Genomic DNA, 56,807 nt, shown 5'->3' with positions numbered 1-56,807 from the left:
AGCGGCCTCTGACACATCGTCAGCCACCGGGGAACGCCCCGATCCCGTTTCCGATAGCGCTGACTGGCCCGCGGTCACCGAGCTGGTCACCGCCGACAGCACTCCGGAGCCTCCGGACCGCCCCCTGAGCCTGGCGGTATTCGGGCCGCTGACCCTCACCTGGCACACGCCCGACGGCACCGACCGGGATCTCACCGCGGCATTGGCGCCCAAACACAAGGCGCTGCTGGTGTTCCTGGCGCTGCACCCGAACGGGACGTCCCGGGAAGCCGTACGCGAGGCGTTGTGGCCCGAGGCCCGGGGACGGCGCCCGTACAACGCCTTCTACGCCGGCCTGTCCCAGATCCGCAAAGCCCTCGCCGACGCCACCGGCGACCAGGCCACCGACCTCGTCGCCCAGCACGAGGAACACGTCTCCCTCAACCCCGAGGTGGTTACGGTCGATTACTGGCAGCTCAACCAGGCCGAGCACGACCGGCACCTGGCCAGCACCGACGACGACCGCTTCGCCGCCTGGTCCCGCATCGCCACGGTTTATCGCGGGGAGATCGCCGAGGGCATGTCCGCGCTGTGGCTCGACGGCCCACGCGAAGCGGCTCACCGCACCGTTGTCGATGCTCTCGCGGGCATGGCCGCCGGCTACCGGGGCCGCGACCCGCAGCGCCAGCTCCAACTGCTCGAACACGCCCGGTTGTTGAACCCGGAGAACGAGGACATCTACCGCGACATCATGCGGGTGCAGGCCGAACTCGGTCTCACCGACGCCATCAGCCGCACCGTCCACCTGCTCACCACCACGCTGGGCGACATCGGCGAACGCCCCGACCCAGGCACCCTCACCCTGGCCCGCGCTCTGCAGGCGCGGCAACACCGGGCCGCCAGCTAATCCGAGGAGTCCCAACCGCGATTCGGCATGAAGCGCCGTTGCCGGACTCGCTCGATCAGGTCTCGATTCGCGTCGACCCATTCCGCCGTCGATCCAGCGTGTTCCTCCAGAAAGGCCCGGACAACGGGCGTCAGCTCGTACCACACGGCTTTGGGCGCGGACGAATTGTCTTCATGCCGAAGAACCAGTTCGTCCCGCACCATTCCTTGCAAGGTCTGGGCGAGGCTCTGCCGCGACAACGGCCGAGTCCGCGTGGACCACCGATGTTGTGTACTGCTTTCGCGGATTTCCTCCAGAAGGTCCAAGAACCTCTTGCGGCCACTCCAGAGCGCGACGACGATCTCCGGCACCCATTCCCCCTGGTGCCAATGGACCGCGTCGAACCAGCTCAGCACCTCCTCGCGACCTACCCCCATGTCCTTCCTCTCCCCGTCTCTCCTCCGATACCCTTGTGGGGTCGGATTGCTCTTGTGCTGCGGCTCCCTCGCGCGATTGTCCGCAGGGCACAGCACCCGAGCCACCCATATTCCGGCGGTGACACTGAGTCCGCCGTTGATCGCGAGAACATGACTCCATTCGAGTGAACAGGACCACTCGAATGGAGCAGAACTAATCGCTGCCAGTGATCCCGGCTTGCCGCGCCTCATCTACCCACTCATGCGCCCACTCATGCGCTCACTCATGCGCTCACTCATCTACCCGATAAACAGGAAGCCCCCTCGCACGACGTTGTAGCAGGTCAGCGCACCGCTGGCCCTTCCTGAATCTACCCAGCCTCGGTACCCCACGGGAGCTTGTTAACGACTGGGAGGGAATATAAGGATGCGGAACAATAAACAGCGCGGGCAACCATATGCATCAATAAGTTCCTTTTGGAGAGACCAGGACTTCGCCGTGAAGGCTCTGTCCATCGGTTCATCTTCGCCGGTTCTCGGTTGATCACTTCATTCACCTCACCCCTCGCTCGACAGGTGTGCAAGCGCCAGCAGTTCGATTCAATTTGTTGATCATTTTCAACTACACCAACATCCTTCGCAGGGTTGACAAATTGGATAAGTTCAGTTCTTCCGCCATCGGCCAACGATGCGCGTCCCTGTCAATAAGCCGAACAGGGGGCAAGCACTCCGCGCGCACTTCGCTAGTGCCGCAAAGGCGAACCAGGCAACGCGGGGCCTTCTTTGCTTCCGCAGCCTCATCGGTTCATCTTCGCCGGTTCTCGGTTGATCACTTCATTCACCTCACCCCTCGCTCGACAGGTGTGCAAGCGCCAGCAGTTCGATTCAATTTGTTGATCATTTTCAACTACACCAACATCCTTCGCAGGGTTGACAAATTGGATAAGTTCAGTTCTTCCGCCATCGGCCAACGATGCGCGTCCCTGTCAATAAGCCGAACAGGGGGCAAGCACTCCGCGCGCACTTCGCTAGTGCCGCAAAGGCGAACCAGGCAACGCGGGGCCTTCTTTGCTTCCGCAGCCTCACGCCTTCCGTTCCCCGTGCACGCGCACCCGCGCGTAAGGCGTCGACACCCCTTCTCTGCCGCTGAGTGACGCTGTCCGGGCCGTGTACCCACACGGACGGCAAGCCAGCTCTGACAGACTCGGACGCCACACAGCGGGGCGCTGGACTGCTCTTTCGCGAAAATATAACGGCGAGATAACGGACCCTCGTCACCCCTTGCGAAGTGTCCTCTTTAAGTGTGTAATAGACACATCAGCAGGACAGACCGAAGAGGAAGAGATGAGGACCGGGGCACGGCTTCCCTGCGAGTCGCCTTCCGCGGAGGAACGGCCGGCTGAGACCAGAGAAGTCCCGTAAAGCGCGGGCAACGGCTTGGGCCGTGCGGACAGCAGCGAACCCGTGCAGAGCGGAATGGTGAACGACGCGTAGCCAAACGCTCATTCCTTTCTGGGATGTGTAGTAACTGCGCTTGCAGCGCCATTCGTATAGCTCTTGCTAAAAGCGGAGAAGCGCGCATAAATGGCATTCCTGCCCGGAGTGTCCCCAAGATAACTTCATGGTGGTCTAGCACCGAAAGACGTCACGATGCGTGGGCGTTCGGGCTGTTTTAGGCGGTTGCCGACATTGGACGATTCACGGCTGGAGAGTGTCACTCTCGCCCGTCCATAGCACGCTAATCCTTACGGGCATGGTTCCCTGCATCGTGCGCTAGACACAACGGAATTTCCACGTTCGGCACCGTGGAGAGATTCAGGGAATGTGCTGTCAGCGGCGACATGTGCCCGTGTGCGATGCGTATTGCACGGACTCAGGATGCGTCCCCTTTTCGACATCCGCGCATGACACGTGTCGCCGTCTGACACCAGCTCACAACTGGCCTGAATCACTGGAGACATGCCCAACGGAAACGAAAGGAAGTGTCCGAAGTGAGCCGTAAGGACTTTGTCGCCATTGCCGAGTCCGTTCGCGAGTCTGTGTCCACAGATGACGATCGGAAAGAACTGGCAGACCGACTCGCGAACTACTTTGCGAGCGTCAATTCCCGATTCGACCGGGACCGTTTTTTCGTCGCGTGCGGGCTCTGACCATTCCGCCACTGGCAACGATTCACGCAAGCGATAGCCCGCAGCATAGAAAGGTGCGTCATGGACGAGATCAAGGTTCAGCTTTCCGAGAATGCCGTTCAGTGGTTCGGCCAGAACTACCGGTACACCGAATGGGACGCTGACGATTTCGCACGCGATCACGACTGGTCCGGTTTCGATTTCGTTACCGGTTCCGATGGGGAACCCCTGGTTGTCCCGGGCGAGTACGTGTTCGGGCACCTGTGCTCTCACCTGCTGGAAGCGTCGAACGCGGAGGCCGCGGCCACGATCATGGAAGAGGCCGCACCCGGGAAGGCGTCCGAGTTCCACGGGGTGTTGGCCTACGACTACACAGACGGGGCCGCACGGGAGGCCGCCGAACGCATCGGCGCTTTCCTGGCTGGCTATCCGGTCCTCAACGATGAGGACTTCGGCCAGCGGGAGCGGGACGCGGCGATCTCGGCGCTGACCGACTGCTACGACGTGCCCGACGAGATCGCCGGCGACGTCGCCGCGGCCCTGTCCGACGACGGACAGAGCCTGTGTACCGACTGCAGTAGCTGGGACCTCGACAGGATCAGGGAACACCTGGGCTACCGCGCGTGCGCCGAGTGCGGCGGGTGGATCAAGACCAGCCACGATCAGCCGCTGCACTACGAGTGCGCGGAGTTCTACGAAGAAGCGGACTGCGAGTGCGCCTCCCTCCTGGTCGATACCCACCGACACAACGGTGTCGTGACGACGTGGGCAGACGTGCGGGAAACACTGCGCGGCTGCGAACACTGCTACTCGCAGGTTCTTCCCTACGGGAAAACCGCCTGACACACCCAGTTTCGCGCGAGCCATCTTCGTTTGATTGTGAGGGTCATGGAATGTTGTACGCGGTCGCCATTGATGCCCAGCACGCCAAGAGCGGAAAGCCCCGTCGGGGCTTTCTGGTCTACGCGGCGACGGGCGAGGTTCGCGGGTTCGCCGACGACCGTTACCGCGGTTCCGCCGCGCTGCGTGCTGTCGAGAAAGCGACCGGCGAGGCCGTCAGGGAACTGTGTTCCCTTCGGGTCACGCCTGCCGAATACCGGGAAGCAATGCGGCAACCGGTCCAGTTCTGAATTCTCTACGCCTGTCCGCAGAGGCTAGCGGGGGTGCAGCTCCCCCGACAGGCGCCACGTCCCGCAATCCCACGGTGTAGGCGAACGCTGATTTCGCCTACACCGTGCGGCGGAACGAATCCAGTTCATTGATCACACCGAAGCACCCGTGCTCTTTTCCGGGAGGTATTCGCATGTCCAGCACAGAGAAGTTGGCGTTTGTCGTTCAGATCGAGGAGCGCTACGACATATGGCGGGTCGTCGCAAAGGTGTGCCGGGTGACCACGTCCGGCGAGTTGCGGCGTCCCTCGTTCGGCAGTGGCGATCTGGGCGCACACTTGGCGGATTTCGAGGTGTCGGCCTACCTCGATCGCGACAACGAGCGCGCCTGGTGCCCCGGGCACTACTTCGACGCGTTCCGGGTTGATCTGGACCAAGCGGAATCCATCGTCAAGGTTCTCCGCAAGATCCAGAAGGGCATGGACAAAGCCACCCGGGAGCACGGCTACCTTGCCGCCGACGACGTCGCCGGCTACCTGTTCCGCATCGCGGCCATCCTGGGAGTCCGGACCTACTACGTCCGCAACTCCGACCGCGGACGGGAGATAACCGGCGAGACCTTCCGCCACGCAGACGCGGCCAGCGTCCAAGTGTGGATCGACGCGCGGGAGAAAGAGTTCTGCAAGCCGCGTGAGGTGAGGTCATGAGCGGGAACATGGTCACCCCTGCGGTACTGGACTGCGGGCACGCCCCGACGCCCCTGGGCTCCGCGACATCGGGGATCGGTACCCCGGGCTTCGCAAAGAAGGCCGGCACCGGGGACACGATGTGCTATTCGTGCGCCGACGAGCACGAGCGCGCGGTGATGCGCACGTCCCGATGCGTGGTCGCCTACCTCTCCGGCGACGGCTCCACCATCACTACCTGGACCGGGGGCACGTTGGCCACCGTCGACCCGGCCGACCGTCGGCAGCACGGCCAACGCCAGTACACGCCGTCCGGCGGGTCTTGGACCCGCCACGTCTGGCACGCCACCGACCCGCACGGCGGACGGTGGTACGGCGTCAACGACGGTCCCGGGATGGCCGTGCGCCTGCGCCGAGTGCGCGCCTGAACCTGGCAGAGCGACAACCGAGCGCCCGGTACCGCTACCGCCGCGGCACGCTGCCCGCGCCACGCGCGGGCAGCCGTGGCGTCGATCGCCTGACCCTCGCCCGATCTCCGCGCGCCAACCCGCTCGGCTGATCGCGGCGGCTCGTTCCCACCACTCTCGGTACTCGACGAATCGAGGTCACCCATGTCTGTTGTCAAGATTTACGACCGTTTGGACCTCTCGCGCGTGCGGCTGGATGGCGTGCTGCGCGTGGCCTCGCGCCGCGCGGACGCGGTCCAGATCGCGAAGGAACGCCGTCTCCCCGTCCAGTCCGTCACCCGGGCACACGACCGGTTCGGGTTCTGGTTCTACGTGTTCCAGCTCCGGGGCGATCCCGTGTGGGGCACGGTCACGCTCGCCGGGGAGGAACCCGGCTTCAACAACGCGGTACGGCTGCCCGTCCGGCAACTGCAGACCGGTACGCAAGCGATGCCGCTGCATGAGCTGGTCGCGTTGCTGGCCGCGGTCGACGAGGACTACCCGGCCTGCACCGTGACCGGACACCTCGCGGCGGCCCTGACCAAGATCCTCGATCTGTGGGCCGACGCCCGCCGCAACGGCCGCCGCGAGATCGACCTCCGCGACCTTGACCGGGCCGTGGCCAGCGAGTTCGCCCCGGCCGTGCACGCCTGGCGCATGAACGGCGCCGGTCCCCGGGCGGTCGGGATGGCCTGGGACGACACGCCCTAATAAGACACCTCGTTGCCTTCCGCTCCGGTGCGCGGCCACCCGATGCGCACCGGAGCGGCCCTCTCACTCCCATTTTCCCATCGCCCCAACGAAAGCGAGGACCCTGCGATGAACAACCACGACAATGCCCCCGACAAGGTGGCCGAAGCTGACCGCGAGCGCGCCCGCGCGGATGCGGGCGAAGGGCTCGCCCGGCTCCGCGGGGCCAGCCTGGACGAACTGGCCGACCTCGCCGAAGAGATTCGGTGCCAGGTCGCCGATCTCACCGACGACGCGCACAGCTCGAAACCGATGCCGCCGGACAGGCTGCGCAACGTCACCGCCCGTCTGAGCCGGCTTGCGGACACGCTCTCCCGCGCCGCGCGGGGATACGCGGGAGCTCGCGCGACCGACATGGCTTATCCGCAGGTCTTCGAGGATCTGGACGCGCACGGCTGGACCGCGCGGCCGGACCGGGACCTCGACGGCACCCTGCCGCCGATCCCGATCAGCGAGCTGGACGACAACCACCGCGGCTACCGGCGGGGCTGGCGCCGCGGTGACCAGACGATCACGCTGTGGTTCACCGGTCCCTACTCGCTGGCCTACGGCGCCGCGAGCGGGCACGGGCGGCTGTGGACCGTGCAGGAGGTCAAGGCGGTCATCACCTCGGCGCCGACGCCGATCCGCGAGGCGAGCGCGGGCTCCCGCACGAGTTCGGCCGTGTCGTTCGGGGCCACCTACGACCAGGTTGCCGACCACATGCGGGCCGCCGGCTGGGGCGACCCTGTCGAGGAGCACCCCTGCGACCGTCGCGGCATCCGTCGCCCCGACGGCAGCGGGACCAGTGGCGTTTGGGAAAGCCCCAGTGCGTACGGGTTCCGCGTGTATGCCTGGGGAGTTGATGACGAGCCCGCTCACGTCCGGTACTGGGCGGGCACCCTCGCGAATCTGGATGCCCTCCGCCGGCTCACCGACCGCCACTGACGGCAGGTGACTTTCGGCAATCGTCCCGCCTGCGGCGTCCTCTAGTCCTTTTCGGACTGTGAGATGCGGCGGGCGTTCCTCTTTACCACGCGACGAAATCTGAGTTTCCGAGAGGAGGCGGGACCATGTCTGCGGCGATCCCAGACCTACCCAGACTTGCCGATTATGACGTCATTCTCGTGAATTCGAGTGCGGGTAAGGACTCGCAAGCCATGTTGGACGAGGTGTGCGTCCGAGCGGAACAGGCGGCGGTGCTTGACCGTGTCACGGTTTTGCATTGCGCGCTGGGTCATGTCGAGTGGCCGGGAACCGCCGCGCTCGCGCGGCGCCAGGCGGAGCACTACGGCGTGCGCTACGAGGAGCGGCACCGTGAACGCGGCTTACTCCTCGATCAGGTGCGGCAACGGGGGCGGTGGCCGTCGTCAGCGGCTCGTTACTGCACCTCGGACCAGAAACGCGGTCCGGCAAGAAAACTGATCACGCAACTCGTCGCCGAACTCGGCCCGCTCCACCGTCCCGCGCGAGTGTTGAACTGCATGGGACTCCGCGCGGATGAATCCCGGGCACGGCTGAAGAAGGCCCGTCTCAGCCGGGACGAGGCGGCGACCAGCGGGAAGCGCATTGTGGACACCTGGCTTCCGATCCATGAGTGGACAGAAACCGAGGTGTGGCAACGCATCCACGCCAGCGGCGTGCCGTATCACCCGGCCTACGACGAGGGCATGACCCGCCTGTCGTGCTCGCTGTGCGTGCTCGCCAGTCGCGCGGACCTGATCCGTGCCGCGCAACTTCGTCCCGAGCTGGCCGCCGAGTACGCGGACGTGGAAGCCGAGATCGGGCACAGGTTCCGAAACGACCTGTCCATGACCGACATCATCGCGGCGGCAAGCGCGGAATCCGGCCAGCAATCCGCACGATGCGGAGCCGGTCGCCTGCTCCGCCGGGCTGCCTGAAACCAGGACAGCGGCTCTACCGCACGCATCGCTGTTCGTTCATCACTTCCACTTTTCCTTCACTGAAAGGGGTTTTGCATGTCTGTTCTCCGGTTGAGCAAGGCGCACATCGATGGACTGGTCAACGCGGGAATCCAACTTTCCGTGATCGACGTGGACGAGGCCAACGCCACCGGTCGAATGCTGCTGGAGCAGCACTACCGCAGCGTCGGATTCCTGCACGACGACGAGCCGCCTCCCCGCTATGAAGTCGAGATCGCGGCGTTCCTGTTCCACTTGGTCGCCATCCTCAACGTCGTCAAGTGTTACGAGTACCAAACGTGCGAACGCCGAGGCTGGGACACGAGCCCGGCGCGGGAATGGTGCCGACGGGTGCGTGACGAAGCCCTGCGCCGGATGCCGGATGAAGCCAAGCAACTCGTGCGCATCGCTGGGGTCGAATACAAGGCGTACGAGGCGCTGCAGGTCTGGGACGACACACCGTGGCCCGTCGGCTCGCTGCATTCGATTCCAGACATCGGAGACGGCACGATCACCATCCCTGTGCCACGCAAGGGTCTCCCCGCCGAAATTCTCACGGGGCCGGGTGGTTCCTGTTCCAACGGAGGATTGTCCTCCCGTGCCCGGAGCGTGGTGATCGTCGAAATCAACGGCGAACGGGTTCCCGAGTTCGTCCGCATCCGGGAGCCGAGCCACGACGCCCCGGCGGTGTCGCTGCGGTTCGAGTACGGCCGGTACGTCGGGCGCCCCACGGATGACCCGGACCGGTGGTACATGGCCTCCGGCGCCTTCCTGCACACCGGCGATTCCCGTTGGCGCGAGTTGATCGGCCACTCGTTGCCGATCCCGCTGCACGACCGCACCGAGTAGACGCACAACTCGGTACGCGTCCTCTCTCCTTCCTTCCCTTGTGTGGGCCGCGCCGACACGGTTCTCCGGTTGGCGTGGCCCGCTTTTCGCGTCATAAGGAGCGCTCATCATGAACCCTCTCGCTGCTCGCGCATTTCTGCTCCGGGCCACGGAGCCGCCGGCTCCTGCGGTCGACGCCTTCGTGGCCGCCCACGGCCCCGTAGACGCGGTCGAGCGCATCCAGACCGGAGCCGCACCTCGATCCGTCCTGCACGAGATCCGCGACCCAGAGCCCCGGATCGACGAGGACCTGGCCGCGATCGATGCTGGCCACTACCGGCTGCTGACCCCGGAAGATCCCGACTGGCCGCACGGCGCGCTGCGCGGCCTGACCGAACAGGGCCTCGGCGCACCCCTGGGGCTGTGGGTTCGGGGCACCGCCAATCTCGCGGCCAGTTCCGGTGCGGCGGTGTCGGTGGTGGGTGCCCGCGCCGCTTCTCAGTACGGCGAGCACGTCGCCGCCACGCTCGGCAACGACCTCGCCGCGGCCGACGTCACCGTGCTGGCCAGTGGCGCCTACGGCGTCGACGGTGCGGCCCACCGTGGTGCGCTGCTTGGCTCCGCACCGCCGATCGCGGTGCTGGCCTGCGGCGCCGATATCGCCTACCCGCAAGGCCACGCTTCCTTCCTGGAATCGGTCGCCCACAGCGGCCTGCTGATCAGCGAATACCCGCCCGGTACGAAGCCCATCCGCGCCCGCTTCGCCGCCCGGGGCCGTCTGCTGGCCGCCCTCGGGGTGGCCACCGTCGTCGTGGAAGCCGGGAAGCGCAGCGGTGCCCTCCCGATCGCGCACACCGCCGCGGCGATGGGCCGCCATGTCTACGGCGTGCCCGGACCGATCACCTCCGCCACCTCGGCCGGTGTGATCGACCTGTTGCGCACCGGAGTGGCCACCCCGATCGCTGCGACCGAGCACATCGTCTGCCAGGAGGGCATCCGATGACCGAGCACACCGAGCTGGGCGCGGACGTCGCGGACGCGGTAGCCGCGCTCGGACTCCCGTCGGACTGGGACGTGCGGGTGGAGATCCGGCCGCGACGCCGCGCGGTCGGATTGGAACTCAAGCCCGGCGAACCGGTGAAGGTCCTGGTACCGCCCCACACCACCCCGGACCGGGTCGCGGACTTCGTCCGCACCCATCGGGGGTGGCTGGCGCGGAAGATCCCCGAGGCGCGGCAGCTTGCTCCGGACTTCGCGGTCAAGGAGTTCGTCAACGGCGAGGGCTTCGCTCTTCTCGGCCGGTCCTACCGGCTGCGCCTCACCGACAACGGCCCGCCGGCACGGATCGAACGCCGACCCCACGCGCTCGGCTCTGACCTGTTCCTCTGCGTCCGGCGCAACCGTCCGGAGGCGATGCGCACCGCGGTGGTCAACCTGTACTGCGACCGTGGCGTGGCCTGGGCCAGGCAGCGGGGCGAGCAGTACGAAGGCCGCGGCGGCATCCAGGACTTGGACTACGAGGTGCGCGACCTCGGCCGTCGCCGCTGGGGCGCCTACAGCCCGGCGAAACACCTGGTCAGCCTCCACTGGCCGCTGTTCGAGCTCCCGCGCGAGCTGATCGAGTACGTGCTCGTGCACGAACTCGCCCACGCCACCCGCCCACCGGGCCGCAAACACGGGAACGGCTGGCAACGCCAGATGAACCTGTGGCTGCCCGACTGGCGCCGACGCAAAGCCGATCTCGCCCAAGCTGGGCGTCGCGCCTGGATGGGCGACTACCACCAGCACTGATCCGTTGTGGGGGCCGTCACGACGACCGACGGCCCCCCACAACCCCCACACTCACGAAGTGGGCACCGCCCGCTCGCGTACCGAGGCCGACCCCACTGACACGAACGTCCTAAACAGGAGCGTGATAGACATGCGTGGTAGACAGGCCACAGCAACAGGGTGTCGCTCACCAGGAGCGATCACGGCACACGGAGGCGTCGACGTGACCCAACCGGACGGAACGCCCGATGAGGTCCTTCAACTGCGCTCGGCCCGAGCCAAGCTCGACAACATCAAGACCGAGCTGGAAGAGGCGCGCGAGGAGCAAGCCCGGATCGAGGACAAGATCAACGGCTTGCTCGCCCAGCAACGGGAAGCCCGCAAGGAACGCAACGACGCGGTACTGGCCGCGGACGCGGCCAAGATTCCCCGGCTGACGATCTCCAAGGAGGTCGGTATGCAGCGCAGCAACGTCTACAAACTCTTGGAGGATGGCAACCCGTCCGACTCGTAGGGCGTGTACTTCCCCGTCTGTCACTCAGCACACGCGCTCCGTTCAAGCGCTGGTACAAGCAGATCGATGCCTCCTGATTAATCTGTACGGCCGATTCCGGGGAGGAAGCGGCCGACGTCGGCGGCGTAGTTCAGGTAGGCGGCACCGTGGATGCGACTGAGGTACGGCTCTTCGACAAGACGGACTTGGAGCTGGCTGCCTGTGATCACCGCGCCCACGCCCACGATTGCGATGACGTTGGGCACGGTCAACACGAATCCGATCGTCATGATGATGACGGTGGTGTAGACGGGGTTCCGGACGATCCTGAAGGGACCAGTGGTCACCAGCGCGGGCTGTTCGGTCGGGTCGACCGTGGTGCGCCAGGATGCGCCCATTGCGAATTGGGCGCCGAACGTGCCGAGGAGACCGAGCGCGGCGATCGCGACGCCGAGGACGCGTACTGCTTGCCGATCCAGAATTGCCAGCGCGGACAGGCCAGTTAGCTCGAAGAGTGGAGCGATCAGGCCAGATAGGAGGATGCCCACTGCAAAGGTGCCCCTGGCCCACCATTGCACTGGGTTCGTCGGGCGGCGAACGCCAGTGTCTCCGGTGCGGCGTCGTTGTATCCAGATGCGCGCCGCGCCGTCGAGCAGGCTGAAGGCGATAAGCAGGCCAAGCGTGATGCCGGCGTACATGGTTTGCTCCCGAACGGTGCTAGTCGGTGTCGCGGGTGGCGACGCCGAGCAGGTAGTCCCCGCCGATGCGGGTGCGCCACCGCTCGCCGACGACGAGGCCGTGGCGGGGTAGCTCGGCTAGGAACTCCCCGGCGGTGAACCGGTCCTCGGTGGGGTGGTCAAGGAGGAGCCGGTAGGACGGGCGGGCCAGCGCGGTCGCGGTGACTTCGTCGAAGTAGAACCGACCGCCGGGGGTGAGCACGCGGGCGATCTCGGCGAGCGCGTCGCGCCAGTTGGGGATGTGGTGGATGATCGCGAAGTCGAAAACCGCGTCGTAGCTCGCGTCTTGACCCCCATCGAAGCTGCGGAAGGCGCTACGGAGATCGGTGGCGCTGCCCTGGGCGAGCCGGGCACGGCCGGCATGGCGGCGCAGTCTGCGCTGCGCACGGGTGATCATGGCGGGATCGAGGTCCACGGCATCGACGCGGGCGGCACCGAACCGATCGAGGATGAGCCGGGTGCCGTAGCCGGGACCACAGCCGATCTCGGCCACCTGCGCCCCTGGGGTGCGTCCGCCCAGTTCCACGAGCAGCCGCGTTTCGTAGCGCTGGAGCCACCGGCGGGGTGGTGAGTTCACCAAAGCGGTCTCGACGCGATTCATCAACATCGCCACACCCTCGATTCATCGTCGACTTCCGGTTATAATCGCCTTATGACGATGAATAGCACGGAGGGGTGCCCGGCGTCGAGTGCACCAGGGTCGGGCCTGGATGCGGCGGTGGCGCTGTTCCACAGCCTCTCGGATGCGACCCGGTTGGCGATCGTCCAGCGGTTGGCCACCGGCGAGGCACGGGTCGCAGACCTGGTCGGCGAGCTGGGGCTCGCGCAGTCGACCGTGTCGGCACACGTGGCCTGCCTGCGGGACTGCGGCCTAGTCGAGGGCCGCGCTCAGGGCCGGCAGGTGTTCTACGCACTCACCCGGCCGGAGCTGATGGACCTGCTTGCGGCAGGCGAGACCCTGCTCGCCGCGACTGGCAACGCGGTGGCGCTGTGCCCGAACTACGGCACCTACACCGTCTCGGCCGCGACACCTGATGAGGAGGTGGCGCAATGAGCGACGCGTGCGGCTGCGGCCACGACGAACCCCGCGAGGGCGAGGAACAGGAGCCGGAACGGCTCTGGCAGGTCGTCGAACTACGTTTCGCCGCTGCCTCCGGCGTCTTCCTGCTGGCCGCGCTGCTGGCTGGCTGGCTGGATGTTGCCCACCCCGTCGAACTCGGCTTCGAAGTGGTGGCGCTGGCCCTAGGGGCGTGGACGTTCGTCCCGTCCACGCTCACGCGCCTGGCCAAGGGCGAAATCGGGGTCGGCACGCTGATGACCATCGCCGCCGTGGGCGCAGTGATCCTCGGCGAGGTCGGCGAAGCCGCGATGCTGGCCTTCCTGTTCTCGATCAGTGAGGGCCTGGAGGAGTACTCTCTGGCCCGCACCCGCCGCGGCCTGCGCGCCCTGCTGGCCCTGGTGCCCGACGAAGCGACCGTGTTGCGCGACGGCGCCGAGACCGTCATCGCGCCTAGCGAGCTGCGCCTTGGCGATCGGATGGTGGTCAAGCCCGGTGAGCGGGTCGCCACCGACGGAGTGATCCGCACCGGCCGCACCGCTCTTGATCTCTCGGCGATCACCGGCGAGTCGATGCCGGTCGAGACCGGCCCCGGTCAGGACGTGTTCGCCGGGGCGATCAACGGCAACGGGGCGTTAGAGGTGGAGGTCACCGCGACCGCCGAATACAACTCGCTGGCTCGGATCGTGGCCATCGTGGAGGCCGAGCAGAGCCGGAAGGGCGCCGCCCAGCGGCTGGCCGACCGCATCGCTCAACCTCTCGTGCCCGGCATCATGATCGCCGCCGCGCTCATCGCGGTGCTCGGCAGCCTGCTCGGCGATCCAGTCACCTGGATCGAGCGCGCCCTGGTCGTACTGGTCGCGGCCTCGCCGTGCGCCCTGGCCATCGCCGTGCCGGTCACCGTAGTCGCCGCCATCGGCGCGGCCAGCAAGCTCGGCGTACTGGTCAAGGGTGGCGCCGCACTCGAAGCCCTCGGCCGCATCCGGGGCATCGCCCTGGACAAGACCGGCACCCTGACCGCGAACCAGCCTGCCGTCATCGAGGTCGCGACCGCGCCCGACAGCACCCGCAAGCAGGTGCTGTCGGTGGCCGCCGCACTGGAAGCCCGCTCCGAGCACCCGTTGGCCCGCGCGATCCTCGCCGCCACCGACGACACCACCCCAGCCACGGACGTGGAAGCGGTGACCGGGGCCGGGCTCACCGGCCGCCTCGACGGGCAGACCGTCCGACTGGGCCGTCCCGGCTGGCTGGAGGCCGGTCCACTGGCTACTGAGGTGGAGCGGATGCAACACGCGGGAGCGACCGCGGTGCTGGTCGAACGCGGCGGGCACACCCTCGGCGCGATCGCGGTGCGCGATGAGCTGCGCCCCGAAGCGGTCGAGGTCGTCGCGAACTTGCGCCGCGAGGGCTACCACGTCGCGATGCTTACCGGCGACAACACCCGTACCGCCACCGCGTTGGCCGCCGAAGTCGGCATCGACGCCGTGCACGCCGAGCTGCGACCTGAAGACAAAGCCCGCCACGTCGAACAACTGCGTAAGCAGAGGTCGACGGCGATGGTCGGTGACGGCGTCAACGACGCCCCTGCCCTGGCCACCGCCGACCTCGGCATCGCGATGGGCGCGATGGGCACCGACGTAGCCATCGAAACCGCCGACGTTGCCCTCATGGGCGAGGACCTGCGCCACCTACCCCAAGCCCTTATCCACGCACGCCGGTCCCGACGCATCATGCTGCAAAACGTGGGTCTGTCGCTGGCAATCATCACCGTACTGGTGCCGATGGCCCTGTTCGGTGTTCTCGGCCTGGCTGCAGTGGTCCTAGTTCACGAGGTCGCTGAGGTGTTCGTCATCGCCAACGGCGTACGCGCCGGACGCACCCGGCACCTCGCCACCCTCACCCACAGCCAGTCAGGCGCTGAGGCCGACGTAACCGCTGCCGAGGTGTCGGCATGAGCGCCCCGGCGAGGTCGACCCGTGCCCGGATCGGCCTCGCTATCCTTACCGCGACCATCGTCGGCATCGTCGTTGCTGCGACCGGTGCAACCGAGGCAGCGTTAGCCGACGGGCGCAGCATCGACCTCGCTCTCCTACACTTGCGGTTGACCTACAACTCCGGCGTCGCCTTCAGCCTCGGCGCCGGCCTACCGGTCGGAGTCGTACTCACCGCCACCGTCTTGATCATCGCTGGCGTTGCGACCTACGCCTGGCGCAGCACACCCACCACGCCAATGCCCGGCAGGATCGGCCTTGCGGCCATCCTCGCCGGCGCCCTGTCCAACCTGCTCGACCGCGCCACCGACGGCGTGGTCACCGACTACGTGCACACCGGCTGGTTCCCCACCTTCAATCTCGCCGATACCCTTATCACTCTCGGAGCAGTCGTACTGATCCTCACTGCCCTACGAGAGCCAAAAGGGTCCAGCACTGGCTGAGGCCGTGACTAAATCCGCCAAGGAACAGTCAGGGCCATGCTTCACAACCTGATCAGCCACACAGCGGCGGCGCTGACTGTTGTTGGTAAAACGCGATGGGATCGACCGCTTGATTGCCGACGTCGATCTGGAAATGCAGGTGCGGACCGGTGGACTCTCCCTGGTTTCCGACCTCGGCAATCGGCTGGCCTGCCTGGAGTTGCTGACCGGGTTGGACGAGATTCCGGTTGTTGTGTCCGTAGGTCGTGATCACTCCGCCCGGGTGTTCGATGCGGACCCAGAGTCCGTAACCGCTGGCAGGTCCGGAGTCGATCACGGTGCCGCCTGCGGCGGCGACGATCGGGGTGCCGATGGGCGCGGCGATGTCCTGCCCACGGTGAAACTCGCCGCCACGAGAGCCGAATCCCGAGCTGCACGTACCGTGCGCTGGCACGGCCCATCCACTTTGCTGGGGCGCACTCTGTTGCGCCGCCTTATAGGCGTTGGCCTGGTCGAGAACCTTACGCACGTACCAGTCAGCATGGTTGTACGTGAAGATCGCCCCGTAGATGTCGCGTCCGTCGCGTGCTCCGGAGTCGCACAGGTACGCCGCGGCCGTGTAGATCGCATCATGCGGGTTGTACCGCGAGGGTGGTGTACTGCCGCCAGGCGGGGGCGGGTGCTGTGCCACCACGGAGTCGAATGTCGGCTGCAGAAACTGCATCGGACCGGCAGCGCCCGCAGAATTTTCTCCATTGTGGACACCTGGTGCGATGAGACTTCCGTGGTCCGTTTCGACTTTGCCGACTGCGGCCACGATGCTCCAGTCAAGCCCCGGACACGTCGCTGCGGCCTGCTGGTAGAGCGCGAGGTAGTTGCCGGGGATGTCGGCGAGTGCGGCGGGGCTGGGTTGGCTGCTGGCCGCGGAGTTGCCTCCGCCGAGGACGGCGGAGACGACTCCGGACACGGCAGCCGCGATGATGGCGATCAGGGCGACGATCGCGCCGATCGCGGTGGCCGCGATTTTGGCCATGAACGGATCACCTCATCGGGTTCCAGGTCAGTTCGTCGGCCTGCCAGGGCGGCATCGGCGCCGGCGGGCTCAACCGCGGAGCGGGGCTTGGATCGGTGCCGCCGGTGTCCGCAGAGCTGGGATCGGCGCTCGTGCCCGTGGAGCTGGCCGGTCCTTCGAGGTGAGGCCAAGCCGAGAGCAGGCTGATCAACCGATGCCGACCGACCTCGGTGTGGTGTAGGGGAAGCCACACTTCGTGGGCCGGGCTACCAGCGGTGCGGAGGTGTTCGGCGGTGGTGGTGGCGATCGGCAGCTCGTGCCGCCGGGGATCAGTGCGTAGGTGCTCGGCGAGGTGTCGTCGCGCGTGCGCTTCCCGGGCCGGGGTCGCGAAGACCGCGAGCAGCGGGGTCACGATGTGAGTCGCGGTGACGAGCTTGGTGTAGCCCGGCAGTTTCGAGACGAACCGGCTGAGTTGGTAGCTGCCCGTGTCCCATTCGAGGAACCATTCGATCTCCCGGCCGGCCTCGTGCCAGCGGCCGTAGCCGTCGGGGCGGACGTGGTCACCGAAGTGCCGGGCGCAGCGGGCTTCGGACCACCACGCCGTGACCGCGCGGTCGGTGCTGGTGTTGGCAAGTGCGTCGGCCAGGAGCGCGGTGAAAAAGCTGTTGACGCCCATGAGGTGGGCCAGCCGCAAGCTGTAGGCGATGCCGACCGAACGTTCGGGGCGGAACTTCAGGTCTTTGGGGTCGAGGCCGTCTTCGTGGGCCAGCAGGTGGGCGCCTGCGGTGTCCAGGACGTAGCACATGGGGGCTCGGCCGCGGCCGATGTAGGGCTGGAAGCGGTCCAGCACCCGCCAGGTGTAGAGCTTCTGCAGCCGGTGGTTGGCAGAGCGGCGGGAGCCGAAGGCGATCGCCGCGATCTGTGGGGAGGTCAGCATCCGGTGCTCGGCGAGCATCCGGGCCAGCCACCGGTCGCGGGCGGTGAGGTGGGCGGCGACCTGGGCTTGGTGCTCGGCGGAGGCCGCGAAGCGCAGGCTTGGCCGCTCCGGCATGGGAGCGCGCATGTCGCGTTGCTGGTGGTGGGGGAACAAGGTCGTCCTCCTCGGGGTGGAATGCGGGCAGGAAGAAGGGCGGTCCTCCGTGCTGGGAGGACCGCCCTGGGACTTCCGGAATCAGGCCGCGCGACGTGCGCGACGCGGGTCCGTGCCGGTCCTTCCTGAGCCGTCGCCGGTGTCCTCGGCACGGGACTCCAGTGGGCGGGTGTGGGCCGCGGCGGCTTTGCGTACGGCCTTGGATCGCCCGGGAATGGCCGGCGGGAGTGGTTGGGTGGTCACCGTGAACGGCTGGGTCTCCTCACCGCCCACGACCAGCCGCGCGGCAGCGTGGTACACGCCGAGGTGCGCGAGATCGTGGTCCGACACCCGCGGCGCGGTGTGGCGGGCCAGTTCGCGGGCATCTTCCGGGCTGGCGGTGAAGAACACCTTGCTGCGGGCGTTGGTGGAGATGCCCTCCTTGAGATCCTTGGGAAGCTGCCCCAAGTGCTGGTGCGCCAGAGTCATCGAGAGCCGATAGCCACGCGCCTCCGCCAGCATGTCTTCCATCGCATACGGCAAGTTCAAGAAATTCTGGGCTTCGTCGACATACAGTCCTGCGTCGCGGCGTTCGCGCTGGGCCAGTGCGGCACGAGCGGTGGTGGCCTGCCAGACCCGCGCCACAATCAGCGACCCGAGCAGCCGCGTGGTGTCCTCCCCGAGGCTCCCCTTTGGGATGCGCACCAGGCACAGCCCACCATCCAACGCTTCACCAAGATCCACTGTGGATGGTCCTGCGGTGACCGCCTTAACCACGAACGACCGCAACAAGAACGCGCGAAGCTTGTTCAGCAACGGTGCTGTGGCCTGGGCGCGAGCCGCGTCCGAGAGTTGGTCGTACCAGTCCCAGAACCCCCGCAGTGTCGAGTCGTCGGACACTCGGTCCCGGTGCCGCGCCCGGGTAGCGGGATCGGTGAGTAGCTGGGGCAGTTCGGCCAGCGTCGGGGTGTCCGAGCCGGCGCGCAGGGTCAGGCACCCTGCGCGGAGGATGTCCTCGGTGCGTGGCCCCCAGGCCGAGGCGAACACCCGGGAGAACACCGACACCAAGTTGTCGACCGCGGATTCCTTCGGCCCCTCCAGCGGGTTCAAGCACGGTGTCGGCCCGCGAGAATCGGCATCGAAGAGCACCACCTTGTCGGCGGCGTGCTCGGGAAGCCGCTGCAAGACGTCGGTGATCAGGTCCCCCTTGGGGTCGATGACCACCGCCCCGCGCCCGTACTCGGCGTCGGCAAGGATCATCCGCGCCAGCATCGTCGACTTCCCTGACCCAGTGGCGCCGAGGACATGCAGGTGGTGCCGCGCGTCGGAGACCTGCAGCCCCACCGGGCGGGCGTGGCCGGTATCGGACACCCCGACCGGGCGGATCAGCTCGCCTTCGGTGGGCGTATTCGGCGGGGGTGGCACCGCCCGCGCCCCGGCGCGGGCCAACCCGGGTAGTGCCTCGTCGGTGGGCAGGTGGGCCACGGCCGCAAGTTCCGGCACCGACAGCAGGTCACCCCGCCGCAGGCGCCGGCGAGCCAAGCTGCGCACGGGATTGCGCAACCGTCGACGGCGGTAGTGGTTGTGCTCCGTGAACCCGCTGAAGGCCGACGCGATGGCGTGGGCGCGGCCCCGCACCTGCTCACGCACCCGCGCGACCTGCTCGCCCGGAGTCTCGATCGGCACCGTCGTGGCCACCGCGTACCGGATCAGCGTTTCCCACTGCGCCCCGCGCTGTTTACCGACGATCGCGCGGTTCTGCGCCTGGAACTCCAGCGACGTCTGCGGGTCCAGCTTCGGCTGGCTGCTCGACGGTTTCGTGCCCGAGGGGCCTGGCGTGAGCAGGTCGAGCAGCCGGCCTGCCAGGTGGGTGGACCGCCCGGCGTTGAGATGGCGGGCGGCTCGCCGAGCCTGCTTAACCCGACCCCCGGTGACCGGACGGGTCAGGACCTGCACGCACGCGGTGTCGGACACGCCGAGCCCCACGGGAGCGCCCAGCAGGGCTCGGATGGGGTCGGCGTCGAAGTCGGTGCGGAGGGGCAATGCTTCCGACCGGGCCAAGCGCAGCGTGCCGCCGGTGACCAGGTGGCGACGCCCCTCGGCCGGGGCCTCGGGCACCGGCGGGTCGGCCTCGTCGGTGCGGGTGTGCGCTCCGGGCCAGGCGGCTTCGATGGCCCGTTCCACCATGCCCGGCGGCACCGCACCCGGCACCCACAGTCGGATCTGTACTCCGTCGTGACCGAAGACATATTCCCAGGTCAGATGGGGCTGCCCAGTGGTCAGGCGCTGCACCATCGGCCTGACGAGCCCGACCAGGTTCGACCACACCGCTTCGGCACCGTCGGCGTCGACTGTGGGAGGCGCCAGGATGGTGATCACCCGGGACCGCTCGTGCAGCGCATCCTGGCAGCGCAGGAACCACCACCGCCGCAGGAGCCCCAGTCCTGTCGCCACGAGCACGATCGCGGGGACCGCGATCAGCCCCCAGGTTTGCAGCCACGACCACACCTGGTCCAGCACAGCCTGAATCACGCCCCACGGATCGGTCAGCAACCTCCCCAGCGGACTGTCTATGACGGACGGACTTGCGAAATCCATGCGAGGAAATCTCCTTACTGTCAGGAGAGAAGGCGTCGTACTCAGTGCGATCACGCGGCGCGTTCGTCGGACTCTGGAACAATGCGACCGCGAGCCGACGGGGCACTGGTGATCGAACGAACGACCGCGTCTCCGCGAGTGCGGCGGTGCGCGTCGACTTCGGCCTGCCACTCCGAAAACCGACGCCCGGCCAGCTTCTTCAAGAAGTGCGGGATGTTGTTCGCGGGAACGCCGACCAGGTGAGGGCCGAGCACCGCGAGCAGGTCCGAGGCTTCCTGGGACGACCAGCCCGCCTCGGCGATGGCGTCTTCGTCCGGGAAGACATCGGCCACTCGATCCACCGCGGGGTCCAGCAGCGCGTCCTGCGTCCCGCCGTAGCTGTAGACCCACAGGAAGTTCTCTGGAGGGTCCGGTTCCACCACGGTCTTGAACCGCCGAACTTCCTTGGTGTAGGCGTAGAAATTGGTGTCCGGACGCGCCCGCATGATCCGCAGCCAGGACTCCAGGTAGGGCGAGCTGAAGAAATCACCTGAGTCGTGGATTCTGACCCAGCTACCGCGGAATTTCGGTGCGGCCAGCTCGGTGAGCATGGCCTGTTCCCATCCGGCCAGGTCATCGTGCACGAACCGCAGGTTCGACTCGTGCTTAGCCCGCACCGCGGGCCAGGTATACGTGCCGTGGCGGGCGTAGCAGACATGGCGGCAAATCCCTGCCGAGGGACAGGTGTTGTAGGTGCGGCCGTCGGACATCCTGCCTGCCCAGGCGGGCAGGGACCAGTTATGCACGCCGATGGCCCGCATTTCCCGGTTTTGAGTCAGCAGCCGACGCGGGCGCCCGGCAGAGGAAGTCTCTGACGGGCCGTGAGCAGATGAAGACATGCGTGTCCTCCGTGGAAATAGAGACAATTCAAGAAAGTGAAGAACGATCCACAGTGGATTGGCAGATGACGAAGGAGGGTTTGCGCTTACGCTGGATCGTCGTCGCAGCGAGGCTGGGTCGTGTCGTCGGACTGGAGTCCGTCGGAACGTCGGTGCTGGCGGCGCCGGCGGTAGCGATCGAGGCTGACGACCTTGGTGTGGGCGCCGTCGGCGTCGACGGTGACGAGCTGGGCGTACTCGACGCCGCGCCGGCACCGGACGTACCGCACGCATGTGTTGACCAGCGCGCGCACGCCGAAGACGACCACAGCGCCGATGAGGTACCCGGCGATCATGATCACCGCGCAGGCAACCCAGATCACGGCCATCAATCCGGCCGCCAGCGCGAAGACAGGGAGGAAGTCGTGGACGAGGATGTCCGGGAACGAACCGAAGGTGTCCTGGTCGCCTACCGTGGTGGCAAGCAGGAAAGGCACAGGGCATTCCTCCTTGTGTGCTTCAATCGTCGAGAAGAAGGTTTTGGGAACCGCTGAAGTCGGCGAATTCGCCTGCCTCGCCGGAGGATTCGGCCAGCGACGCCAGTTCGGCGGGATCAGTTGCGGGAAGTTCCCGAAGTTGGTGCTGCCGCGAGGTTGTGCGATGTCGCTGCAGGCCAGGCCAGGAGGGGATCACTCGATGGGGGCCGGTTTCTGGCAGATCGTCAGGATTGTCGACGGGTTGCCGATGTGTATGACACATGGTCGTCTCCGGTGATCTGAGGTGTTCATGGCTGTTGAACTGGCGGTGGTCCGCTCGCTGGGCGGGCCGCGGAAGCTGAGCACAGCTGAAGAGCTGGAGGATTTTGAGCAGGAGCTGGTGGATCAGTACTTGCTCGCGTCAGTCGGCGCCGGTTTCGGCGACAGCTCGGTCGGTCACGACCGTTCGGTGATCTTCGAGTTCATCCGGTTTTTGGGACGTCCGGTGTGGACCGCGCAACCGCATGATGCGGACCGGTTCCTGACCTATCAGCGCAAGGACCTCGGCAGAGCGCGGCTGACCGTGCAACACAAAGCGTGGGCGATCAGCCACTTTTTCGATTTCCTGCTCATGCGATACCAGGGCGACGTTCATGCCCTGACCGGGCATGTGGTCATCCAGCCGATCGATGAGTACAACCGGCCGGCCAAGGCCGACTACGGGGCCGCGCGGATTCCGCCATCGCAGGACGAGATCGAGGAGTTGTTCGGTAGCTGGCGTGACTCGCTCGCGATGGCGCGGAAGTTCAGGACCGCTGCGCGGGATTACCTGGCGGCTTCGTTGTGGCGCCGGGCGGGCTTGCGGATCCAGGAGACCTACATGCTCGACATCCGGGACTGGCGGCGGGATCTGGGCGAGTTCGGCAAACTGCACGTCCGGTTCGGCAAGGGCAGCCGCGGTCGTGGACCGAAGACCCGGCTGGTTCCCGCGATCAACGGTGTGGCGGAGTTGCTGGACTGGTGGCTGATCGACGTGCGTCACCAGTTCGACGACGACTGGGCCGATCCCGACGCCCCACTGCTGCCCAGTGAACGCCGCGATACGCATACCGGGGGCTGTAAACGGGTCTGTGATCAAGCGTTGCGGGATGGGCTTGCCTCGGCGACCGAACAGTGGCTGCCGAAGTGGGCTGGTGCGCTGACACCGCACGTGCTGCGGCACTTCTGCGCCTCGTCGCTGTATGTCCGCGGCATGGATCTCAAGGCACTCCAAGAGATTCTGGGTCACGAGTGGTTGTCGACCACGACCCGCTATGTCCATGTTCACGCGGATCACGTGGAACGGGCGTGGTCTGCGGCCAACGAGCGCGTGGCCGCCCGCCTGACCGTGGGGAAGGGATGAACCGATGCGGTGGAACTTGCGAATGAAAGCCGCTGAGGCCGGGATCTGGAAGTCGACGGAGATGCGACACCGTCTCGCCGAGGCCGGTTTGGAGATCAGCCACGGGAAAATGTCGAACCTGTGGGTCGGCGATCCCACCACGATCCGGCTCGACGACCTGGACGTGATCTGTGCCGTACTGGAGTGCACCCCGGCCGATCTGCTGCTGCCGGAGCCGGAGAAGGTCCAGGCACGCCGGCCGCGCCAGGCCGAGACCGGCACGGTCACCTCGTTCACACCACGGCTGGGCCGGCACCGATCGGTACCTCCGGCATGACCGGCCACCCGCGCCGGTGCCAGGTGTGCGGGCTGCGGCCACCGGCCATGCGAGAGATACCGTTCTGCTTCGCCTGCTGGCCCGGCGGTCCGGTCATTCCACCGCCATGCCGCAAGTGCGGTTCGACCGAGAACTACTACACCTCCGGGCTGTGCGCCCGCTGCCACTCGCACGCACCGGGCGAGAAATCGCCCCTGTGGCAGTATCCGGGCCTGCTCGCGCCGGGCAGCGTCGTGATCGCGTCGTGCCGGGATTGCCATGCGTGGGGCGCCACCCGCACCTACGGGTGGTTGTGCTCGGGATGCAAGTCCTGGCGCGAGACCCACAGCCGGTTCGCCGAGTGCCGCACCTGCGGGCACACCGCGCCTGTTGGCGAGGACGGATCGTGCCGGTTGTGCCGCAAAACGCGCAGCCTGCTCGCTCAGCAACTCGGCAAGCGTCCCCGCGACGTCAGCCTCGCCGAGGCCAACCACCGCGGGCAACAACTGTTCTTCGCCAGCATGTGGCACCGCGAAGGACACGGAAAACGACCGTATATCAAGAAAACACAGCCACCCGATCTGTCGCTGCTGACTCCGGTGACTCACGAGCAACTCACGCTGCTTGACCTTCCCCGGGATCTGAAAGCGGGGATGCAGCACGGATTCCCGCTCCCACCGGATACGGCGCGGGAATCCGCCTGGCATGCCTTCGTCCGTGACTACGCCGTCCAACACGGGTGGGCCCGCACTGTCACCGAACGCACCCAACGCGCGATTCGCATGCTGCTGGGCATGCAGGACACCTCCGGAGCCGCGATCAAGGCCAGCGACGTCCTGCCGCTGTCGGGGATCCGGCACCCGGTTCGGCCGGTGCTCGACGTCGTGGCCGCCGCCGGCATGCTCGCCGACGACCGCATCCCCGCGATCGAGCGGTGGTTTTCCCTCCACATCGCCGAACTGCCCGCAAACATGCGCCACGAGCTCACCGTGTGGTTCGACATCGCCCGCCACGGCAGCACCACCCCGCCACGATTCACGCCCCGCGCGGAGTCCACAGTGCAAAGCCAACTTGCCTTCGCGCTCCCAGCCATCCGCGCCTGGGCACCCACCCACTCCTCGCTGCGAGAAATCGGCCGCGACGACGTGCACTCCGCGCTGCCCGCCAGCGGCAGCCAGCGATCGACCACCATGCAGGGGCTGCGTTCGATCTTCCGCGTGCTCAAAGCCCGCAAACTGACCTTCATCAACCCCACCGCACGGATCAGAGTGACCGCCCCGACAACCCCGCTCCGCCGCAGATCGATCTGTCCGCCCTGACCGCCGCATTGCACTCGCCCGACCCGACCACCGCGACCCTCGCGGGCCTGCTGGCCTTCCACGCGATCCGCATCTACCAGCTGTGCACACTGCATCTCACCGACGCCCGTGACGGGCGCCTCTGGCTCGACGACCACGTCGTCCCGCTCGCCGAACCGGTACGACAACGCCTCAGCGCCTACCTGGACTACCGGCAACAACGCTGGCCGCACACCGCCAACCCGCACCTGTTCATCCACTACCGCAACGCCACCACCACCCGGCCGGTCACACCCTGGTGGATCAACAAGCGCCTCGGCATCTCGGCCCAGTCGATCCGCCAAGACCGGATCCTCGACGAAGCCCACGCCACCGGCGGCGACGTCCGCCAACTCTGCGACCTGTTCGGCCTGTCCATCGCCGGCGCCTACCGCTACACCACCACAGTCGACCACCCCGGCATCGCCCGATGGGCGTCCACAACGGACTGAACGTTCCGAGGTTCCCGAACTTCCGAGTACATATACGCTCACGGCAGATCCACCCACCCGGAGTTGTTCTCCGAACCCTCCGATTTTGCGAGGAACTCCGGATCTGTGGTGATCAAGTTGTGCTCGCCGTCGGAGGCGATGGCCTGCAGGGCGACCCGCTGAGTCCCCGTCGACAACAAGCCCTGTCCCGTACCGGCCGACAGCAGGAACTGCCGTTCACCTTCCGACAAGGCGAAGGTGCGGACGATGTCGTCGATGGCTTGGGGTGCCTGGCGCAGCAGGATCTGGGTGGCGGCGTTGGCGATGACGGTCTTGCCGAGATCCGTGCCGAGGACGTCGCCGACGTCCTGGGTCGCCACGGTGAGCCCGGCCCAGTGTTTGCGGGCGGATTTGGCCATGCGCCACAGGAATTCGGCTCCGGCCTGTTGCTGCATGAGCAGCCAGGCTTCGTCGACCACGCACAGCCTCGGCCGCCGGGTAGCTGGGTTGGACACCCGGCGCCACACCGCGTCCAGGGTCAGCAGGGTGCCCGCGGGTTTGAGTTCATCGGGCAGGCCCCGAAGCGAGAACACCAGCAGATGGCCTTCCGGCGGCGCCGTCGTAGGTCCGTCGAACAGCCCGCGGAAAGCACCGTCGGTGAAGGGCCGCAACCGGGCGGCTAGCTCGCCCGCAGTGTCGCCGCCAACGTGAGCAAGGACGGCGCGCAGGTCGGACAGCAGCGGTGCGGGCCGCGTCCAGGTCCGGGCAACGTCGGTGATCCCGGCCTGCTGGTAGGTCGTGGTGACCGCCTGGTCCAGCACAGCCCGCTCGTCCGCGGACAACGCCTGTCCGAACAGGACAGAGAGCAATGTATGAACGAACAGGCTGCGCCGGGTAACCGCATCGGCCGGCGCCGAGCGGCGCCCATCCGGACGAACATGGATCGGCAGATCCAGCGGGTTCAGGTGAATGCCCTCAGCACCCAGCGGGAAGTAGGTCCCGCCGACCGCGCCGGCCAGGCGAGCGTACTCGTCCTCGGGGTCGATGATGGCGATCTCCACGTCCCGGTACAGGCTGCGGAGCGCTTCGAGCTTGACCAGGTACGACTTGCCTGCCCCGGAGCGGCCGAGGATGACCGAGTTGTAGTTTTCGCAGGCGAACCGGTCCCAGTGCACCAGCCCCTGGGAGCCGAGGTTCCAGCCGTAGAGCACACCGGCCGCGGTCGACGCGGAGGTGACATCCGGCGGAGGCAGGTCCGGGCTGGTGAACGGGAACGCGGCCGACAGGGCTGCGGTGTCGAAGGTGCGGGTCATGCCGATCTGGTCCAGGCCCATCGGCAATGCCGTGATCCACCCCTGCAAGGACCGGTAGGTGGTGGGCTTGGCGTCCATGAGCAGGCTCGCGGTCAACGCGCGCAGCGCGCTGATCTCCTCGACGAGTTCCTGTTCCGAGGCCGCGTGCACCGTCAGGTACAGGCCGAGACGGAACAGGCGTCCTTCGCCGCGGGCGAGCCGGTCGGAGAGGTCGTAGGCGTCCTCGGTGGCCGCCTCGACCTCCGGGTCCTGCAGCCTTCCGTGGGCGGCGGAGTGCCGGCGGCCGGATTCGAGTTTGCCGAGCTGCTTGCGCAACCGGTCCGCAGCCACCCGCGGGTCGATCGGCTCGATGTGCAGCGACACGGCCAACCGGCCCGGATAGGTCAGAAGGGGCTGCAGCCATCCGGGGTGCACCTCGCGCGGATAACCGGTAACCGCGAACGAGGCGACCCAGTCCTGACCGATCTGCAGGTGCCGCGGATGCACCTCGATCGCGTCCGGCGCGAAGGCACTCGCCGCCGCGGGTTGCTGGCGACGCTTCTTGGTGGTGGTCACGAGAAGTCCTCCTCGGTGTCGAGGTCCCAGTCCGAGCCAATGGGGGTGGTGATGACCTCGCCGGCGCCGGCCATCTCCGCCGAGGGCGGCAGCGGGCTGTCCGGATTGGTGGCGGTGGACAGCACGGCGGTGGCCTGGGCGGCGTCCAGCGGGGTCACGCTGATGCCCGCGGGCGAGAGCAGTTCGGTGGCCTCGCTCATCCGCCGCAGCAGCCGGGAGGCCGCCGCCTTGCGTGCCCCGTCCGACGGCTGGTCGCTGCCGCCGCGTGAGCGGCCGAGGCGACGGCGCTGGGTCAGCGAGTCCTGGCCGGTGGTGCGCACCGGTTCGCGGACCACCAGCAGGATCTGCCGCCTCAGCAGGTCGGCCTGCTGGCCAAGCTGGGCCAGGTAGTCGGCGTGATCGAGCGCGGCGGACTCCAGCGCCGGGTGCGGCAACCCCGCGGCCCGCTCGCGTAGCTCCGCGATCTGGCCGGACAGGTCCAGCCGTTGGGCGCGGATGAGGATCTGCACGCTCGCGCCGAGGCTGTGCAAGTACCGACCGAAGGCCGCGGTCAGTGCTTCCTGCTCGGCCGGGGTGCGCAGCGCGAAGTTCACCGTCGAACACGCGGCCACCAGTGCCACGCCGTCGTCGCCGAGATCGACGATGCCGGCTTCGGCGACCCCGTGGGCGGGCAGGTCGAGCCCGCCCGCGGCGACGGATTCGTGCCCGTGGGCCACCCCGGACAGCCACTCCGGCACCTCGGCCGACTGCTGGCCGGACACGACCCGGCGCCGCGGCTGCAGACGCTGCCGCAGCGCGGCCAGCAGCAGCCGATCCAGTGTCACGCCGTCGCGGCGCACCACGACCAGCACGGACACCGCGACCCCGATCGGGACCGCGACGGCGACGTAGGCGATCACCGGGATCACGGCGCGGGTGGCCTGCCAGCCGCCGTAAAGCAGCAGGCCGGTCACCGCCATCACCGCCACCTGCCGGGCGGTAAAGCCGGCCAGAATCCGGTCCTCCCGATCCACATCGGCGGGAATCCGCACGCTCACCGCGGATCACCTCCTTTCCTTCCTGTGCTGGGCCGGGGCGGGTGGAGTTTCGGCAGGTTCAGCGGCAACTCCTGCTGACGCGGCCCCGGCCGCTGCGGCGGAGGCGGCGGTGCCTGGGGCTGACTGCGGGGTGGCTTCCGCGTGCGCTGCACGTTCAGCGGGAGCTGGTACTGCCCGTCCCGGCCCACCCGGGGCTTGTTCTCCGGCCACTCGCCATCGGCAGGCAGCTTCGTCTGTCGCCCCCGCGTTGCCGGCCGGGTCCGTTTCGGCGGCTCCAGGGATGGCGCGGGCCGCCGCACGCGCTGCACCTCGATCGGCAGCCGGTATTGCCCATCGCGGCCGACCCGCGGTTTGTTCTCCGGCCATTCCCCATCGAGCGGGAATTGCATCTGCCGCCCACGCGACCCCGTCGAGGACTTCCGCTCCGGGCGAGGCTCCGGAGCCGACTTCGGCTTGGATTGCCGCTGCACATTCAGCGGGAGCTGGTACTGCCCGTCCCGGCCGAGCCGCGGTTTGTTCTCCGGCCACTCGCCATCCAACGGAAACTCCAACTGCTTGCCCTGCCCAGCGGAGTACGAACGTGAGGACGGTTGCGGCGTCGGTCGCTGCCCGGTCGGTTTCCGCACTCTCTTGACGTTCAGCGGCAACATGTACTGCCCGTTGGAGGTCGCCCGCGTTGTGGCATACGGGTCCGGCGACTCGGGCGATTTCTGACCGCCACGGGAACGAGTGCTCTTTCCGCCGCCGCCACCTCCCAGCCCTCCGAGGAGACCGAAGGTCTTGTAGGCGATGAACCCTCGGACGAGACTGCCGACCAGAGAACGGCCTCCGCCGCCACGCAGAGACCCGAGAATCCAGAACGGAATCTTGATGAGGACATAGCACAAGGCGAGTGCGACCAGAAACTGAATCACAGCGCTTCCCCCTTGTTATTAGTTGAACAGCGTGATGCCGCCGGGCCAAAAGAAGAGCTTGATCGCCGCAACCAAGGCAAGCGATTGGCCAACTTGAATGGCCATCACCCCGGCGAATGCTTTCCACCACCAAAACGCGATACCTTCGGTGTGTGGAAGCGCGTGACACATCAGCAAGATCGGAGCGCCCGCGAGCAAAATGATGGTCAGAGTGACGCGGACGATGTAGGTCAGCAGAACCGCGACGAGCATGACGATGAGAGCGAGCGCGATGAAGATGACGAACAGTCCGCCTCCGTCGAGATCATGCATCAAGGTGTCGCGCATGGCGCGCCCCGCAGTTTCCGGGCTCAACCCATCGCCCAGGATTGCTCGCGAGAGCGCGTTACCGATTTCGATCACCTTGCCGCCGAAAAACAGCGACAGGTTGGACGCGAGGAACCCGACAATCACCCGGGGAAGGATTTCCTTGATGGAATGCCGGGTCTGCAGTGTTTCGTGGGCCATGACGATGATGCCGGCGACCAGGATGAGCGTCGCGTAGACCGCGATGACGATCTGCTGCGAGCTGCCCCATATCTGCCCCATGACCGGCAGTTGATCCAACTGAGGAGTCACCAGCAATGACTTCGCAAGCAGGTCCAACACGCTGTTCAAACCGGGCGTGACCAGATCGCGAAAGAACGACTCGATCGCATCCGACACGCAGGCTGGAATATCGGTGATCCCGCACGACGACTCCTGGGCCGGAGCTTGATGGGGGTTCGATTGATTTCCGGGCGGCTGGTTATCCGGAGGCACCGGCACGGGTTGGGGAATGCAGCCTGGCCCCTGGCACGGCGGTTGAGCGGGCGCGGGAACGGGCGCGGACGGAGCAGGTGGCGGCGGGGCAGGCTGGGCGCTGGCGGCACCGGTGAAAACCAGCCCCGCCGCCACAACGAGCACGAGCAGGGCGGCCACCGCGGTACACACGCGGCCCAGGCGGTGGCCCGCCGGTGAGGTGGAGTACGCGGTGGCCGGCATGGGATCAGGCCCCCACAATTCCGCGCAGGATCTCCACGACCAGCGGAGCCAGCGCCGCCAGGGCGTAGCCGAACCCCGCGGACTTGAAAGACTGCTTGGCCTTCTCGACCTCGCCTGGGTCACCGTTGGCCAGCACGTAGCGGACGCCGCCGATGGTCAAGAAGACCGTGGCCAGCAGGGCGAGCAGACCCATGATCCAGTTGCGGATGTTGCCCAGGACTTCGTCGATCGTGCGGGCCAGCGCGAGGACGTGGGTGGTCTCGGCGACCGCGGGCATCGAGATCGCCAGGAGGCCGACGGCGGCCAGCCCGGCGATCATCAGCAGCCGGAGACCACCGCGCCGGGAGAGGTATGGGGTGAACGAGGAGCGCATCAGAGAGACCTCCAGAGAGCGCGTGCGAGGCAGCGGGAGCGCGAAGCGGGTAGGGCTCACCCGCGTCCCTGAAGTCCGGAATTCGGGGCCTGATCGGTCGCTGGGCCACCGACTTTTTTCGCTACGTTCTGTGACTGGACTGAGTCCTCGGTCTGCTCGTCGGGGGGCAGTCGTGCCGCGGCGTCGCCGGTCGGATCACTGTCGCCAGGGCTCGCTTCGGACTCGATAAGCCAGGCGACGAGTCGGTTCTCGGCCCGGCGGCGGATGCTGCGCAGTCCCTCGTAGGTCAGTCCGGGGTGGTGCGGCCAGTCGGCCAGCTCGACGCCTTCCAGGCGGGTCGCGCCGATCAGCTCGGCCTCGGTCCGGGTCAGGACTTCGGCTTCGACCGCGCGGGCCAGGACGAGATCGGGATGGCCGGCTGGGGGTTTGGGTTCGCTGGAGTGGAACCCCGGCGGCTTCGGGGTCGGCCCGTCCATCCCGTCCAGCAGTGCCCGGTGCCCGGCGCGGTAGGCGGCCCACCGCAGCCGGATGGTGATCCGACCCTCGGTGAGATCCACGGTCTGCAGCGCGTCGAGGAACCCGCGCAGCACCTCGGCGTGGATGTCGCTGGGGTCGTCGGCGTAGCGCTCGGTCAGCCGGGCTGCCAGGGAGGTCAGCATCGGCAGCGCCAGGCCGACCGCGGTGATCGTCCAGGTGCCGCCCTCGACGCGGGCGCGGCTGATCACGTGGGTCCAGACCTGGTCCCACACCCGGCGGGGGCAGCCGTGGGCTAGCAGCAGGTCTCGGAGTTCGTCGACCGGGATGATCCGGTCGGGAAGGTGGTCGAACAGGCGGCCGTCCACAGCCACCGGGTGGTCCCCTGCGGTCAGCCACCCGAAGGCTTCACGGGCGGCATCCAGCGGGTTGCCCGGCCACTCTTCGTGCTCGCAGTGGGTAGGGAGAGCCATTGCTCGGCTCCTCTCAAACGGCGGTCAATGACGCCGCCGAGAGGGCCAGGCGAAAAACAGCGCAGCGCACGGTTCCGTACTAAGACGAAACTAAGATGATCTCCTTGTTCCGGAACAAGAAGATCATATTCAGATCAATTTCAAGACCACGATCTAGATGAACAGCAAGCCTGTGCGCTGCGGTGTTAGTCAGACGCTGTTCCGTTGCTGTCACCTCAACCAGACGAAGAGACGAAACAAGAGAAAGGATCTTGAGAAGTTTGCGGAGCGATCTTGAACACGGCCACCGCGGGGCCGTTGACGCCCCGCCAGCCGCCGCGACTGTCGATCTTCATCGGCTCATCACGAGATCGACAAACGTCTTGGGGGAACCGGAGACGCCAGTGACGCTGGGTGTCAGTTCCGGTTGAGGGATGGCGAGAAAAATCTTGGCCCGGCGGTGACCGATCGGGGCCGTTTTCGCGGACTTCAGGGGTGTCCTTGGCAAGACCGACCGATCACCGGAGCACGCGATGTCTGCCCTCCCGATCCCGGAGGTACCGCCTCCTGACACCCCCGATGGCCACGGGCCGAACCCCCGCGTCGGGTCGGTCCACGCACCCCGCCGCGAACCCACCGGCACACCGGTGCCGGCGACGGTGCGGCTGTGTCTCGTCGACCCCGCCGCGGACGAAGACGAGATCGTCACCGCCGCAGTCTCGATGATCACCACGACCTACACCGCGCCCAGCGACCGGATCATGCTCGCCGACGGCGAGGCCCCCGCGACGGGTTCGAGCCTGACGCGTCGGGACCGGCTCGTGGAGTCCGTCCTCCGACTCGGCCGCGGCGCGACCGCCACACCCGACCACCGCGCTCACGGCGATCATGAGTCCGCCACGGCGGGTGAGGGTCTGCCCGGTGCCCGGGGGTCCGGGTCCGGACTCGGACCGCGGCCCGGCGACCTAGCCGAGCCGGTCGCGAACCCGACCGACCAGCAACCGCTCGACCAGTCGTCCGGTCCGGGTTCCGACGACTTCGCGTTGATCATCGCGGGCTGGTCCGACCACCCCGCAGACCCCTTCGCGATGGCCGACTGGACACCGCTGCTCGCCCCTGCCGGCACCATCGTCGCGCTCACACACAGTAGCGATCAGCACAGGTCGCGGGCGGCCCATTCGGGGCAGTTGTCGCGGGCCGCAGCGTTGGCCGGATTGATCTTGACCGACCGAATGATCCTGGCCCACCAACCCCCGTCGCCCCCTCGGCCAACGACCCGGCGCAGCCTCCGAGCGATCGCCCTCGGCGGCCACCGCCGCATCCACACCACCGCCAGCGTCTTCCGCCGCTCGACCCCGTCCCCGGAGGTCCGCCATGTCTAATAAGACCCTCCTGCGCCCCGCCAGCGTCTGGGACACCGGCCACACCACCCCAGCCCGGCAGATCGCGGACCGGCACGTCGGAGCCACCCGCGCCGACACCGCCCTGACCCCGGACGTCGCACGGCAGGTCATCACCACCTACACCGCCCCTGGCGACACCGTCTGCGACCCCAACCCGGGACCGGGACTGGTCCTGGCCGAAGCCCTCCGGGCGGGCCGAGACCCGGTCGGCCTGCCCACCCAGCCCCGGTGGGAATCCGCCCTGGAAGCCAACCTCGACCTCGCCCGCCTCGCCGGCCCGGTCGGCACCGCGACCCTGCTCGACAGCGTCGACGACCCCCGCGCCGCCGAACTGCCCGGCGCCGTCGACCTCGTACTCACCGGCCTGCGGCACACCCCGGCCAGCGACCCCAGCCGGGTGCTCGTCGGGCTGTATGAGGACCTGGACGCCGTCGCCGACTGGGTCTGGCCCGGCGGGTACATCGTGATCACCTGCCGCCCCTGGCGCCGCCACGGAAGACTGCTCGACCTACCCGGCAAAGTCAGCGACGCCGCCGACGCGATCGGCCTCATCCCCGCCGACCACTGCATCGCTCTGACCGCACCCATTCGAGGAAACCGCGTACGCCCGAGAACCGTCAGCCGCGCCGGAGAACGCCCGGAAAGCACCGACATTCACGGCCATCCCACCGCGCTCCCGGCCCATATTGACGTGCTGGTTTTCCGCCTACCTACAACCACACGTCCTAAAGAAACTCCCGAGCGAGGTGTCGCGTGAACAGCCTCTACTACTGTGACGACACCATCGAATTGCGCCTCGGCGACGCCCTAGAGGTCATGAAATCCCGTCCCAGCACCTCGGTCGACTGTGTCGTCACCTCGCCACCTCACTGGGGACTACGCGATTACGGCACCGCAATCTGGATCGGCGGAAACCCGGGGTGCCAACACACCTTGGGAACAACACCCCATCAACGCCGAACCACCAAGAAACGCACTTCCTCGCGACTGCACTCCAGCGCGAACAAGCACTGCAGGAAATGCGGCGCCCTTGCGCACGATCAGCAATACGGACTTGAGTCGACGATCGATGACTACGTTGACCGCCTGCGAGAGGTGAGCGCGGAAGTCTGGCGCCTGCTGACCCCACGGGGAACGTACTGGCTCAATCTCCGAGACGGCTTCAGCTACCACAACAGCGGCACGGGAAGCACGCGCAAAATAACAACCGAAGAGGCACCTTCGGTCGTTCGCCACAAAAGTCTCATCGGAATTCCGTGGCGGGTCGCTCTCACTTTGCAACAAGACGGGTGGGTCATTCGCAACGCGATGGTCTGGCGCAAACCCAACGGCATACCGGACCCAGCCTCAGATCGATTTTCCTCACGCTACGAGATGGTTTTCCTCTTGGTGAAGCAGCCGGACTACTACTTCGACGCAGCCCGCGCGCTCGAACCGTTGTCGCAGAACCGTCCGGAGCATCGGAAGAATCATCGCGGGGGCTACAAGCCGCACACAGTCCGGTCCCCGTGGCGCCCACGGGAAACAGGGAAGAACGTCGGCGATGTCTGGTCGATCTCCACACGCCCGCTACCGGATGCGCATTGCGCTCCGTTTCCGATCGACCTTCCGCAACGGTGTATCGCGGTCGGCTGCCCTGAAGAAGGCAGCGTCCTCGACCCCTTCTCCGGAGCGGGAACCACCGGCCTCGCCGCCCGACAATGGGGCCGGTCTTTCCAGGGAATCGACCTGCGGGCGGACTACCACGACATCTTCCTGCGGCGACTTCGGGACCAGAGCAGGCGCATCGAGATCACCAACGAAACAAATCCAGGAGCCAACGTTGCGTAAGAACCAGTTCGGCGCCGCCAGCAACGCGGGCTTTCCTCCAGCACGACGGCGTGACCGAAACGCCGTGCAGCGATGCGTGACACGGCAGTCACGACTCGCTCCCGTTCGCCGGCGTTACGCTTCCCGCCGCGATGCCGCCCGGGCCTGGGGCGACCCGGCAGCCTCTGCATGTGCGACCAGCCAACGATCACACGAGGTGGGGACGAAATGAGTCGTGCTCCTCAGCCGAGCGACCACCAGTCCCGGCACGCCGCCTGGTCGACGAAAAATCAGCTCAACGTCGTCCTCCCAAGCCTGGCCGAAGGCGCCCGCGGCGGGGTTGAGGGGGCTGCCGCATGAGCACACACGATCCGCTCACCGATGCCGCTGCTGCGGATGCTGCCACGGTCTCGGCAGCAGCCGAACTTGCCTCGGCAGCTCGTGAACTGGCCGACGCCGTCCGCGCGCTGGCCGAACGCGCTCCGCACGACCCCGACGCGTTGCTCACCGCCGAACAGCTCGGAGACCTCCTGCGGCTTTCGCCGCGCACCTTGAAGGAGCAGGCCGCAGCCGGACTCATCCCGCACCGCAAGTTCGGCAAGCACTACCGCTTCAGCCGCGACGACGCCGCAGAAATCGTACGGCTCGCCAGGAAAACTCCCATGCCTCAACGGAGAGAGTTCCGGGCGGCCTGACCGGGCACCGTGCCCACACAAATGTCCGCCCCGGCACCAGCCGGGGCGGCTTCATAAAAGAGAGCAAGAGCAAGGAAGGAAGTGGTCATGGCCTACGGTCAACGACTGGGCGATGCCCAGGGTGATGGCTGGCGTGCCCGGTACAAGCGCCCCGACGGAACCTGGGGCAGCAAGTCCGGCTTCACCTCGGAAAAGGCAGCCGAGGACTGGGGCAACGAGCAGGAAGCCCTGATCCGGCGGCACATGTGGATCGACCCCCGCAAAGGCGACACCCCGTTTGAGGACTTCGCGTCGGAGCTGCTGGACTCCATCGGTCCCCGGCTGGAAGCGGCGACGCTGGCGAAGTACAAGTCCCATCTGAACAACCAGCTACTGCCGCAGTGGTCCGCGTGGCCGTTGATCGGAATCTTCAACAGTTACCTGGAGATCGAGAAGTGGGTCTCCGAGCTGCATGAGGACTACGCCGAGTCCACCGTGTCGTCGGTGTTCGCGACGTTCTCAACGTTCCTCAACATGGCCTTCCGTGCTCAGTACATCCCGGCCAACCCGTGCTCGGGTATCCGGGTGACCTCGGGCGAGTTCACACCGGACCGCCTCGTCGCCACCCCAGTGCAGGTGCTGCGTGCGGCCATGCGGCTGTACCACACGGCTGGTCCGGCGGGCTTCGCTCTCGCCGTGGTGGACGCCTACACCGGAGCGCGCTGGAGCGAGCTGGCCGGTCAGCTGCGGCACGAGTACAACCACGAGCGCCGGTCGATCCGGATTGAAGAACCATTGAAGGAGATCGGAGGAAAGCTGTTCAAAGGCGGCCAACGCATCAGTCCCGGTGGCGTCATCGCCGACGGCGGCCCGAGGCCCACGAAGCGGAAGACCTCACGACCGGGCAAGGGAAAGAAGAAGGGACGCACGAAAACCCCTGCCAGCACCCGGGACGTCCTGCTTCCCCCAAGCATCGCCGTGCTCTACGAAGCGCTGATGAACTCCCACTCCCACCCTTTCCTCTTCTGCACACCCGATGGAAACCTCCTGCGGAGGTCGAACTTCCGCCAGCGTCACTGGCGCCCGGCCTGGGACGGTATCGAGCCCGACGACCCACAGGCCGAGGATCACGTCCCGGCAATCCTGATGTGGTTCACCTTCCACGAAGGACGGCACACCCACAGCACGTGGCTAACCGAAGACGGGGTGTCCGAGGTGGCACGCCGCGCCCGACTCGGACAGAAGATGAAGGGCATCGCCCGGGTCTACGATCACGTGACCCCGGAGATGGAACAACAAGTGCTCGAAGTGCTGGAAGCCCGGTGGGCGGCCTCCGTAGCGGCGCTGACCGCCGCCGAGCGCGCCCAACTCATGATGTGGTTCCCGCGCCTGCGGGACACCCTTGAAACCAGCAATGGCGAGCCCGTTCAAGATCGCATCGCCATTTCATCGCCATCTGCGAGCTGACAACGAGCCCGCCCTGCAGAGGAGCAGAGCCGCTGACCTGCACAAAGATTTAGTGCGCGATACTGGGATTGAACCAGTGACCTCTACCGTGTCAAGGTAGCGCTCTCCCACTGAGCTAATCGCGCGAGGCGGAGGCGGGAATCGAACCCGCGTACAGGGCTTTGCAGGCCCTTGCCTAAGCCACTCGGCCACTCCGCCGCGTTGGGGCCTGTCTTGGGCCGTGATCCGTGCTGCCGAGCGCCGAGTGCCCGGAACCACCGGTACGGCCCGGAGGGTTTCCCAGAGCGGATGACGGGACTCGAACCCGCGACCCTCACCTTGGCAAGGTGATGCGCTACCAGCTGCGCTACATCCGCGTGCGCTGCGGTGAAAACTCCGTCCCGGCTGCCGGAGCCCATCGCCGCGTTGCACAGAGAACTTTAGACCACGCTCCGCGGAGCGATCAAAAGGGGGGTCGTCCACCCCGGACGAAGCCGCCGCCGAGCCGCTTCGCCCTGGTCAGAAAGCCGACTCGTCAGGACAGGTCGTGCGGGAGCAGCCGGGTCAAGGCGTCGTCGACGTTGACCCAGAGGTTCTCGTTGCCCGGCACGACGACGTCGTAGGTGCGGTCCAGGAAGTCCGCCAGCTCCTGCGCGGAAGCCTCGAACACGGCGTGCCCCGACGGGGAGCTGAGCTCGATCGTGACGACCTCGGGGTCGTCCACCGCAGGGCGGATACTCACGTCGCCCTCGCCTGCGTGCGCGATCAGCCCGTCGGCCAGCAGATCGCGGGCGAAGACCCACTCGACCCACCCGGCACGGCCGGTGCGGAACGCGGCGACCACGGCGTACGGATCGCGGGTGTCGTAACGCAGCTCCACCTGCACCGGCACGGCAGGCGTCTGCGGCGCCAGCAGGTCGAACACCGCTGTCGAACGGAGAGTCACGTGATCGTTTCGCATCGTCCTCGCCTTCCTAGCTCCCTCCCGGTCCGCTTATCGACCGAGCAACACAGTTGTGACGCCTCACCGGGGTACCGTGCTCGTCACCCGGCCATACATCACTCTTATGGGGCATACTGAACTTCGGAACGCGATCGGAAGGCTGCGCAGAGTGTTCACGTCGCTTCCCCCCGACCGTCATCGGCCCGCCACGCGCGCTCCGCATCCTGCATCGGACCACGGCTGCGACGGACCTCCCCCTGGCAACGCGGCAGCCAACATCGGAATTTCCCGACACCGACGTCGCAGGACGTAGTTCCAGGATAAGCGATGGGCAGGGCGCGACACGGGCTTCGCGCGCCGATGCTGAGACACTCGCCACGCGCATTCGCCGAGACGGACTAACCCCGCGATCCGCTCAACGCTCCGTGCGCGCCTGCGGACCACCCGGCCGGGGAGACCGGTGCCACAGTGTGACCAGGGTCGAAGTGCTCTGATCGCCGCGGTCGACGACTCGCGGCCGAAAGACGACCATGACTCCTGTCACATCCACCGCGACGTCACGCAACGGACGAACAGCGTTCACCGGGCTGGAGCAAGCGCGACCCGTACCCTGGCCCATACGGGTCGGCACCGGCTGCGTCGTTGCGCCCGGCGGGTTCGCCGACTATTCGCACCGCCACGAGACCGGCGGCGCCGATACGACCCAGCACCGACAGGCAGTGCCCGACACGACACTGGCAGGTGGATTCTGAGCAGGACGGCCGAGCCGGGACCGGACAAGATCGACATGAACTCCGGCGACGACGAACCGCCGAAGCCCCGGCGGCTGCACGGGTTGCGCACCAAGCTGCACGCCCGGCGCGAACGCATCCGGGCGAACCCGACGCTCAACCTGACCTACCGCATCGCACTCGGCGCGATCGGAACACTCGTGCTGGTCACCGGGATCCTGCTGATCCCGTACCCCGGCCCCGGCTGGCTCGTCGTGTTCGCCGGGCTCGGCATCCTCGCCACGGAATTCCACTGGGCGCACCGGGTCAACGTGTTCACCCAGCGCCAGTACCAGCGCTGGGTCCGCTGGCTCGGCAGGCAGCACTGGTGCACGAAACTCGCCGTCGCCGCCGTCACCGGGGCCATCGTGCTGGTGACGCTGTGGATGCTCGGGATGTTCTCGCTGGTCGGAAGCTGGTTCGGAGTGCGGTGGTCCTGGTTGGCCTCCCCCCTGTTCGGACCATGAGGACGGTGCTGTAAAGTTCTTCTTGTCGCCGGGAACGGTGACATCGGGCGATTAGCTCAGCGGGAGAGCGCTTCGTTCACACCGAAGAGGTCACTGGTTCGATCCCAGTATCGCCCACAGTTTGAATGTGGCCCCTGCCCGGTACGGGTAGGGGCCACATTCGTTTTGCGGGTGTGGCAATGAAAATCGCGATTCGTTGTGCAATGCCTGAAAAGTTTCTACCCGGCCCGGGACGCTCGGATCTGCCGTCGGAGTTCGGGTCGCCAGGGCACGGGTCGTCGCCGTCATCGCCAGATTCCGCGCCCGGTCGACGAGGGTCCGCGGGGGTGCGAGCCCCGGCATCGGGATCGCGAGCGGGACGAACCCCAGCACCAGCACCGGAGGACGACGGCTCCGCATCGTCAGCGGTAGCTCTGCCAGCAATAGCCGGCAGGTTCGGGCCGACATGTCCCTGCGCGGGCGACACGCAGATTAGAACTCTCGCCACGGCGCCCCCATGCTGAACATCGACATCGCTGAGCCAGAAACAGCATCGGCCTCGAATGACGTTATCGCGGTCGTGCGTGGTCGATCGAGAGTGTGCAGATGCACGAGCGGCACTGGTGCTGCTAGACAACGCCGGACACTTCCCCGTCGGATCCCCCGGTGTTCACCAGCTGGTCGAAGTGATCCGTAGCTGCGCTCAAGCTTGATCGCGACCGGCGCGGTCAGGCGACGTCGTAGCGCGGGGCGGCGCGGAGCAGGAAGGACAGGTCGGTGCCCGCGGGCAGGTTCTGCGGCGGAGCGTGGCGGGTGAACAACCACGCCGCTTGTGCACCGCCGAGTTCGGCGCACCGGCCGCGCACCCGCAACCAGGAGTCCGGTCGCAAGCCGAGCACCGGAGCGTCGTTGTGCGCCAGGAAATCCACGATGCACTCATCGCGGGAGTCGCCACCCGGGTCGGCATCGGGATAGCGCGGGTTGATCTGGAACGGCAGCAGGTTCAGCGCCGCGAACGACGCGGGCTGCAGCACCGCCATGTCGTTGCTGGTGCGCAGGCTCGGGCAGGCCAAGGTCGCTCCCGCACCGGCGCCGAGGAAAGGTACCCCGGACAGCGCGGCGCGCCGCAGCTCCCGCATCAGGTCCTGCCGTTGCAGCGTGGCCAGCAACCGGAACGTGTTGCCACCGCCGAGGAAGACGACCTCCGCCGCGCGGATCGCGGCCACCGGGTCGGCCGCGCGGTGCAGGCCGTCGAGCTTGATGCCGACCGCGCTGAGCACCGAATGCGCGCTGCGCGCGTAGGTGTCGAAGTCCCGGCGGGCATAAGGCACGAACAACATCCGTTCCCGCCCGGCCATCAGCTCGGTCACCGCGGGCAGCGCGTGGTCCAGGAACCCCCTGCCCGGCACGTGCGAACTCGACAGCAGGAGAAGCTGCACCACCGTCTCCCCTCGGCGACTCCTGCACTGTTCGGGCACCTTACCGCCGGGTCTGGAGCCGGTGGGCCGGGACCGGCAGGATGGCCGCATGGCCGAGACCAACGACGTGACGATCATCGGCGGCGGCATCGTGGGACTGGCCACGGCCTACTCGCTGGCGCGCGACGGGCGGCGCATCACCGTGCTGGAGAAGGAGTCCGCGGTGGGCGCGCACCAGACCGGGCACAACTCCGGCGTGCTCCACAGTGGACTGTACTACCCGCCGGGCAGCGCGAAGGCCCGCTTCGCCCGCGCGGGGGCCGAAGCGATGTACCGGTTCTGCGCCGAGCACGGCGTGCCTGCGCGGCGGACCGGCAAGGTCGTCGTGGCCAGCACCGCGGAGCAACTCCCGCAACTCGCGGAACTGGCCCGCCGCGGCACCGCCAACGGCGTACGACTGTCCGAAATGGACAGTGCGGAGCTGGCGGAGCGGGAGCCGCACGTGCGCGGGCTGCGGGCGCTGCTGGTGCCGGACGCCGGGAGCACCGACTTCGGTGCGGTGTGCCGCGCGCTCGCCGAAGAACTCGCCGGTCGCGGCATCGAAGTCCGCGAGCGCACCGAGCTGCGGTCGGTCCGCCGCGACGGGCGCGGCCTGGTGCTGACCACGACAGCGGGCGAGTTCCGCTCGCGGGTCGCGGTGAACTGCGCGGGCCTGCACAGCGACACCGTCGCCGAACTGGCGGGCACGCAGCCGTCAGCGCGCATTCTGCCGTTCCGCGGCGAGTACTTCGAGACGACTCCGGAACGCCGCGACCTGGTGAACGCACTGGTGTATCCGGTGCCGGATCCGGCATTCCCGTTCCTCGGCGTGCACTTCACGCGCATGGTCGACGGTGGCCTGCACGTCGGGCCGAACGCAGTGCCCGCACTGGCTCGCGAAGGCTACGACTGGCGCACTTGGTCGACGGCGCACCTGCGCCGCTTGCTGACCGACCCCGGTCTGCGGGTGCTGGCGAAGAAGTACTGGCGCACCGGCGCCGGGGAGATCGCCCGCTCGGCCTGCAAACCGCTGTTCGTGCGTGCCGCGCAGCAGCTCCTGCCGGAGTTGCGCGGCCGCGACCTGACGCGCGCAGAAGCCGGAGTGCGGGCGCAGGCGGTGCAGCCGGACGGCACGCTCGTGGACGATTTCCGCATCGACGAGGACGAGCACTGGGTACACGTGCTCAACGCGCCCTCCCCGGCGGCGACGGCCTCGCTGCTGATCGGCGAGGACATCGCTGCCAGGGTCGGGGCGAAACTGCCCGGCTGAGTCCGGCTCAGTAGTAGTCGCGGCGCTGGTAGTACTCGCGCTCGCGGTTGCGCGCCGCGTCGATGCGCACCCGGCGCACGACGCCGTGCAGTGCGCTGCTGACCAGCGTGACGATCAGCGCGCCCCAGAACGCAGCCCAGAAACCGTCGACGTAGAACGGCAATCGCAGCTCACCGGCCACGTAGCCGGTCAGCCAGAACAGCAGCGCGTTGACCACCAGCCCGAACAAACCGAGCGTGACCAGGTAGAGCAGGCAGCCGAAGGTCTTCGCGATCGGTTTGAGCACCGCGTTGACGATGCCGAACACCACCGCGACGACCAGCAGCGTGACGATCTTGGTCCCGGTGTCGGTGCTCGCGTCGCCGAGCTGGATTCCGGGCAGTGCGGTGGTGACCCACACCGCCACCGCGGTGATCAGGATGTGCAGCAGTACCGCCACGATGCGCCTTTCGGTGTCGATGCCTGTTGTCGAGTTCGGCGCACGCTACCGCCCCGCCCGGCTCGGCCGCGGGCCCGTCGGCCCGGGCCCGTGGCGAACCGGGGAAAACCGTCACACGTGCACGGTGTTCATCGCGTGCTCCGGGTAGCGCTCGCCGACCGCGACGCCGACCGGCGCCACCGCCTCGATCGCGGCGAGTTCCTCGTCGCGCGGGTTTCGAAAACGCGATCCGGCTCAGGCCGGCTTCGCTCAGGCGAACATCTCCGCCATCAGGGCTTCGATCGCGTCCGTGCGGGCACGCTGCTCCGCCTGCTCGCAGGCCTCCACGAAGCGGAACACCAAACCTTCCCGCAACCCCCACGGGCACAGGTCCAGCTCGTCGACACCGGCCGCGCGCAGCAGCGCGTCCGCGGCCACCGCACCCGCCAGAATGCGCCGGGCGCGGCTGCGCGAAACACCGGGCAGCTTGCTCCGCTCCTGCTGCGAGAGCGCCGCCAGCCGCGGGATCCAGCGCCGCAGGTTCGCCCGAGCCAGCGTGTCCGGGTGGCGGACCAGCTTGTCGTCCGAGCTCGCGGCGAGCACCGCCAGCTGGCGCAGCACCTTCGACTGCCCCACCGACTGCCCGAGATCAGCATCGGCGAAGCGGGCCAGTGCGGGCGCGGCGATGTCGTCCACGGTGCGATGCAACGCCTCGACCACCTTCGGCGACGGAGGATCACCGGGCAGGTGCTCGCGGGTCAGCTTGGCCGCACCGAGCGGGAGCGAGATCACCTCGTCCGGGTACTGACCGGCGCCAGTGGCCACCTCGGCGGTGCCGCCGCCGATGTCGAAGGTGGTCAGCAAGGACCGCTCGCGGCCGTGCCAGCGGCGGGCGGCGTGGAAGCACAGCGCGGCCTCGGCGTGCGGGCTCAGCGCGCCGATCCGGCAGCCCGCCGCGCGCCCGAGACGTTCGCGCAGCTCGGCGCCGTTGGCGGCGTCGCGCACGGCGGCGGTGCCGAACGCGACCAGCGGGCCGGTGAGCCTGGACTCCGCGGCGCGCACGCATTCTTCGACGGCGCGCACGGCTTGTTCGGCACCGGCCTCGGTCACGTGCCCGTCCGGGCGGGTGTGGTCGGCGAGCCGGGTCTTGGCCTTGTGGCTCCACGAGGCTCGGGGCAGCCGGGCGCGGTCGAGGTCGACCAGTTCCAGGCGCGCGGCGGTGGAGCCGATGTCGAGCAGTCCGAGCTTCATACCACCCTCACGTGCCCTCCGGCCGGAGCTTCGCAAACAGCGGCCCCGGTGCGGCACGGCGCGAGCATCCGGCAAGAGCGGAGAACGAGAACCATGTACGGATCATGCCGCATGAACACTCTCCGTTCATCGCCCGTTCGGCGTTTCTTGATCCGTAATCAACGTCACGGCCACCGGCGAAGCTCGCACTACCTGTGTCACACAAGTGGTGTTAGAAAGGGCTCCCCGGGAGCGGTCCGCGGCCGATAACCTCGGGAGACCCGGCGGAGCGGCCGGAACCCGGCGCCGCCCGCCCGCAGCCACGGAGAGGACGACCATGCGCATCGGGATGCCGCTGAACTACAGCGGGGGCTTCAAGGAAACCGTCGACGAACTGGCCACCTACGAGAAGGCGGGCCTGGACATCGTCTACGTCGCGGAAGCGTATTCGTTCGACGCGGTCAGCCAGATGGGCTTCATCGCCGCGCGCACCGAACGCCTCGAGATCGCCTCCGGCATCCTGCAGATCTACACCCGCACTCCCACCGCGACCGCGATGACCGCGGCCGGGATGGACTTCGTCTCGGACGGCCGGTTCACCCTCGGCATCGGCGCCTCCGGCCCGCAGGTGATCGAGGGCTTCCACGGCGTGCCGTACCAGGCGCCGCTCGGCCGCACCCGCGAACTGGTCGACATCTGCCGCCAGGTGTGGCGCCGCGAGCGCGTGCAGCACGACGGCAAGCACTTCCAGATCCCGCTGCCCGAGGGGCAGGGCACCGGCCTGGGCAAACCGCTGAAGCTGATCAACCACCCGGTGCGGGAGAACATCCCGATCATGATCGCCGCGATCGGGCCGAAGAACGTGGCGATGGTCGCCGAGATCGCCGAAGCGTGGGAACCGATCTTCTACGTCCCGGAGAAGGCCGCCGACGTGTGGGGCGAGTCGCTGGCGGCGGGCAAGGCCAAGCGCGATCCGCAGCTCGGCGAGCTGGACGTGGTCGCGCAGGCGCCGCTGGCCATCGGCGAGGACGTGGCCTCGCTGGCGGACTCGATCCGCCCGATGCTGGCGCTCTACATCGGCGGGATGGGTGCCAAGGGCAAGAACTTCTACAACGACCTGGCGCGGCGCTACGGCTACGAGGCCGAAGCCGCCGAGATCCAGGACCTGTACTTGGACGGCAAGAAGGACGAGGCTGCGGCGAAGGTGCCGGACGAGCTGATCTCGCAGACGACGCTGATCGGCTCCGAAGGGCACGTGCGCGAACGCCTCGCCGCCTACAAGCAGGCAGGGGTCTCCACGCTGAACGTGACCCCGCTGGCCGGGACGTTCGAGGAGCGCACCAAGCTGATCGAGAAGGTCCGCGAACTCTCCGACGAGGTGTGATCGGCTGGGCCGGGCCGCGCGCCCGGCCCACCTCAGCCGTTGAGGACGCGGATCGGTGAGCCGTCCAGGTAGGCCCGGACGTCCTCCACCGTCTCGGCGTAGAAGGCCTCGTAGGTACCCGTGGTGACGTAGCCGATGTGCGGGGTGAGCACGGCGTTCGGCACCTCGCGCCACGGGTCGTCGGCGGGCAGCGGTTCGCGGCCGAACACGTCCACGCCCGCGCCGGCGATCCGGCCTTCGCGGAGGGTTTCGCGCAGCGCGGGTTCGTCCACGATCGGGCCGCGCGAGGTGTTGACCAGGTAGGCGGTCGGGCGCATCAGCGCCAGCTCGTCCGCGCCGACCAGGCCGCGGGTGCGCTTGCTCAGCACGGTGTGGATGGTCAGCACGTCGGAGTCGCGGAACAACCGGTCCTTGTCCACCCGCAGCGCACCCACCTCGGCGGCGGCTTGCTCGGTGAGGTTCTCGCTCCAGGCGATCACTTCCATCCCGAGCGCCAGGCCGACCGTCGCGACCTGGCTGCCGAGCCGGCCCAGCCCGAGCACGCCCAACGTCCGCCCGGCCAGTTCCACGCCGACGCCGCGCTGCCAGCCGCCTTCGCGCACCGAGCGGTCGTGCGCCGGGATGTCGCGGGTGACGGCCAGGATCAGCCCCCAGGTCAGCTCCGCGGTCGCCTGCCACGAGCCACCGCGGGTGCCGGAGACGGTGACGCCGAGTTCGGCTGCCGCCGCCATGTCGATCGACGCGTTCTTCATGCCGGTGGTGACCAGCAGCTTCAGGTTCGGCAACGCTTCGAGCAGGGCGCGCGGGAACGGCGTGCGCTCGCGCATCGCGGCGATCACGTCGAACGGTTCGAGGCGGCGCACCAACTCGTCGTGATCGGTGCTGGTCTCGTGGAAGAACGCGACTTCGGCGGGCAGCGAGTCCCAGTCGGCGTAGTCCCTTGCGACGTTCTGGTAGTCGTCGAGCACCGCGATCCGCATTGCGCTCCTCCTTCGCCGGGTTGGCCACGATCGTAGATCGTGCGCCGCGGGCACCGCTCCGACGGATCTTCGACATGGCCGGTCGCGCCCCGGCGCGCGATAGGAGACAACGGCGGCCGGAACGGGAGAGACTGCCCGGGTGACTCGATCCAGCCTGCTGCACCTGCTGCCGCTGCGCGCGTTCCACTCCGCGCCGGAGACCATCGGTTCCCCGTCGCTGCACAGCGAGGGTTTCGTGCACTGCTCCCCGGACATCGCCACGACGCTGGCGGTGGCGAACACGCTCCACCGGGACACCGAGGAGCCGATGGTCGCCTTGGAGCTCGACCCGGATCGGCTCGCAGCGCCGGTCCGCTGGGAGCCCGCAGCGCCCGCTCCGCCCGCCGGTGTGCCGTCGGACGCCCTGTTCCCGCACGTCTACGGCCCGCTGGAGCGCGACGCGGTGATCGGGCTGCATTACGCGCGCCGCGATCCGCAAGGCAGGTACGTGGGGCTGGAGACGCGTAGCCGGACCGCGGAAGAACTGGATCTGCTGCCGCATCCGGAGGGCGGTTGGTACCGTCGGACCTGGACGAGCCCGGTGCCGGTGGAACCGGACGGGCGCGGGAGCCGGCCGTCGGCGACCGCGATCTACTTCCTGCTCACGCCCGGCCAGTCCTCGGCGTGGCACGTGGTGGATTCGGCCGAGATGTGGCTGTGGCACCGCGGCGGGCCGTTGACGCTCTCGCTCGGCGGGGACGGCGCGGTGCCTGCGGAGCGGCCGCGGGACCACGTGCTCGGCGTCGGTGCCGGTCAAGATCCTCAGGTGCTGGTGCCTGCCGGGACCTGGCAGCGAGCGGTGGCGTCGGCGACGGTGGAATCGCTGGTGACCTGCGTGGTCTCCCCCGGCTTCGACTTCGCCGACTTCCGGGTGCTGTGAACCGAGGCGTGCGGCGCCGCGAAGCTCGGAGGAGGTTCGGCGGCCGGCGGGACCACGACTGTCACCTGCCTGCGAGGCAGGTTCCGGGCCGGGAAGGTGCACGAGCGCTGCGGAGTGTTCGCGGGGGTGGTCCGGCGGGATCGTCCGCGGCCGGGATGGCCGAGCATCCGCGCCTCGAACCAGCACAGCGCGATGAGCGACCCGAAGATCGTTCCGATGCCCAGCGACGCCGCCACCGCGAAGACCGCCAGCGTGTTCAGCACCGACTTCACCCCCGAAAAGCCATTCGTGCCCTGCGCTTTGGCGGGGTCCGCTCGGGCCGGCGGGCGCCGCGCCGGTTCTCACCGTAGGTCCGGGGCGGTACCGGTGCCGGACACCGACGAGGGCGCAATCCCATCGAGGGACTTCAGTTGCGCGGAGGTTTGCTCGTCCGTCCACCTCCGAGCGATCACGTTCTCGGAGGCCAAGTCCTTGATCAGGCGATTCGGCGATTCTGGGCGCTACTATCGAGTGATGGCGGCGGCAGTTCGGGGGCGTCGCGGTCGGTGACCACCGATCTCGCCCGATGTTGTGACCTGACCCGCGTCCAGGCAACCGGCGCGGGAACTCGCGCGTGCCCCGGGTGATCGCCGCCGCCGTACTCGCACAGCCTGGAGGTTTTGGTGAAGGGCTACGCCGTGCATCTGCTCTGCCACCTGCTCGCGATCATCTGCGGAGCCGCGGCCGGGATCGCGGGCGCGCTGTGGTGGTTCCTGGGCAGCGCACCGGGGTTGTGGGCCGCGGTGGCAGCGCTGGTGCTCGGCGTGCTGGTGCTGGTCATGCAGTGGTCGGTCATCCGCGCCGCCGAGCCCGAGCGGCCGCAGCGCCGGGGAGGTACCCGGCCCGGTATGCCGCAGGCGGTGGCGCACGACGGGTCCACGCGCAGCGAGATCGCCCGGCCGAGCAGGTGGGGCTGAGCGGAGCCGATCACATCTTGAGAAGACCGGATCAGCGGCTGGATGGGCCGTTCCGGCACGTGCTCGGATGAGGTCGAGTCCCGGGAGTTCGGGACTCCCCCGCAGCCGAGGACGGACTCGATGCCCGCTCAGTTCTCCCGCCGCAGGTTCGCCCGCCGCGCACTGGGCGCGGCCGGTTCGGCCGCCGTCGCCGCCACCGGTCTCGTCCGGGAGTCGCGCACCTCGCTGGACGGCGCTTGGTCGTTCGGCCCGCTGCCGCCGGGCACGGACCCGGCAACCGTCGACGACCACCAGCTGTCCACAGTGGCCGTTCCGCACACCGCGGTGGAGCTGTCCTGGGGCGACTGGGACCCGGCTCGGTGGGAACAGCGGTGGCTGTACCGCAAGCGGTTCACCGCGCGAACCGAGCCGGGGCTGCGGCATTTCCTGCGCTTCGAGGGCGCGCTGACCTCCGCGCACCCGGTGCTCAACGGGCGAGCGCTGCAGCCGCACGCAGGTGGCTACCTGCCGTTCGAGCGGGAGGTCACGGCGCTGCTGGGGGCGCAGAACGACCTGGACGTCGTGGTGGACGGCAGCTTCGACACCGAGGTGCCGCCGAACGGTGAGTCCTCGGACGGGAGGCCGTCGAGCACCGCGGTGGATTTCTGGCAGCCCGCCGGTCTCTACCGCGAGGTGTCGCTGCGCAGCGTTCCGGCCGATCACGTGCGGGACGTGTTCGCCGAGCCCGTGCACGTGCTCGACGCCGCCCGGCGCAAGCTCCGGGTGCGGTGCGAACTGGACCTCGCGCGGGGCGGGAATTACCTGCTGCGCGCGGAAGTTCGCCGGGGTGCCGAGTCGTTCGGCCGGGCCGAGCGGCCGATCCGATCACCCGCGGGCAGGCATCCCGTGGAACTCGCGGTCGGCGATCTCGCGGACGTGCAGTTGTGGGGGCTGGACGCGCCGCACCTCTACGACGTGGTGGTCACGCTCGTCCGGGCTGGTCAGCCGGTGCACCGGCGCCGGGCGCGCACCGGGTTCCGGGAAGCGCGCTTCGACCGCGACGGGTTCCGGCTCAACGGCGTGCGCAGGCAGCTGTTCGGGGTGAACCGGCACCAGTTCTATCCGTTCGCGGGGGCGGCGATGCCCGCGCGGGTGCAACGGCGCGACGCCGAGATCCTGCGCAACGAGCTGAACTGCAACATGGTGCGCTGCTCGCACTACCCGCAGCACGAAGCGTTCCTGGACGCCTGCGACGAACTCGGTCTGCTGGTGTGGGACGAACCGCCGGGCTGGCAGCACCTCGGCACCGGCCGGTGGGCCGAACGGGCCTATCGCGATGTGCACGACATGGTGGTGCGCGACCGCAATCATCCTTCGGTCGTGCTGTGGGCCGCACGGCTCAACGAAACCCCCGGCGACGCCGAGTTCTACCGCCGCACCGACCGGCTGGCGAAGGAGCTGGACGGTTCGCGGCAGACGACCGGCGCGGTGCTGCAGGCCGACCACGGCACGACGGATTTCCAGCACGACGTGTTCGCCTGCAACGACTACTCCGCGAGCACCGGGCCGGACGGTCGCCTGCGGCCGGAACTGGCGCCGGCGCGCCGAGATTTCCCGTACCTCGTGAGCGAGGCCGTTGGCACGCTGTCCGGACCGGCGACGTTCTACCGGCGCACCGACGACCAGCCGACCCAGCAGGGCCAGGCGCTCGCGCACGCGCGGGCGCACGACCTCGCGCTCGCGGACCGGCGCTACGCGGGAGTGCTGAGCTGGGCCGGTTTCGACTACCCGTCCGGCAACGGCAACGTGTTCCGCGGTGTGAAGTGGCCGGGCGTGCTGGACCTGTTCCGGGTGCCGAAGCCGGGCGCGGCCGTCTACCGGTCCCAAGTGGATCCGTTGCGGCGCTTGGTGATCGAGCCGTCGTTCCACTGGGATCTGACCGGTTCGCACCCGGTGGGCGAGCTCGGAGCGCGGGCGGCGATCTGGTCCAATGCGGACCGGCTGGAGCTGTTCCTGGACGACCAGCCGCTCGCGTCGCTGCTCCCGGCGCGCGACGAGTTCCCGAATCTGCCGTATCCGCCGTTCTTCGCTGATTTCTCCACAGTGGACGGCATGCCGGAGTTGCGGATCGATGCCCACCTCGGCGGCCGGATGGTGCGCAGCCGCCGGTTCTCGGCCGACCGCGGGGCCGACCGGCTCGCGCTGCGCACGGACGACCGCAGCATCGCCTCCGGCGGCGCGGACGCCACGCGCGCCGAGATCCGCGTGGTGGACCGCTACGGCGCCGATCGCGCCGGTACACCCGGTGATGTGGCGCTGGAAGTGACCGGTCCGGCGGTGCTCGTCGGCAGCGATCCCTTCCCGCTGGCCGAAACCGGCGGGGTCGGTGCGGTCTGGCTGCGCAGCCGACTCGCAGGCACCGGGCCGGTCACGCTGACCGCGCACCACCCGACCGCGGGGTCCGCCCGCGCCGCGATCGAGGTCCACGGTCCGCCTGCACCCACGTGAACCCGCGCTCAGCCGACCGGCACGAGCACGGAGCGGGTCTGCCGGGCGATCTCCAAGTCCTCGCGGGCATCGACCAGGACGGTCCGGACACCCGCGCCCGACGCGGTCAGATCAGCGTCGTCGCTGGTAGCTGCATTGCGGTCCTCGTCGATCTCGACTCCGAGGAACCCGAGCCCGGCAGCGAGATCAGCCCGCAGCGGTGGCTGATGCTCCCCGAGCCCACCGGTGAACACCAGCACGTCCAGTCCGCCCATGACCGCCACCATCGCGCCCGCGTGCCGGATCAGGCTGTGCGTGAACACGTCGTAGGCCAGCGCCGCGTCCCGGTCACCGTCGTCGCGCGCAGCGAGCACGTCCCGGAGATCGCCGGAGGTTCCGGACAATCCGGCCAAGCCCGCGCGCTTCTGGATCGCGGTGAACAACTCGTCCACCTCGACCCGGCCACTGGTGAGCAGCCAGCCCAGCAGACCGGGATCCACCGACCCGCTGCGACTGGCCATGACCAGCCCTTCGTCCGGTGTGAAACCCATCGTCGTGTCCACGCACCGGCCATCGCGCACGGCCGCGAGCGAGGCGCCGGAACCCAGGTGGCAGGTCAAGATCCGGCCTTGCTGCGACTGCGACCCGGCAAGCTCGGCACCGCGGCGCGCCGCGTAGCCGTGCGAGAGGCCGTGGAACCCGTAGCGGCGCAGCGACCACTGCTCGTTCCACTCCTTCGGCAGCGCATAGGTGGCGGCGGCTTCCGTCAGCGTGCTGTGGAAGGCGGTGTCCACGCACACCACCGAAGGCGTGCCCGGAGCGCACTCCTCCGCCGCGCGGATCCCGTCCAGCGCCCGCGCCTGGTGCAGCGGAGCGAGATCGGTCAGCGTCGACAAGTAGTGCACGAGGTTCTCGTCCACCACCGCGGGCCCGGTCACCTGCGTGCCGCCGTGCACCACGCGGTGCCCGATAGCGTCCGCGCCGTGCTCGGCGAAGAAGTCGCGGATCGGCTCGTTCTCGCCCTGCCAGCGCTGCACGTCGTGCGCGGCGAGCTGCTCGTCGTCGTCGAGCAGCCGCAGCTTCAGGCTGCTCGAGCCCGCGTTGACCGTCAGCACCCGCATCAGGACTCCCACTTCCAATCCCGCACCTCTGGCATGTCCTCGCCGTAGGTGGTCACGTGGTGCCGGTGCTCGATGAGCTTGTCCTTGAGCTCCTCGCGCGCGTAGCCCGCCCGCTCGCCGAGCCGCGGTACCCGGTCGATCACGTCGATCGCCAGGTTGAACCGGTCGATCTCGTTGAGCACGCACATGTCGAACGGCGTGGTCGTGGTGCCTTCCTCCTTGTAGCCGCGGGCGTGCAGGTTGGGGTGGCCGCGCCTGCGGTAGGTCAGCCGGTGGATCAGCCAGGGATAGCCGTGGTAGTTGAAGATGATCGGCGTGTCCGTGGTGAACAGCGCGTCGAACTCCATATCGGACAGACCGTGCGGGTGTTCGCGCTCGTCCTGCAGTCGCATCAGGTCCACCACGTTGACCACGCGCAGCCGCAGGTCCGGGAAGCGGCGCCGCAACCAGTCCACCGCGGCCAGCGTCTCCATCGTCGGCACGTCGCCTGCGCAGGCCATCACCGCGTCGGCGGGCTCGCCGTCGCCGTCGTTGCTGGCCCAGTCCCAGATGCCGATGCCCTTGGTGCAGTGCACCACCGCCGAGTCCATGTCCAGGTATTGCGGGGCGGCTTGCTTGCCCGCCACCACGACGTTGATGTAGTCGCGGCTGCGCAGGCAGTGGTCGGTGACCGACAGCAGCGTGTTCGCGTCCGGCGGCAGGTAGACGCGCACCAGCTCGGCCCGCTTGTTCACCACGTGGTCGATGAATCCCGGGTCCTGGTGCGAGAAGCCGTTGTGGTCCTGGCGCCAGACGTGCGAGGTCAGCAGGTAGTTCAGCGAGGCGATCGGCTGGCGCCAGCCGAGCCGCTTGGCGACCTTCAGCCACTTCGCGTGCTGGTTGAGCATCGAGTCCACGATGTGCGCGAACGCCTCGTAGCAGGAGAACAACCCGTGCCTGCCGCTGAGCAGGTAGCCCTCCAGCCAGCCCTGGCAGGTGTGCTCCGAGAGCACCTCCATGACCCGGCCTTCCGGGGCCAGCGACTCGTCGTCCGGTTCGATCCGGCCCATCCAAGCCCGCGGGGTCGCCTCCAGGATCGCGTCCAGCCGGTTGGAGTTGTTCTCGTCCGGGGCGAACACGCGGAAGTTGCTCTCCGCCTCGTTGCGCCGCATGACGTCGCGCAGGAAGGTGCCGAGCACCCTGGTCGCCTCGCCGTCGGTGGCGCCCGGGTCCGGCACCGGCAGCGCGTAGTCCCGGAAGTCCGGCATCCGCAGACCGCGCAGCAGGTGTCCGCCGTTGGCGTGCGGGTTCGCGCTCATCCGCCGCGCGCCCCGTGGGTGCTGCTCGCGGACCGGCTGCGCGGGCCTGCCCTCGGAGTCGAACAGCTCGTCCGGTTCGTAGCTGCGCAGCCAGTTCTCCAGCAGCCGCAAGTGGTCGCGATCGTTGCGCGGGTCGCTGATCGGGATCTGGTGCGCGCGCCACGTGCCCGCGACCCGCGCACCGTCCACAGTGTCCGGACCGGTCCAGCCCTTCGGGCTGCGCAGCACGATCATCGGCCAGGTGGGCCGGTCGGTCACACCGTCCCGGCGAGCGCGGGACCGGATCGCGTCGATCTCGTCCAGGCAGCGGTCCAGGGTCGCGGCGAACAGCTGGTGCATCTCGGCGGGTTCCGAGCCGGCGACCACGAACGGCTCGTACCCGTTGCCGCGCAACAGGTTCAGCAGTTCGGGTTCGGAGATGCGGGACAGCACCGTCGGGTTGGCGATCTTGTAGTCGTTCAGGTGCAGGATCGGCAGGACCGCGCCGTCGCGCGCCGGGTCGAGGAACTTGTTCGAGTGCCAGCCGGTGGCCAGCGGGCCGGTCTCGGCCTCGCCGTCCCCCACCACGCAGGCGACCGTGAGGTCCGGGTTGTCGAACGCGGCGCCGTAGGCGTGCGCGAGCGAGTAGCCGAGTTCGCCGCCTTCGTTGATCGAGCCCGGCACTTCCGGCGCCACGTGGCTCGGCACGCCACCGGGGAAGGAGAACTGCGTGACCAGCCGGCGCATCCCCTCGAGGTCCTGGGCCACGTCCGGATAGATCTCGCTGTAGGTGCCCTCCAGCCACGCGGCCGCGACCAGGCCCGGACCGCCGTGCCCCGGGCCGGTCACGTAGATCATGTCCAGGTCCCGGGAACGGATCGCCCGGTTCAGGTGCGCGTAGATGAACGTGAGGCCGGGCGTGGTGCCCCAGTGCCCCAGCAGCCGCGGTTTGACGTGCTCCGGGCGCAGCGGTTCCCGCAGCAGCGGGTTGTCCATCAGGTAGATCTGCCCGGCCGAGAGGTAGTTCGCCGCGCGCCACCACTGGTGGACGCCCTGCAGTTCCCGCGAGTCCAGGTACTCGGTCCGGCCGGCGGTCACCGTCGCGGTTGCCATCCGCGAACCTCCTTGGCGGATGCCGTGGGTGCTGTTCACCTCATGGCGTTCCCCGTTCGCGGCGATCGCAACCCGCCTCAGCCGAGGCGCACGACCTCGCCGGTCGCGGCCGAGCGGCGCGCCGCGTCGATGATCTCCAGGCCGACGATCGGGCCGACCGGGTCCACCGGCGGCGGCGTGCCGTTGCGCACCGCCGCGGCCAGCGCGTCGTAGAACTCCTGGTAGGCGCCGGGCACGGTCGGCACGGGCCGGGAATCCTGCACCGTGCCCAGCACTCCCCAGGACTCCTCGGGCTCCTCGCCCCAGCCCGGACCGGGCCGTTCCCCCGCGCGCAGCGCCGCTTCCTGCGGATCGAGGCCGAACTTGGTGTAAGCGCCGCGATCACCCAGCACCCGCAGCCGCGGACCGTGCTGGGCGGCGACCTTGCTGACCCACAGGTGCGAGCGGACGCCGCCGGAGTGCGTCAACGCCACGAACGCGTCGTCGTCCACTTCGACGCCCGCGCGGCGCGCGGCCACCTCCGCGTAAACCGACTCGACCGGCCCGAACAGCGCCAACGCCTGGTCGATCAGGTGGCTGCCGAGGTCGTAGAGCACCCCACCGGCGTCCTGCGCGCCACCGGACTCCCGCCAGCCGGACTTCGGCGTCGGCACCCAGCGCTCGAACCGGGACTCGAACCGGTGCACCGCGCCGAGCTCGCCGTCCGCGATCAGCTCGGCGGCGGTGCGGAAGTCGTTGTCCCACCGGCGGTTCTGGAAGACCGTCAGCGGCAGTCCGCGTTCCCGTGCGAGCTCGACCAGCTCGCGTCCCTCGTCGGCGGTCGGCGCGAACGGCTTGTCGACCACCACCGGCAGGCCGGCACGCAGCGCGGCCCTGGTGTGCTCGCCGTGCGCGCGGTTCGGGCTGGCCACGACCACGAGATCCAGATCTTCGCGGTCCAGCATGGCCTGCACGTCGGGGACGATGGCCGCACCCGGGTACTCAGTCTGGACCCGCTCGCGGCGCTCCGGCGAACCGGTGACGACCGTCGCCAGCCGCAGCTGCGGGTTCGCCGCGATCAGCGGCGCGTGGAACACCGCGCCAGCGACACCGAAACCGATCAAGCCCACCCGCAGTTCAGCGCTCATGCGGCCATTAGATCAGCCCGCTGAACCGATCCAAGGGCGCCGTCGCACGGTGCTCCGGTCACACCGGTGCTTCGGGCCCGCCCAGCCTGCCCGGGGAGACCAGACCGGTCTCGTAGGCGGTGATCACCAGTTGGGTGCGCGAGCTCAGGTGCAGCTTCTGCATCACGTGGTACAGGTGCGATTTCACGGTCAGCTCGGCCAGTCCCAGCTTGCGCGCGATGTCCGCGTTCGAACCGCCGCGGGCGACCTCCAGCAGCACGTCGCGCTCCCGGTTCGTCAGCCCGCTGAGCTCGCTGGAAGCATCGCGCACCCCCAGCGAAGCGAACCGGGTGAGCAACCGCCGGGTCACTCGTGGGGCCAGCAGCGCCTCCCCCGCGGCCACGGTGTGCACCGCGCGCACCAGCTCCTCCGGCGGCGCGTCCTTGAGCAGGAATCCGCTGGCCCCGGCCCGCAGCGCGGCGTAGACGTACTCGTCGAGGTCGTGCACCGTCAGCATCAGCACCGCGGTGCGGCCCTCGGTGTCGCCGATGATCTCGCGGGCGGCGCTGATCCCGTCGGTGCCCGGCATCCGCACGTCCATCAGCACCACGTCGGGGCGGCGCCTGCGCACGGCGGCGATCGCCGCGTCCCCGTCCTCGGCTTCGGAAAGCACCCGAAGTCCCGGGTCGGCGGACAGCAACGCGACCAGTCCCGCGCGGATCATGGCTTGGTCGTCGGCGACCAGTACGGTCGTTTCGGCCGGGCACTCCACCGCCGGACCTCCTGTCGTTCGGCTTCACCGGCGCACCGGCGGGATTTCCGGGTCAGGCAAGGTCCGAATTTTCGGCGCACGGTAGCACGGCGGCCAAGTGGAATCCGTTCGCAACGGGATGCGCGGTGAACGTTCCGCCCAGCAGCGCGGCCCGTTCCCGCAGGCCGACCAAGCCCTGCCCGGAACCGCCGCGCGGTGCCTGCACGGGCAGCGAGCCGAACGCCTGACCGGTCGCGTGGTTGGTCACTTCCAGCCGCAGCACACCGCTGCCGTAGTCCAGCAGCACCCGCGCGTAGCCGGACGGGGCGTGCTTGAGCACGTTGGTCACGGCTTCCTGCACGATCCGGTAGGCGGCCATCTCCACGCCCGGCCCCAGCTCGCGGACCTCGCCGCGCCGGTCCAGCCGCCACACCACGCCGGTGCCGCGCACCGAATCCACCAGGTGGTCCACCTTGTGCAGGCCCGGCACCGGCTGGCGGCCCGGCCGGTCGGCGTCCGCGCTCGGGCCCTGCTCCTGACCGGCCAGCTCCTGACCCGCGGGTTCCTCCCGCAATCGGCCGAGCAGCCCGCGCAGCTCACCCAGCGCGGTTCGCGAGGTGTGCTCCAGTTCCCGCAACGTCTCCTCGGCATGGCCCGGATCGCGATCCACCAGCGCACGAGCCACTCCGGCGCGCAAGGCCACCACCGACAGGTTGTGCGAGACGATGTCGTGGAACTCGCGGGCGATGCGGGCGCGCTCACCGGCCACGGCCTCCGCGGCGAGCTGCTCCCGCGCCTGGTCCAGCAGCGCGACCGTGCTCTCCAGCTGAGCCGCGCGGCGGCGCCCGAGCCGCACCGCGTACGCCAGCCCCACGACCATGAACAGGTCCACCGAGGCCATCAGCGTGCTCACCACCGCCGACAGCGGCGGCTCACCCTGCGAATACACCACCGGCCACAGCATGGCCAGCACGGTCGCCACGACCGCGCCGGCCACCCCGCTGCGCTGGCACACCGAGTAGACGCCGACCAGGATCGCGAAGTTCAGCGGATCCTCCGGCACCCAGGCGATCGTCAGCGTCGTCGCAGCGGCCAGACAGCCCAGCAACGGCACCCACGGCCACCGCCTGCGCACCAGCAGCAGCCCGAACGCGGGCACGCTGACCAGCATCAGCGACCACCACGGCGTGCCGGGCGGCGGCGGGTCGACGCTGAGCACCAGCACGTGCATGGCGATGAACAGCACGACCATCGCGGAGTCGAGCAGGTACGCCCGCTCGGTCAGCCACGTCGGTATCGGCGAAGTCGACACGGGCAGCAGTATGCGCACGTACCCGCCCGGGAATCAGTAGCCTCGCGCGACCCAATCGTCGAAATGCGGCAAAACCTCACCAACGGTCGTGGTCTCGCCGTGGCCGGGCAGCACCCTGGTGACCTCCGGAAGGGTCAGCAACCGGTCCCGGATCGACTCGGTGAGCACCGCGAAGTCCGAGTAGGACCGCCCGGTCGCCCCGGGACCACCGGCGAACAACGTGTCCCCGGTGAACACCGCGCCGAGATCGGCCGAGTACAAGCACACCGAGCCGGGCGCGTGCCCCGGGGTGTGCAGCACTTGCAGGCCGGTGCCCGCGACCCCGACCACCTGCCGGT

The 56,807-nt window shown here is 68.3% G+C and carries 55 protein-coding genes and 4 tRNA genes (2 of these 59 running past the window's edge); 31 read left to right on the top strand and 28 right to left on the bottom strand.

Annotated elements, in window-relative coordinates; all coding sequences use genetic code 11:
- Positions 1–886, top strand: partial view of an AfsR/SARP family transcriptional regulator gene (locus tag INP57_RS18035; protein WP_200071396.1) — the final stretch only. The gene continues 1,868 nt to the left of window position 1, outside the view; 886 of the gene's 2,754 nt are visible here — the last part of the coding sequence; its start codon lies off the left edge, out of view; the stop codon is at positions 884–886.
- Here INP57_RS18035 and INP57_RS18030 read toward each other — a convergent pair.
- Positions 883–1,302 carry a helix-turn-helix transcriptional regulator gene (locus INP57_RS18030; protein ID WP_200071395.1) on the bottom strand — a complete coding sequence of 140 codons (420 nt, stop codon included), beginning with the start codon at positions 1,300–1,302 and terminating at the stop codon, positions 883–885. The genes INP57_RS18035 and INP57_RS18030 overlap by 4 nt on opposite strands.
- A gap of 2,189 nt (positions 1,303–3,491) precedes the next feature.
- On the opposite strand from INP57_RS18030, the gene INP57_RS18025 reads away from it, so the two are divergent.
- The 11 genes from INP57_RS18025 to INP57_RS17975 all read left to right on the top strand — a co-directional run bounded on the left by INP57_RS18025 (position 3,492) and on the right by INP57_RS17975 (position 11,414).
- On the top strand, positions 3,492–4,253 hold the full coding sequence (locus INP57_RS18025; RefSeq protein ID WP_200071394.1) for a hypothetical protein: 762 nt from the start codon (positions 3,492–3,494) through the stop codon (positions 4,251–4,253).
- Positions 4,254–4,303: 50 nt separating this feature from the next.
- Positions 4,304–4,540, top strand: a complete 237-nt coding sequence (locus INP57_RS18020) for a hypothetical protein (protein WP_200071393.1) — start codon at positions 4,304–4,306, stop codon at positions 4,538–4,540.
- A gap of 173 nt (positions 4,541–4,713) precedes the next feature.
- Positions 4,714–5,226 (top strand): hypothetical protein, encoded by a 513-nt coding sequence (locus INP57_RS18015; protein WP_200071392.1) that lies wholly within the window; start codon positions 4,714–4,716, stop codon positions 5,224–5,226.
- Entirely contained in the window at positions 5,223–5,633 is a 411-nt protein-coding gene (locus INP57_RS18010; RefSeq protein ID WP_200071391.1) for a hypothetical protein, read from the top strand. The genes INP57_RS18015 and INP57_RS18010 overlap by 4 nt, the downstream gene beginning before the upstream one ends.
- Positions 5,634–5,816: 183 nt before the next feature.
- Complete coding sequence (locus INP57_RS18005; protein ID WP_200071390.1) at positions 5,817–6,362, top strand: hypothetical protein; 546 nt, start codon at positions 5,817–5,819, stop codon at positions 6,360–6,362.
- Positions 6,363–6,470: 108 nt separating this feature from the next.
- Positions 6,471–7,328: a hypothetical protein gene (locus INP57_RS18000; RefSeq protein WP_200071389.1), complete on the top strand. Its 858-nt coding sequence runs from the start codon at positions 6,471–6,473 to the stop codon at positions 7,326–7,328.
- Positions 7,329–7,453: 125 nt separating this feature from the next.
- Positions 7,454–8,281 (top strand): phosphoadenosine phosphosulfate reductase domain-containing protein, encoded by an 828-nt coding sequence (locus INP57_RS17995; RefSeq protein WP_200071388.1) that lies wholly within the window; start codon positions 7,454–7,456, stop codon positions 8,279–8,281.
- 78 nt (positions 8,282–8,359) lie between these two features.
- Positions 8,360–9,151, top strand: a complete 792-nt coding sequence (locus INP57_RS17990) for a DUF8317 domain-containing protein (RefSeq protein ID WP_200071387.1) — start codon at positions 8,360–8,362, stop codon at positions 9,149–9,151.
- 109 nt (positions 9,152–9,260) lie between these two features.
- Positions 9,261–10,133 carry a DNA-processing protein DprA gene (locus INP57_RS17985; RefSeq protein ID WP_200071386.1) on the top strand — a complete coding sequence of 291 codons (873 nt, stop codon included), beginning with the start codon at positions 9,261–9,263 and terminating at the stop codon, positions 10,131–10,133.
- The gene (locus INP57_RS17980; protein ID WP_200071385.1) at positions 10,130–10,921 is read left to right on the top strand and encodes a M48 family metallopeptidase; all 792 of its coding nucleotides are present in this window, start codon (positions 10,130–10,132) and stop codon (positions 10,919–10,921) included. Before INP57_RS17985 ends, INP57_RS17980 begins: the two co-directional genes overlap by 4 nt.
- Positions 10,922–11,123: 202 nt before the next feature.
- On the top strand, positions 11,124–11,414 hold the full coding sequence (locus INP57_RS17975; RefSeq protein ID WP_200071384.1) for a hypothetical protein: 291 nt from the start codon (positions 11,124–11,126) through the stop codon (positions 11,412–11,414).
- 77 nt (positions 11,415–11,491) lie between these two features.
- Here the strand turns inward: INP57_RS17975 and INP57_RS17970 are convergent, their stop codons facing one another.
- Both INP57_RS17970 and INP57_RS17965 read right to left on the bottom strand, forming a co-directional pair.
- Positions 11,492–12,091: a methyltransferase family protein gene (locus INP57_RS17970; RefSeq protein WP_200071383.1), complete on the bottom strand. Its 600-nt coding sequence runs from the start codon at positions 12,089–12,091 to the stop codon at positions 11,492–11,494.
- 19 nt (positions 12,092–12,110) lie between these two features.
- Positions 12,111–12,737, bottom strand: a complete 627-nt coding sequence (locus tag INP57_RS17965) for a class I SAM-dependent methyltransferase (RefSeq protein WP_233627764.1) — start codon at positions 12,735–12,737, stop codon at positions 12,111–12,113.
- A gap of 45 nt (positions 12,738–12,782) precedes the next feature.
- On the opposite strand from INP57_RS17965, the gene INP57_RS17960 reads away from it, so the two are divergent.
- The 3 genes from INP57_RS17960 to lspA are packed head-to-tail and all read left to right on the top strand — an operon-like array spanning position 12,783 to position 15,621.
- Positions 12,783–13,184 (top strand): ArsR/SmtB family transcription factor, encoded by a 402-nt coding sequence (locus INP57_RS17960; RefSeq protein WP_200071382.1) that lies wholly within the window; start codon positions 12,783–12,785, stop codon positions 13,182–13,184.
- Complete coding sequence (locus tag INP57_RS17955; protein WP_200071381.1) at positions 13,181–15,142, top strand: heavy metal translocating P-type ATPase; 1,962 nt, start codon at positions 13,181–13,183, stop codon at positions 15,140–15,142. The genes INP57_RS17960 and INP57_RS17955 overlap by 4 nt, the downstream gene beginning before the upstream one ends.
- Positions 15,139–15,621 carry a signal peptidase II gene (gene lspA, locus INP57_RS17950; RefSeq protein WP_200071380.1) on the top strand — a complete coding sequence of 161 codons (483 nt, stop codon included), beginning with the start codon at positions 15,139–15,141 and terminating at the stop codon, positions 15,619–15,621. Before INP57_RS17955 ends, lspA begins: the two co-directional genes overlap by 4 nt.
- A 52-nt stretch (positions 15,622–15,673) precedes the next feature.
- Here the strand turns inward: lspA and INP57_RS29630 are convergent, their stop codons facing one another.
- The 5 genes from INP57_RS29630 to INP57_RS17925 form a co-directional block, all read right to left on the bottom strand.
- Positions 15,674–16,633: a peptidoglycan DD-metalloendopeptidase family protein gene (locus tag INP57_RS29630; protein WP_233627763.1), complete on the bottom strand. Its 960-nt coding sequence runs from the start codon at positions 16,631–16,633 to the stop codon at positions 15,674–15,676.
- Between the two features lie 7 nt (positions 16,634–16,640).
- Positions 16,641–17,675: a replication-relaxation family protein gene (locus INP57_RS17940; RefSeq protein WP_200071529.1), complete on the bottom strand. Its 1,035-nt coding sequence runs from the start codon at positions 17,673–17,675 to the stop codon at positions 16,641–16,643.
- Positions 17,676–17,783: 108 nt separating this feature from the next.
- Entirely contained in the window at positions 17,784–20,279 is a 2,496-nt protein-coding gene (locus INP57_RS17935; protein WP_233627761.1) for a type IV secretory system conjugative DNA transfer family protein, read from the bottom strand.
- Positions 20,280–20,329: 50 nt separating this feature from the next.
- Complete coding sequence (locus INP57_RS17930) at positions 20,330–21,157, bottom strand: GP88 family protein (RefSeq protein WP_255520891.1); 828 nt, start codon at positions 21,155–21,157, stop codon at positions 20,330–20,332.
- A gap of 86 nt (positions 21,158–21,243) precedes the next feature.
- Entirely contained in the window at positions 21,244–21,633 is a 390-nt protein-coding gene (locus INP57_RS17925) for a hypothetical protein (RefSeq protein ID WP_200071378.1), read from the bottom strand.
- A 289-nt stretch (positions 21,634–21,922) separates the two neighbouring features.
- On the opposite strand from INP57_RS17925, the gene INP57_RS17920 reads away from it, so the two are divergent.
- Genes INP57_RS17920 through INP57_RS17905 form a run of 4 tightly spaced genes read left to right on the top strand, consistent with a single transcriptional unit; the run spans position 21,923 to position 25,098 of the window.
- The gene (locus INP57_RS17920) at positions 21,923–23,014 is read left to right on the top strand and encodes a tyrosine-type recombinase/integrase (protein ID WP_200071377.1); all 1,092 of its coding nucleotides are present in this window, start codon (positions 21,923–21,925) and stop codon (positions 23,012–23,014) included.
- A 22-nt stretch (positions 23,015–23,036) separates the two neighbouring features.
- Positions 23,037–23,330 (top strand): helix-turn-helix domain-containing protein, encoded by a 294-nt coding sequence (locus INP57_RS17915; protein ID WP_307850143.1) that lies wholly within the window; start codon positions 23,037–23,039, stop codon positions 23,328–23,330.
- On the top strand, positions 23,327–24,628 hold the full coding sequence (locus INP57_RS17910) for a hypothetical protein (RefSeq protein WP_200071376.1): 1,302 nt from the start codon (positions 23,327–23,329) through the stop codon (positions 24,626–24,628). Before INP57_RS17915 ends, INP57_RS17910 begins: the two co-directional genes overlap by 4 nt.
- A gap of 8 nt (positions 24,629–24,636) precedes the next feature.
- Positions 24,637–25,098 (top strand): hypothetical protein, encoded by a 462-nt coding sequence (locus INP57_RS17905; protein ID WP_200071375.1) that lies wholly within the window; start codon positions 24,637–24,639, stop codon positions 25,096–25,098.
- 38 nt (positions 25,099–25,136) lie between these two features.
- On the opposite strand, the gene INP57_RS17900 is transcribed toward INP57_RS17905, so the two are convergent.
- From INP57_RS17900 to INP57_RS17875, 6 genes are read right to left on the bottom strand one after another with little or no spacing between them, the layout of a single operon-like run.
- Positions 25,137–26,945: a VirB4 family type IV secretion system protein gene (locus INP57_RS17900; RefSeq protein ID WP_200071374.1), complete on the bottom strand. Its 1,809-nt coding sequence runs from the start codon at positions 26,943–26,945 to the stop codon at positions 25,137–25,139.
- Entirely contained in the window at positions 26,942–27,982 is a 1,041-nt protein-coding gene (locus INP57_RS17895) for a PrgI family protein (protein WP_200071373.1), read from the bottom strand. Before INP57_RS17895 ends, INP57_RS17900 begins: the two co-directional genes overlap by 4 nt.
- Positions 27,979–28,896 (bottom strand): hypothetical protein, encoded by a 918-nt coding sequence (locus INP57_RS17890; protein WP_200071372.1) that lies wholly within the window; start codon positions 28,894–28,896, stop codon positions 27,979–27,981. The genes INP57_RS17895 and INP57_RS17890 overlap by 4 nt, the downstream gene beginning before the upstream one ends.
- A gap of 18 nt (positions 28,897–28,914) precedes the next feature.
- Complete coding sequence (locus INP57_RS17885) at positions 28,915–29,919, bottom strand: TrbL/VirB6 family protein (protein WP_233627760.1); 1,005 nt, start codon at positions 29,917–29,919, stop codon at positions 28,915–28,917.
- A gap of 4 nt (positions 29,920–29,923) precedes the next feature.
- Entirely contained in the window at positions 29,924–30,292 is a 369-nt protein-coding gene (locus tag INP57_RS17880; RefSeq protein ID WP_233627759.1) for a pilin, read from the bottom strand.
- Between the two features lie 56 nt (positions 30,293–30,348).
- Positions 30,349–31,239 carry a hypothetical protein gene (locus INP57_RS17875; RefSeq protein ID WP_233627758.1) on the bottom strand — a complete coding sequence of 297 codons (891 nt, stop codon included), beginning with the start codon at positions 31,237–31,239 and terminating at the stop codon, positions 30,349–30,351.
- Between the two features lie 626 nt (positions 31,240–31,865).
- Here INP57_RS17875 and INP57_RS17870 point away from each other — a divergent pair.
- From INP57_RS17870 to INP57_RS17850, 5 genes are all read left to right on the top strand, one after another.
- Complete coding sequence (locus INP57_RS17870; protein ID WP_200071371.1) at positions 31,866–32,600, top strand: hypothetical protein; 735 nt, start codon at positions 31,866–31,868, stop codon at positions 32,598–32,600.
- A complete protein-coding gene (locus INP57_RS17865; protein WP_200071370.1) occupies positions 32,593–33,378 on the top strand; it encodes a TRM11 family methyltransferase in 786 nt (261 codons plus the stop codon). Before INP57_RS17870 ends, INP57_RS17865 begins: the two co-directional genes overlap by 8 nt.
- Complete coding sequence (locus INP57_RS17860) at positions 33,375–34,451, top strand: DNA-methyltransferase (protein WP_200071369.1); 1,077 nt, start codon at positions 33,375–33,377, stop codon at positions 34,449–34,451. The genes INP57_RS17865 and INP57_RS17860 overlap by 4 nt, the downstream gene beginning before the upstream one ends.
- 335 nt (positions 34,452–34,786) lie before the next feature.
- Positions 34,787–35,125: a helix-turn-helix domain-containing protein gene (locus INP57_RS17855; protein WP_200071368.1), complete on the top strand. Its 339-nt coding sequence runs from the start codon at positions 34,787–34,789 to the stop codon at positions 35,123–35,125.
- An 87-nt stretch (positions 35,126–35,212) separates the two neighbouring features.
- A complete protein-coding gene (locus tag INP57_RS17850) occupies positions 35,213–36,571 on the top strand; it encodes a tyrosine-type recombinase/integrase (protein ID WP_233627757.1) in 1,359 nt (452 codons plus the stop codon).
- A 53-nt stretch (positions 36,572–36,624) separates the two neighbouring features.
- Here INP57_RS17850 and INP57_RS17845 read toward each other — a convergent pair.
- The 4 genes from INP57_RS17845 to INP57_RS17830 all read right to left on the bottom strand — a co-directional run bounded on the left by INP57_RS17845 (position 36,625) and on the right by INP57_RS17830 (position 37,511).
- Positions 36,625–36,696, bottom strand: a tRNA-Val gene (locus INP57_RS17845).
- A 1-nt stretch (position 36,697) separates the two neighbouring features.
- Positions 36,698–36,769 (bottom strand) — tRNA-Cys (locus INP57_RS17840).
- Between the two features lie 85 nt (positions 36,770–36,854).
- Positions 36,855–36,927, bottom strand: a tRNA-Gly gene (locus INP57_RS17835).
- 158 nt (positions 36,928–37,085) lie between these two features.
- A complete protein-coding gene (locus INP57_RS17830; RefSeq protein ID WP_200071367.1) occupies positions 37,086–37,511 on the bottom strand; it encodes an SsgA family sporulation/cell division regulator in 426 nt (141 codons plus the stop codon).
- 769 nt (positions 37,512–38,280) lie between these two features.
- Here INP57_RS17830 and INP57_RS17825 point away from each other — a divergent pair.
- Both INP57_RS17825 and INP57_RS17820 read left to right on the top strand, forming a co-directional pair.
- Complete coding sequence (locus INP57_RS17825; RefSeq protein ID WP_200071366.1) at positions 38,281–38,730, top strand: TIGR02611 family protein; 450 nt, start codon at positions 38,281–38,283, stop codon at positions 38,728–38,730.
- Positions 38,731–38,775: 45 nt separating this feature from the next.
- A tRNA-Val gene (locus tag INP57_RS17820) sits at positions 38,776–38,847 on the top strand.
- Positions 38,848–39,437: 590 nt separating this feature from the next.
- On the opposite strand, the gene pepE is transcribed toward INP57_RS17820, so the two are convergent.
- Positions 39,438–40,151 carry a dipeptidase PepE gene (gene pepE / locus INP57_RS17815; protein WP_295150495.1) on the bottom strand — a complete coding sequence of 238 codons (714 nt, stop codon included), beginning with the start codon at positions 40,149–40,151 and terminating at the stop codon, positions 39,438–39,440.
- A gap of 85 nt (positions 40,152–40,236) precedes the next feature.
- On the opposite strand from pepE, the gene lhgD reads away from it, so the two are divergent.
- A complete protein-coding gene (lhgD, locus tag INP57_RS17810) occupies positions 40,237–41,436 on the top strand; it encodes an L-2-hydroxyglutarate dehydrogenase (RefSeq protein WP_200071365.1) in 1,200 nt (399 codons plus the stop codon).
- Between the two features lie 7 nt (positions 41,437–41,443).
- Here lhgD and INP57_RS17805 read toward each other — a convergent pair whose 3' ends face one another.
- Positions 41,444–41,875: a phage holin family protein gene (locus tag INP57_RS17805; RefSeq protein WP_200071364.1), complete on the bottom strand. Its 432-nt coding sequence runs from the start codon at positions 41,873–41,875 to the stop codon at positions 41,444–41,446.
- Positions 41,876–42,124: 249 nt separating this feature from the next.
- A complete protein-coding gene (locus tag INP57_RS17800) occupies positions 42,125–43,105 on the bottom strand; it encodes a Ppx/GppA phosphatase family protein (RefSeq protein ID WP_200071363.1) in 981 nt (326 codons plus the stop codon).
- Positions 43,106–43,421: 316 nt separating this feature from the next.
- Here INP57_RS17800 and INP57_RS17795 point away from each other — a divergent pair, with 316 nt between their 5' ends.
- Positions 43,422–44,468, top strand: coding sequence for an LLM class F420-dependent oxidoreductase (locus INP57_RS17795; RefSeq protein ID WP_200071362.1), 1,047 nt, complete (start codon positions 43,422–43,424; stop codon positions 44,466–44,468).
- Positions 44,469–44,500: 32 nt separating this feature from the next.
- On the opposite strand, the gene INP57_RS17790 is transcribed toward INP57_RS17795, so the two are convergent.
- A complete protein-coding gene (locus INP57_RS17790) occupies positions 44,501–45,448 on the bottom strand; it encodes a D-2-hydroxyacid dehydrogenase family protein (RefSeq protein ID WP_200071361.1) in 948 nt (315 codons plus the stop codon).
- Positions 45,449–45,587: 139 nt separating this feature from the next.
- Between INP57_RS17790 and INP57_RS17785 the strand changes: the two genes are divergently transcribed.
- The 3 genes from INP57_RS17785 to INP57_RS17775 all read left to right on the top strand — a co-directional run bounded on the left by INP57_RS17785 (position 45,588) and on the right by INP57_RS17775 (position 49,810).
- Positions 45,588–46,367: a cupin domain-containing protein gene (locus tag INP57_RS17785; RefSeq protein ID WP_200071360.1), complete on the top strand. Its 780-nt coding sequence runs from the start codon at positions 45,588–45,590 to the stop codon at positions 46,365–46,367.
- A 662-nt stretch (positions 46,368–47,029) separates the two neighbouring features.
- Positions 47,030–47,323, top strand: coding sequence for a hypothetical protein (locus INP57_RS17780; RefSeq protein ID WP_200071359.1), 294 nt, complete (start codon positions 47,030–47,032; stop codon positions 47,321–47,323).
- 120 nt (positions 47,324–47,443) lie between these two features.
- Positions 47,444–49,810 carry a glycoside hydrolase family 2 protein gene (locus INP57_RS17775; protein WP_200071358.1) on the top strand — a complete coding sequence of 789 codons (2,367 nt, stop codon included), beginning with the start codon at positions 47,444–47,446 and terminating at the stop codon, positions 49,808–49,810.
- 8 nt (positions 49,811–49,818) lie between these two features.
- On the opposite strand, the gene INP57_RS17770 is transcribed toward INP57_RS17775, so the two are convergent.
- The 6 genes from INP57_RS17770 to INP57_RS17745 form a co-directional block, all read right to left on the bottom strand.
- Positions 49,819–50,922, bottom strand: a complete 1,104-nt coding sequence (locus tag INP57_RS17770) for an acetate/propionate family kinase (RefSeq protein WP_307850159.1) — start codon at positions 50,920–50,922, stop codon at positions 49,819–49,821.
- The gene (locus tag INP57_RS17765; RefSeq protein WP_200071357.1) at positions 50,910–53,300 is read right to left on the bottom strand and encodes a phosphoketolase family protein; all 2,391 of its coding nucleotides are present in this window, start codon (positions 53,298–53,300) and stop codon (positions 50,910–50,912) included. Before INP57_RS17765 ends, INP57_RS17770 begins: the two co-directional genes overlap by 13 nt.
- 77 nt (positions 53,301–53,377) lie before the next feature.
- The gene (locus tag INP57_RS17760; RefSeq protein ID WP_200071356.1) at positions 53,378–54,427 is read right to left on the bottom strand and encodes a Gfo/Idh/MocA family protein; all 1,050 of its coding nucleotides are present in this window, start codon (positions 54,425–54,427) and stop codon (positions 53,378–53,380) included.
- A gap of 58 nt (positions 54,428–54,485) precedes the next feature.
- Entirely contained in the window at positions 54,486–55,178 is a 693-nt protein-coding gene (locus INP57_RS17755) for a response regulator (protein ID WP_200071355.1), read from the bottom strand.
- Between the two features lie 52 nt (positions 55,179–55,230).
- Positions 55,231–56,469: a sensor histidine kinase gene (locus tag INP57_RS17750; protein WP_307850142.1), complete on the bottom strand. Its 1,239-nt coding sequence runs from the start codon at positions 56,467–56,469 to the stop codon at positions 55,231–55,233.
- 33 nt (positions 56,470–56,502) lie between these two features.
- Positions 56,503–56,807, bottom strand: partial view of an MBL fold metallo-hydrolase gene (locus INP57_RS17745; RefSeq protein WP_200071354.1) — the end only. The gene runs 325 nt beyond the window's last position; the window shows 305 of its 630 coding nt (coding positions 326–630); the start codon falls outside the window, past its right edge — the gene reads right to left on this strand; its stop codon occupies positions 56,503–56,505.

It is taken from the genome of Saccharopolyspora galaxeae, assembly GCF_016526145.1.
GTDB lineage: Bacteria > Actinomycetota > Actinomycetes > Mycobacteriales > Pseudonocardiaceae > Saccharopolyspora_C > Saccharopolyspora_C galaxeae.
The sequence above is the reverse complement of the archived record's forward strand: the minus strand, read 5'-3'. Positions and strand labels throughout refer to the sequence as shown.

Coding starts and splice junctions, on each gene's coding strand:
- INP57_RS18030 (WP_200071395.1), bottom strand. CDS start 1,302: ATGGGGGTAGGTCGCGAGGAGGTGCTGAGCTGGTTCGACGCGGTCCAT.
- INP57_RS18025 (WP_200071394.1), top strand. CDS start 3,492: ATGGACGAGATCAAGGTTCAGCTTTCCGAGAATGCCGTTCAGTGGTTC.
- INP57_RS18020 (WP_200071393.1), top strand. CDS start 4,304: ATGTTGTACGCGGTCGCCATTGATGCCCAGCACGCCAAGAGCGGAAAG.
- INP57_RS18015 (WP_200071392.1), top strand. CDS start 4,714: ATGTCCAGCACAGAGAAGTTGGCGTTTGTCGTTCAGATCGAGGAGCGC.
- INP57_RS18010 (WP_200071391.1), top strand. CDS start 5,223: ATGAGCGGGAACATGGTCACCCCTGCGGTACTGGACTGCGGGCACGCC.
- INP57_RS18005 (WP_200071390.1), top strand. CDS start 5,817: ATGTCTGTTGTCAAGATTTACGACCGTTTGGACCTCTCGCGCGTGCGG.
- INP57_RS18000 (WP_200071389.1), top strand. CDS start 6,471: ATGAACAACCACGACAATGCCCCCGACAAGGTGGCCGAAGCTGACCGC.
- INP57_RS17995 (WP_200071388.1), top strand. CDS start 7,454: ATGTCTGCGGCGATCCCAGACCTACCCAGACTTGCCGATTATGACGTC.
- INP57_RS17990 (WP_200071387.1), top strand. CDS start 8,360: ATGTCTGTTCTCCGGTTGAGCAAGGCGCACATCGATGGACTGGTCAAC.
- INP57_RS17985 (WP_200071386.1), top strand. CDS start 9,261: ATGAACCCTCTCGCTGCTCGCGCATTTCTGCTCCGGGCCACGGAGCCG.
- INP57_RS17980 (WP_200071385.1), top strand. CDS start 10,130: ATGACCGAGCACACCGAGCTGGGCGCGGACGTCGCGGACGCGGTAGCC.
- INP57_RS17970 (WP_200071383.1), bottom strand. CDS start 12,091: ATGTACGCCGGCATCACGCTTGGCCTGCTTATCGCCTTCAGCCTGCTC.
- INP57_RS17965 (WP_233627764.1), bottom strand. CDS start 12,737: ATGTTGATGAATCGCGTCGAGACCGCTTTGGTGAACTCACCACCCCGC.
- INP57_RS17960 (WP_200071382.1), top strand. CDS start 12,783: ATGACGATGAATAGCACGGAGGGGTGCCCGGCGTCGAGTGCACCAGGG.
- INP57_RS17955 (WP_200071381.1), top strand. CDS start 13,181: ATGAGCGACGCGTGCGGCTGCGGCCACGACGAACCCCGCGAGGGCGAG.
- lspA (WP_200071380.1), top strand. CDS start 15,139: ATGAGCGCCCCGGCGAGGTCGACCCGTGCCCGGATCGGCCTCGCTATC.
- INP57_RS29630 (WP_233627763.1), bottom strand. CDS start 16,633: ATGGCCAAAATCGCGGCCACCGCGATCGGCGCGATCGTCGCCCTGATC.
- INP57_RS17940 (WP_200071529.1), bottom strand. CDS start 17,675: ATGCGCGCTCCCATGCCGGAGCGGCCAAGCCTGCGCTTCGCGGCCTCC.
- INP57_RS17935 (WP_233627761.1), bottom strand. CDS start 20,279: ATGGATTTCGCAAGTCCGTCCGTCATAGACAGTCCGCTGGGGAGGTTG.
- INP57_RS17930 (WP_255520891.1), bottom strand. CDS start 21,157: ATGTCTTCATCTGCTCACGGCCCGTCAGAGACTTCCTCTGCCGGGCGC.
- INP57_RS17920 (WP_200071377.1), top strand. CDS start 21,923: ATGGCTGTTGAACTGGCGGTGGTCCGCTCGCTGGGCGGGCCGCGGAAG.
- INP57_RS17915 (WP_307850143.1), top strand. CDS start 23,037: ATGAAAGCCGCTGAGGCCGGGATCTGGAAGTCGACGGAGATGCGACAC.
- INP57_RS17910 (WP_200071376.1), top strand. CDS start 23,327: ATGACCGGCCACCCGCGCCGGTGCCAGGTGTGCGGGCTGCGGCCACCG.
- INP57_RS17885 (WP_233627760.1), bottom strand. CDS start 29,919: ATGCCGGCCACCGCGTACTCCACCTCACCGGCGGGCCACCGCCTGGGC.
- INP57_RS17880 (WP_233627759.1), bottom strand. CDS start 30,292: ATGCGCTCCTCGTTCACCCCATACCTCTCCCGGCGCGGTGGTCTCCGG.
- INP57_RS17875 (WP_233627758.1), bottom strand. CDS start 31,239: ATGGCTCTCCCTACCCACTGCGAGCACGAAGAGTGGCCGGGCAACCCG.
- INP57_RS17865 (WP_200071370.1), top strand. CDS start 32,593: ATGTCTAATAAGACCCTCCTGCGCCCCGCCAGCGTCTGGGACACCGGC.
- INP57_RS17855 (WP_200071368.1), top strand. CDS start 34,787: ATGAGCACACACGATCCGCTCACCGATGCCGCTGCTGCGGATGCTGCC.
- INP57_RS17850 (WP_233627757.1), top strand. CDS start 35,213: ATGGCCTACGGTCAACGACTGGGCGATGCCCAGGGTGATGGCTGGCGT.
- INP57_RS17830 (WP_200071367.1), bottom strand. CDS start 37,511: ATGCGAAACGATCACGTGACTCTCCGTTCGACAGCGGTGTTCGACCTG.
- INP57_RS17825 (WP_200071366.1), top strand. CDS start 38,281: ATGAACTCCGGCGACGACGAACCGCCGAAGCCCCGGCGGCTGCACGGG.
- lhgD (WP_200071365.1), top strand. CDS start 40,237: ATGGCCGAGACCAACGACGTGACGATCATCGGCGGCGGCATCGTGGGA.
- INP57_RS17800 (WP_200071363.1), bottom strand. CDS start 43,105: ATGAAGCTCGGACTGCTCGACATCGGCTCCACCGCCGCGCGCCTGGAA.
- INP57_RS17795 (WP_200071362.1), top strand. CDS start 43,422: ATGCGCATCGGGATGCCGCTGAACTACAGCGGGGGCTTCAAGGAAACC.
- INP57_RS17790 (WP_200071361.1), bottom strand. CDS start 45,448: ATGCGGATCGCGGTGCTCGACGACTACCAGAACGTCGCAAGGGACTAC.
- INP57_RS17775 (WP_200071358.1), top strand. CDS start 47,444: ATGCCCGCTCAGTTCTCCCGCCGCAGGTTCGCCCGCCGCGCACTGGGC.
- INP57_RS17765 (WP_200071357.1), bottom strand. CDS start 53,300: ATGGCAACCGCGACGGTGACCGCCGGCCGGACCGAGTACCTGGACTCG.
- INP57_RS17760 (WP_200071356.1), bottom strand. CDS start 54,427: ATGAGCGCTGAACTGCGGGTGGGCTTGATCGGTTTCGGTGTCGCTGGC.